The organism is Clostridium sp. UBA5712, from assembly GCF_002419845.1.
In the GTDB taxonomy this organism is placed as follows: domain Bacteria; phylum Bacillota; class Clostridia; order Clostridiales; family Clostridiaceae; genus Clostridium_J; species Clostridium_J sulfidigenes.
The window spans coordinates 230,685-288,355 of the sequence record NZ_DIGW01000014.1 but is presented as its reverse complement, the minus strand read 5'-3'; the positions used below and the strand labels follow the sequence as shown (position 1 = coordinate 288,355).

At 29.8% G+C, this 57,671-nt stretch carries 52 protein-coding genes, 1 riboswitch and 1 other annotated feature (1 of these 54 only partly in view); of the genes, 10 read left to right on the top strand and 42 right to left on the bottom strand.

Annotation, left to right across the window (positions count from 1 at the left end):
- Nucleotides 1–1,892, top strand: the 3' portion of a protein-coding gene (gene feoB / locus B3B03_RS12420; RefSeq protein WP_346877464.1) for a ferrous iron transport protein B. Its footprint begins 268 nt before the window's first position; 1,892 of the gene's 2,160 nt are visible here — the last part of the coding sequence; the start codon falls outside the window, past its left edge; its stop codon occupies nt 1,890–1,892.
- Between the two features lie 61 nt (nt 1,893–1,953).
- Here the strand turns inward: feoB and B3B03_RS12415 are convergent, their stop codons facing one another.
- From B3B03_RS12415 to B3B03_RS12320, 20 genes are all read right to left on the bottom strand, one after another.
- Entirely contained in the window at nt 1,954–2,580 is a 627-nt protein-coding gene (locus B3B03_RS12415) for a DUF3793 family protein (RefSeq protein ID WP_346848050.1), read from the bottom strand.
- Nucleotides 2,581–2,593: 13 nt separating this feature from the next.
- Entirely contained in the window at nt 2,594–3,007 is a 414-nt protein-coding gene (locus B3B03_RS12410; protein WP_346877463.1) for a flavodoxin, read from the bottom strand.
- Nucleotides 3,008–3,263: 256 nt separating this feature from the next.
- Nucleotides 3,264–4,874, bottom strand: a complete 1,611-nt coding sequence (locus B3B03_RS12405; RefSeq protein ID WP_346877462.1) for a CTP synthase — start codon at nt 4,872–4,874, stop codon at nt 3,264–3,266.
- A 393-nt stretch (nt 4,875–5,267) separates the two neighbouring features.
- The gene (gene asnA / locus B3B03_RS12400) at nt 5,268–6,275 is read right to left on the bottom strand and encodes an aspartate--ammonia ligase (RefSeq protein WP_346877477.1); all 1,008 of its coding nucleotides are present in this window, start codon (nt 6,273–6,275) and stop codon (nt 5,268–5,270) included.
- 124 nt (nt 6,276–6,399) lie between these two features.
- Nucleotides 6,400–6,665 (bottom strand) — a binding site (T-box leader).
- A 119-nt stretch (nt 6,666–6,784) separates the two neighbouring features.
- Nucleotides 6,785–8,476, bottom strand: coding sequence for a peptide ABC transporter substrate-binding protein (locus B3B03_RS12395; RefSeq protein WP_346877461.1), 1,692 nt, complete (start codon nt 8,474–8,476; stop codon nt 6,785–6,787).
- 34 nt (nt 8,477–8,510) lie between these two features.
- Entirely contained in the window at nt 8,511–9,488 is a 978-nt protein-coding gene (locus B3B03_RS12390; RefSeq protein WP_346848046.1) for a dipeptide ABC transporter ATP-binding protein, read from the bottom strand.
- Entirely contained in the window at nt 9,481–10,497 is a 1,017-nt protein-coding gene (locus B3B03_RS12385) for an ABC transporter ATP-binding protein (RefSeq protein ID WP_346877460.1), read from the bottom strand. The genes B3B03_RS12390 and B3B03_RS12385 overlap by 8 nt, the downstream gene beginning before the upstream one ends.
- A gap of 11 nt (nt 10,498–10,508) precedes the next feature.
- On the bottom strand, nt 10,509–11,447 hold the full coding sequence (locus B3B03_RS12380) for an ABC transporter permease (RefSeq protein WP_346848044.1): 939 nt from the start codon (nt 11,445–11,447) through the stop codon (nt 10,509–10,511).
- Nucleotides 11,448–11,458: 11 nt separating this feature from the next.
- Entirely contained in the window at nt 11,459–12,388 is a 930-nt protein-coding gene (locus tag B3B03_RS12375) for an ABC transporter permease (RefSeq protein WP_346848043.1), read from the bottom strand.
- A gap of 312 nt (nt 12,389–12,700) precedes the next feature.
- Nucleotides 12,701–13,945: a metal-dependent hydrolase family protein gene (locus tag B3B03_RS12370; protein WP_346877459.1), complete on the bottom strand. Its 1,245-nt coding sequence runs from the start codon at nt 13,943–13,945 to the stop codon at nt 12,701–12,703.
- Between the two features lie 214 nt (nt 13,946–14,159).
- Nucleotides 14,160–15,026: an SDR family oxidoreductase gene (locus tag B3B03_RS12365; RefSeq protein ID WP_346877458.1), complete on the bottom strand. Its 867-nt coding sequence runs from the start codon at nt 15,024–15,026 to the stop codon at nt 14,160–14,162.
- A 66-nt stretch (nt 15,027–15,092) separates the two neighbouring features.
- Nucleotides 15,093–15,296: a heavy metal-associated domain-containing protein gene (locus B3B03_RS12360; RefSeq protein ID WP_346877457.1), complete on the bottom strand. Its 204-nt coding sequence runs from the start codon at nt 15,294–15,296 to the stop codon at nt 15,093–15,095.
- 164 nt (nt 15,297–15,460) lie between these two features.
- A complete protein-coding gene (locus tag B3B03_RS12355; RefSeq protein ID WP_346848039.1) occupies nt 15,461–15,649 on the bottom strand; it encodes a DUF1858 domain-containing protein in 189 nt (62 codons plus the stop codon).
- A gap of 102 nt (nt 15,650–15,751) precedes the next feature.
- The gene (gene rocF / locus B3B03_RS12350) at nt 15,752–16,651 is read right to left on the bottom strand and encodes an arginase (RefSeq protein ID WP_346848038.1); all 900 of its coding nucleotides are present in this window, start codon (nt 16,649–16,651) and stop codon (nt 15,752–15,754) included.
- 449 nt (nt 16,652–17,100) lie between these two features.
- Nucleotides 17,101–17,385, bottom strand: coding sequence for a putative quinol monooxygenase (locus tag B3B03_RS12345; RefSeq protein ID WP_346848037.1), 285 nt, complete (start codon nt 17,383–17,385; stop codon nt 17,101–17,103).
- Nucleotides 17,386–17,623: 238 nt separating this feature from the next.
- The gene (gene arcC / locus B3B03_RS12340; RefSeq protein ID WP_346848036.1) at nt 17,624–18,559 is read right to left on the bottom strand and encodes a carbamate kinase; all 936 of its coding nucleotides are present in this window, start codon (nt 18,557–18,559) and stop codon (nt 17,624–17,626) included.
- A 148-nt stretch (nt 18,560–18,707) separates the two neighbouring features.
- Nucleotides 18,708–19,703: an ornithine carbamoyltransferase gene (gene argF, locus B3B03_RS12335; protein WP_346877456.1), complete on the bottom strand. Its 996-nt coding sequence runs from the start codon at nt 19,701–19,703 to the stop codon at nt 18,708–18,710.
- 159 nt (nt 19,704–19,862) lie between these two features.
- The gene (arcA, locus tag B3B03_RS12330; RefSeq protein WP_346848216.1) at nt 19,863–21,095 is read right to left on the bottom strand and encodes an arginine deiminase; all 1,233 of its coding nucleotides are present in this window, start codon (nt 21,093–21,095) and stop codon (nt 19,863–19,865) included.
- Between the two features lie 128 nt (nt 21,096–21,223).
- Nucleotides 21,224–22,414, bottom strand: coding sequence for a MerR family transcriptional regulator (locus B3B03_RS12325; RefSeq protein ID WP_346848034.1), 1,191 nt, complete (start codon nt 22,412–22,414; stop codon nt 21,224–21,226).
- 262 nt (nt 22,415–22,676) lie between these two features.
- Nucleotides 22,677–23,702 (bottom strand): low specificity L-threonine aldolase, encoded by a 1,026-nt coding sequence (locus tag B3B03_RS12320; protein ID WP_346877455.1) that lies wholly within the window; start codon nt 23,700–23,702, stop codon nt 22,677–22,679.
- 238 nt (nt 23,703–23,940) lie between these two features.
- On the opposite strand from B3B03_RS12320, the gene B3B03_RS12315 reads away from it, so the two are divergent.
- The 4 genes from B3B03_RS12315 (at nt 23,941) to B3B03_RS12300 (ending at nt 27,623) form a co-directional block, all read left to right on the top strand.
- The gene (locus B3B03_RS12315) at nt 23,941–24,801 is read left to right on the top strand and encodes a metallophosphoesterase (protein WP_346877454.1); all 861 of its coding nucleotides are present in this window, start codon (nt 23,941–23,943) and stop codon (nt 24,799–24,801) included.
- Nucleotides 24,802–24,930: 129 nt separating this feature from the next.
- Complete coding sequence (locus tag B3B03_RS12310) at nt 24,931–26,394, top strand: UDP-N-acetylmuramoyl-L-alanyl-D-glutamate--2,6-diaminopimelate ligase (protein WP_346877453.1); 1,464 nt, start codon at nt 24,931–24,933, stop codon at nt 26,392–26,394.
- Nucleotides 26,395–26,503: 109 nt separating this feature from the next.
- On the top strand, nt 26,504–27,295 hold the full coding sequence (locus B3B03_RS12305; protein ID WP_035132870.1) for an SDR family NAD(P)-dependent oxidoreductase: 792 nt from the start codon (nt 26,504–26,506) through the stop codon (nt 27,293–27,295).
- Between the two features lie 22 nt (nt 27,296–27,317).
- Complete coding sequence (locus B3B03_RS12300; protein WP_035132868.1) at nt 27,318–27,623, top strand: hypothetical protein; 306 nt, start codon at nt 27,318–27,320, stop codon at nt 27,621–27,623.
- 77 nt (nt 27,624–27,700) lie between these two features.
- On the opposite strand, the gene B3B03_RS12295 is transcribed toward B3B03_RS12300, so the two are convergent.
- Nucleotides 27,701–29,182 carry a nicotinate phosphoribosyltransferase gene (locus tag B3B03_RS12295; RefSeq protein ID WP_346877452.1) on the bottom strand — a complete coding sequence of 494 codons (1,482 nt, stop codon included), beginning with the start codon at nt 29,180–29,182 and terminating at the stop codon, nt 27,701–27,703.
- A gap of 159 nt (nt 29,183–29,341) precedes the next feature.
- On the bottom strand, nt 29,342–29,797 hold the full coding sequence (locus B3B03_RS12290; RefSeq protein ID WP_346877451.1) for a hypothetical protein: 456 nt from the start codon (nt 29,795–29,797) through the stop codon (nt 29,342–29,344).
- Nucleotides 29,798–30,151: 354 nt separating this feature from the next.
- Here B3B03_RS12290 and B3B03_RS12285 point away from each other — a divergent pair, with 354 nt between their 5' ends.
- Nucleotides 30,152–31,045: a D-alanine--D-alanine ligase gene (locus tag B3B03_RS12285; RefSeq protein ID WP_346877450.1), complete on the top strand. Its 894-nt coding sequence runs from the start codon at nt 30,152–30,154 to the stop codon at nt 31,043–31,045.
- A 66-nt stretch (nt 31,046–31,111) separates the two neighbouring features.
- On the opposite strand, the gene B3B03_RS12280 is transcribed toward B3B03_RS12285, so the two are convergent.
- The 4 genes from B3B03_RS12280 to B3B03_RS12265 form a co-directional block, all read right to left on the bottom strand.
- Nucleotides 31,112–31,801, bottom strand: a complete 690-nt coding sequence (locus tag B3B03_RS12280) for a radical SAM protein (RefSeq protein ID WP_346877449.1) — start codon at nt 31,799–31,801, stop codon at nt 31,112–31,114.
- A 1-nt stretch (nt 31,802) separates the two neighbouring features.
- On the bottom strand, nt 31,803–32,363 hold the full coding sequence (locus B3B03_RS12275; protein WP_346877448.1) for an ECF transporter S component: 561 nt from the start codon (nt 32,361–32,363) through the stop codon (nt 31,803–31,805).
- Between the two features lie 19 nt (nt 32,364–32,382).
- Nucleotides 32,383–33,363 (bottom strand): nucleoside hydrolase, encoded by a 981-nt coding sequence (locus tag B3B03_RS12270; protein ID WP_346877447.1) that lies wholly within the window; start codon nt 33,361–33,363, stop codon nt 32,383–32,385.
- 117 nt (nt 33,364–33,480) lie between these two features.
- Nucleotides 33,481–33,525: riboswitch (PreQ1 riboswitch) on the bottom strand.
- 90 nt (nt 33,526–33,615) lie between these two features.
- Nucleotides 33,616–34,221, bottom strand: a complete 606-nt coding sequence (locus B3B03_RS12265; RefSeq protein WP_346877446.1) for a DUF445 domain-containing protein — start codon at nt 34,219–34,221, stop codon at nt 33,616–33,618.
- Between the two features lie 218 nt (nt 34,222–34,439).
- Here B3B03_RS12265 and B3B03_RS12260 point away from each other — a divergent pair, with 218 nt between their 5' ends.
- Entirely contained in the window at nt 34,440–35,903 is a 1,464-nt protein-coding gene (locus tag B3B03_RS12260) for a PLP-dependent aminotransferase family protein (RefSeq protein ID WP_346877445.1), read from the top strand.
- Nucleotides 35,904–36,053: 150 nt separating this feature from the next.
- Nucleotides 36,054–37,214 (top strand): alanine racemase, encoded by a 1,161-nt coding sequence (alr, locus tag B3B03_RS12255; RefSeq protein ID WP_346877444.1) that lies wholly within the window; start codon nt 36,054–36,056, stop codon nt 37,212–37,214.
- Nucleotides 37,215–37,308: 94 nt separating this feature from the next.
- Here the strand turns inward: alr and B3B03_RS12250 are convergent, their stop codons facing one another.
- Nucleotides 37,309–37,902 carry a GNAT family N-acetyltransferase gene (locus B3B03_RS12250; RefSeq protein ID WP_346877443.1) on the bottom strand — a complete coding sequence of 198 codons (594 nt, stop codon included), beginning with the start codon at nt 37,900–37,902 and terminating at the stop codon, nt 37,309–37,311.
- A 685-nt stretch (nt 37,903–38,587) separates the two neighbouring features.
- Here B3B03_RS12250 and B3B03_RS12245 point away from each other — a divergent pair.
- Nucleotides 38,588–40,135 (top strand): ABC-F family ATP-binding cassette domain-containing protein, encoded by a 1,548-nt coding sequence (locus B3B03_RS12245; RefSeq protein WP_346877442.1) that lies wholly within the window; start codon nt 38,588–38,590, stop codon nt 40,133–40,135.
- Between the two features lie 49 nt (nt 40,136–40,184).
- Here B3B03_RS12245 and B3B03_RS12240 read toward each other — a convergent pair whose 3' ends face one another.
- Together B3B03_RS12240 and hcp are read right to left on the bottom strand one after the other, a co-directional pair.
- Nucleotides 40,185–41,078, bottom strand: a complete 894-nt coding sequence (locus B3B03_RS12240; RefSeq protein WP_346877441.1) for an AraC family transcriptional regulator — start codon at nt 41,076–41,078, stop codon at nt 40,185–40,187.
- 258 nt (nt 41,079–41,336) lie between these two features.
- Nucleotides 41,337–42,986, bottom strand: coding sequence for a hydroxylamine reductase (hcp, locus tag B3B03_RS12235; protein ID WP_346877440.1), 1,650 nt, complete (start codon nt 42,984–42,986; stop codon nt 41,337–41,339).
- A 485-nt stretch (nt 42,987–43,471) separates the two neighbouring features.
- Here hcp and B3B03_RS12230 point away from each other — a divergent pair, with 485 nt between their 5' ends.
- Nucleotides 43,472–45,292, top strand: a complete 1,821-nt coding sequence (locus B3B03_RS12230; protein WP_346877476.1) for a P-loop domain-containing protein — start codon at nt 43,472–43,474, stop codon at nt 45,290–45,292.
- A 72-nt stretch (nt 45,293–45,364) separates the two neighbouring features.
- Here the strand turns inward: B3B03_RS12230 and B3B03_RS12225 are convergent, their stop codons facing one another.
- The 13 genes from B3B03_RS12225 to B3B03_RS12165 form a co-directional block, all read right to left on the bottom strand.
- A complete protein-coding gene (locus B3B03_RS12225; RefSeq protein WP_346877439.1) occupies nt 45,365–46,054 on the bottom strand; it encodes a Crp/Fnr family transcriptional regulator in 690 nt (229 codons plus the stop codon).
- Nucleotides 46,055–46,200: 146 nt separating this feature from the next.
- On the bottom strand, nt 46,201–46,872 hold the full coding sequence (locus B3B03_RS12220; RefSeq protein WP_035129446.1) for an NUDIX domain-containing protein: 672 nt from the start codon (nt 46,870–46,872) through the stop codon (nt 46,201–46,203).
- A gap of 15 nt (nt 46,873–46,887) precedes the next feature.
- Complete coding sequence (locus B3B03_RS12215) at nt 46,888–47,421, bottom strand: GNAT family N-acetyltransferase (protein WP_035129444.1); 534 nt, start codon at nt 47,419–47,421, stop codon at nt 46,888–46,890.
- A gap of 183 nt (nt 47,422–47,604) precedes the next feature.
- On the bottom strand, nt 47,605–48,378 hold the full coding sequence (locus tag B3B03_RS12210) for a GNAT family N-acetyltransferase (protein WP_035129442.1): 774 nt from the start codon (nt 48,376–48,378) through the stop codon (nt 47,605–47,607).
- Between the two features lie 482 nt (nt 48,379–48,860).
- Complete coding sequence (locus B3B03_RS12205; protein WP_035129440.1) at nt 48,861–49,559, bottom strand: lipoprotein; 699 nt, start codon at nt 49,557–49,559, stop codon at nt 48,861–48,863.
- A gap of 418 nt (nt 49,560–49,977) precedes the next feature.
- Nucleotides 49,978–50,430 (bottom strand): peptide deformylase, encoded by a 453-nt coding sequence (gene def / locus B3B03_RS12200; RefSeq protein ID WP_346877438.1) that lies wholly within the window; start codon nt 50,428–50,430, stop codon nt 49,978–49,980.
- Nucleotides 50,431–50,435: 5 nt separating this feature from the next.
- The gene (locus tag B3B03_RS12195; protein ID WP_346877437.1) at nt 50,436–51,212 is read right to left on the bottom strand and encodes an N-acetyltransferase; all 777 of its coding nucleotides are present in this window, start codon (nt 51,210–51,212) and stop codon (nt 50,436–50,438) included.
- Nucleotides 51,213–51,253: 41 nt separating this feature from the next.
- Complete coding sequence (locus tag B3B03_RS12190; protein WP_346877436.1) at nt 51,254–52,174, bottom strand: alpha/beta hydrolase; 921 nt, start codon at nt 52,172–52,174, stop codon at nt 51,254–51,256.
- Between the two features lie 10 nt (nt 52,175–52,184).
- Nucleotides 52,185–52,856, bottom strand: coding sequence for a DUF6320 domain-containing protein (locus B3B03_RS12185; RefSeq protein WP_035129438.1), 672 nt, complete (start codon nt 52,854–52,856; stop codon nt 52,185–52,187).
- Nucleotides 52,843–54,129, bottom strand: a complete 1,287-nt coding sequence (locus B3B03_RS12180) for a hypothetical protein (protein ID WP_346877435.1) — start codon at nt 54,127–54,129, stop codon at nt 52,843–52,845. Before B3B03_RS12180 ends, B3B03_RS12185 begins: the two co-directional genes overlap by 14 nt.
- Nucleotides 54,130–54,367: 238 nt before the next feature.
- Nucleotides 54,368–54,850 (bottom strand): DUF6241 domain-containing protein, encoded by a 483-nt coding sequence (locus B3B03_RS12175; protein WP_346877434.1) that lies wholly within the window; start codon nt 54,848–54,850, stop codon nt 54,368–54,370.
- 122 nt (nt 54,851–54,972) lie between these two features.
- On the bottom strand, nt 54,973–55,629 hold the full coding sequence (locus tag B3B03_RS12170) for an SIMPL domain-containing protein (protein ID WP_346877433.1): 657 nt from the start codon (nt 55,627–55,629) through the stop codon (nt 54,973–54,975).
- A 139-nt stretch (nt 55,630–55,768) separates the two neighbouring features.
- Nucleotides 55,769–57,433 carry a ribonuclease J gene (locus tag B3B03_RS12165; protein ID WP_346877432.1) on the bottom strand — a complete coding sequence of 555 codons (1,665 nt, stop codon included), beginning with the start codon at nt 57,431–57,433 and terminating at the stop codon, nt 55,769–55,771.
- Nucleotides 57,434–57,671 lie beyond the last annotated feature (238 nt).

Here is a 57,671-nt window from a genome sequence, read left to right as displayed (position 1 = left end):
CTGTAGAAGAAGAGGTTGCTAGAGACTTTATCTGTTTCGGTAATCCTGATGCCACTATAGTTATCCTTGATGCTACTTGTCTAGAAAGAAACTTAAACTTAGCACTTCAAACTATAGAAATAACTAACAATGTAGTAATATGTGTAAACCTACTAGATGAAGCTAAAAGAAAAGGAATTAATGTAGACTTAACAAAACTTTCCTTACTTCTCGGTGTTCCTACTGTAGGTACTAGCGCTACCACAGGATATGGTCTTAAAGAATTAATGGATATAGTATATAATCTCACAAATAATGAAGTGCCTATAAATCCTATTAAAATTAAGTATGATAAAGTTTTAGAAGATTCTATCTCACTAATAGAACCAGAAGTAAAAATAGCTCTAAAAAATATAGCTTCTAAAATTAACCCTAGATGGATTTCTTTAAAATTATTAGAAAATGACCCTAGTCTAATTCAATCCTTGAATAAATATTTAAATATTAACATGCTAAATAATGAAATAATTAAAATAAAGATAATAGAAGCAACTAATCTTTTAACTACTTATAACATAACGGGAGAACATTTTAGGGATATATTAGTAACTACTTTAGTAAGTAAAGCCGAAAAAATCAGCATGAAAGTAGTTACAAAAGAGAATTATAAATATAATATTACTGATAGAAAAATTGATAGAATTCTTACATCTAAAATATATGGAATACCTATAATGATTTTACTTTTATGTGTTGTTTTTTGGATAACAATTACAGGTGCTAATTACCCTTCATCCCTTTTATCTACTTCACTCTTCTGGATTGAAGATAGACTTAGTGTATTTTTACTAGGTTTAGGTGCACCCTGGTGGCTAGAAGGTGTTCTAATAAAAGGAATTTACAGAACCTTAGCCTGGGTTATTGCTGTAATGCTTCCTCCAATGGCTATTTTTTTCCCATTATTCACACTTCTTGAAGATTTAGGATATTTACCTAGAATAGCGTTTAATTTAGATAACTTCTTTAAAAAAAGCTGTGCATGCGGAAAACAAGCTCTTACTATGTGCATGGGATTTGGCTGTAATGCAGCAGGAATAATTGGATGCAGAATTATAGACTCCCCTCGAGAAAGGCTAATTGCAATTATTACAAATAATTTTGTACCTTGTAATGGACGTTTTCCAACTTTAATTGCTATAATCACCATGTTCTTTGCTGGCACTTTTGTTGGACCATCACAATCTATTATATCTTCATTAATTCTAACATGTGTAATCCTATTAGGAGTATTTATGACCCTAATGATATCCAAAATTCTATCTAAAACTATACTTAAAGGAGTACCATCATCCTTTACTCTAGAACTTCCCCCTTATAGAAAACCACAAGTGGGGAAAATAATAATCCGCTCTATATTGGATAGAACTCTATTCGTTTTAGGTAGAGCAGTTGTTGTAGCAGCACCTGCTGGATTAGTTATTTGGATAATGGCTAATATTACAATTGGAAACTTTAGTCTACTAGCTCATTGTGCTAATTTTTTAAATCCCTTCGCCAATTTAATAGGCTTAGATGGTTATATATTAATGGCATTTATACTTGGTTTTCCTGCTAATGAAATTGTAATTCCTATTATTATTATGAGTTATACAGCCACTGGAAGTTTATTGGAATTTGATAGTTTAATTCAACTAAGACAACTTCTAACTTCAAATGGTTGGACATGGCTCACAGCATTAAATGTAATGTTATTTTCTTTAATGCACTGGCCATGTAGTACAACTTGTTTAACTATAAAAAAGGAAACTCAAAGCTTTAAATGGACCGCCATTTCCTTTGCAATTCCTACCATAACAGGTATTGTAATTTGTTTTACGATAACAACTCTAGTTCGAATTCTAGGCCTTGCTTAAACATTTAAATAAAAAAACAGAGTTTACACACTCTGTTTTTTTATTCATCGCTACTTTTGCCTTACCCATAAAAACTAAAATTATTTTCTATACTTTGCACTAAAGTACTTCCTTCAATTCCTTTAAATATAGAATTTACTGTATATTCCTTAACCTGATCATAAGATTGAAAAATTCTTTGAGCTGAAATACAGTCATTATACACTTTCCAATATCCACACAATAAACACTTCTTATCATTACAGTTAATAAAATCTTTCACGTCATTAATTGGTATTCCTAAAAAAATACCTAATTCATGTGGACAGTTAAATTCTTTATATCTATTTTTTAACACATTTAAATATTCTATAATAGTTCCATTTTCTGAATAGCCTAGACCTATTAAAAACTCTTTATTTTCTTCTTTCCCTATATATTTTTCAAGTAAACGCTGATTATAAATTAATACTACAATTGAATCATCAGATTCTCTTAGTTCTATAAAGTCAAGACCTATACTTTGAATAAACGCTTTTCCCATTGAACCCCAGTTGCTATATAAATTTCTATTATATTTTTTAAAAGTAATAGTAGCAGCTGGTTTAACCTTTGCAATCACCAATGAAGTATTATAAATTAAAAAGTTTTTAATATATTCTTCACCATTCATAGATTCTAACTTATTATAAAATTCTAAACATGTCATTTTCATTACCTACCTATAAAAGTGTTATTTTTTTACCAAAATTTATACATTCATCTTCATCTTCTGGTTCGCCACAAATTATTAAACAGTCCTCTTTTATTTCACATCCATAAGAAAGCATTCTATCTTCCCAATCTCTCATCCACTTTCCATCTCCCCAACCATAGGATCCAAATAAAACAACTTTCTTTTTAGATATTTTTGAAGATATCTCTTCAATAAAAGGTTCAAACTCAGATTCTTCTAATACTTCATCTCCCATAGATGGGCATCCTAATACTATTATATTTTCATCATCAAAGATGCTACTGTTAGCATTAGCAACATTGATTACTTCTGCATTTTTTCCTTCTTCTCTGATTCCTTTAGCAATTAATTCTGCCATTTTCTCTGTATTACCTGTACCTGACCAATAAACTATTTTCATAACACATCCTCCTTAATTGAAAATTATTCTCAATTAAATAATATCGGATCTTCGCGGTATTGTCAATAGTTTTTGATAATTATTCTCAATTGAATAGTAACAAATAAATCATAATCCTATTATGCTTGTATATGTATGGTTTTATACTTATTAAAGCTCTTTAAATAAATAATAAAAGGCATCTTTCTATTGAACTGCTATCAAATTTATAGATATCAGTTAATATTCTAGAAAAATGCTTCTTTTATTATTTATATTATTTACTTTCCTTATCTCTAATTGCAGCTCTTATAAATCCTTTGAATAAAGGATGAGGATTATTAGGTCTTGATTTCAATTCTGGATGAAATTGCACTGATACATACCACGGATGATCTTTTATTTCAACAATTTCTACCAATCTATCATCGGGGCTTGTCCCAGTAATATTCATACCTTTCTCTACTAATTCTTCTCTAAACTTATTATTAAATTCATACCTATGTCTATGTCTTTCATTTACCAATATTTCATCATATTCACTAGCCACTATTGAATTTTTGTCTAGTTTACATGGATATAAACCAAGTCTCATAGTACCACCTAAGTTTTCAATTTCTTGTTGATCTGCCATTAAATCTATTACTGGATATTTTGTATTTGGGTCAATCTCAGAGCTATTAGCTCCTTCATATCCAAGTACATTTCTAGCAAATTCTATAACTGAACATTGCATACCTAAACATATCCCAAATAAAGGTTTTTTATTCTCCCTTGCCCACCTTATAGCTTCAATCTTGCCTTCTATTCCTCTATCTCCAAATCCCCCTGGTACTAATATCCCATTCACATCAGAAAAAATTTCATCCGAATTATATCTTGCTACCTCTTCTGCATTTATCCATTTCATTTCTATTATGCAATCATTAGCATATCCACCATGACTTAAAGCCTCAACTACAGAGATATACGCATCATGTAGTTCTACATATTTACCAACTAAAGCAATCTTAATTTTCTCATTTAAATTTTTAATTTTATTAACCATATTAATCCATTGTGAATTATCAATATCCGTACATTCTAAATTTAATCTTTCACATACTAACCTATCTAGACCTTCCTTATGTAACATTAAAGGTACTTCATATAAGTGCTCTGCATCTAGATTTTGTATTACATTTTTACCTTCTAAATTACAAAACAAACCTATTTTTGCCTTCAATTCATCTGATATTTCCTTTTCAGCTCTACAAACTATTAGGTCTGGTTGAATTCCTATACTTCTTAATTCTTTAACCGAATGTTGAGTTGGCTTTGTTTTTAATTCACCAGCTTTTCCTAGATAAGGTACTAAAGTCACATGTATAAAACACACATTTTCCTTACCTACTTCATACTGAATTTGTCTTATAGCTTCCAAAAATGGTAAGGATTCAATATCTCCTACAGTACCACCAATTTCAGTTATTACCACATCTACTGCCTTTTCCTTTGTTACCCTACATATTCTTTCTTTTATCTCATTAGTTATATGAGGTATTACTTGAACAGTTCCACCTAAATACTCTCCTCTTCTTTCTTTAGATATGACTGACCAATAAATTTTACCAGTAGTAACATTGCTACTTTTGCTCAAATTTTCGTCAATAAATCTTTCGTAATGTCCTAAATCTAAATCAGTTTCAGCACCATCATCAGTAACAAATACTTCTCCATGTTGATATGGACTCATTGTTCCTGGATCTACATTTAGGTATGGATCAAACTTCTGTATTGTAACATTTAATCCCCTATTTTTTAAAAGTCTACCTAAAGATGCTGCTGTAATACCCTTTCCTAAGGATGAAACTACTCCACCTGTTACAAAAATATACTTACTATTCATGTTATCTTCTCCCATACAATTTATTTTTATATTTTATTAATTTACTATTGACTTTTAATCTCTACATTTGTATAATAAGAACTACCCCATAAATAATATGGGGTAGTCTGTACTTTTAACATAGAATTTATATTACCACACTTCCATATATATGGCTAGTGTTTTTTGTCATTTTATATATTTAATTTAATAATTAAATATATAAAATTATTGTTAGTATAAATCTAACTAATTTACATATTAATATGTGAGGCTATCTTAGAATAATAAAAAACATTCTAAGATAGCCTCACTTTTAACTATTTTTTAAATTAAAACACACTTTAATAATTAAATTTATTATGATTCATTTCTTCATCATATAAAAATTAAATATACAAATCCACTTATGAATTAAAGTAAATTTATATTATTTTCCTTACAAATTTTTATATTTTTTTCATCCCATGTAGTAGCTTGAACTTCACCAATATGAGCTTTGTTTAAAAAAAACATGCATATTCTTGATTGACCTATTCCTCCTCCAATTGTATATGGAAGTTCTCCTGCTAATAATCTCTTATGAAAATCTAGACGTCTTCTGTTATCATTACCTGATACTGTTAATTGATAATCAAGGGCTTTTTCATCTACTCTTATTCCCATTGATGAAAGTTCTACAGCCCTATCTAATAAAGGATACCAAAATAATATATCTCCATTTAAATTCCAATCATCATAATCCGGACTCCTACCATCATGCTTTTCTCCCGATTTTAACGCTCCACCTATTTTCATTATAAATACAGCGCCAAACTCCCTACAAATTTCATCTTCTCTTTCCTTAGAAGTAAAGTTTGGATAAATGTCTTCTAGCTCCTGAGTAGTTATAAAATGTATTTCATTTGGTAAAGGATTTTCTACCTTCATTAAATTTTTATCAACAAATTCTTGAGTTTTCTTAAATACCTTATAGATTTTTCTTACAATATCTTTTAAATATTCTTCATTTCTATCTTCTTTTTTTATTACCTTTTCCCAATCCCATTGGTCTACATAAACTGAATGTAAATTGTCTAGTTCTTCATCTCTTCTTATAGCATTCATATCTGTATATAATCCATCTCCAACTTGGAAGTTGTATCTATGAAGACTCATTCTTTTCCATTTTGCTAAGGAGTGTACTATTTCAACATTTTCTCCTGTAGCCAGCAAGTCAAATACTACCGGTCTCTCAACTCCGTTTAAATTATCATTTAATCCACTTTGAGAGTCCACAAACAGTGGAGCTGAAACTCTAGTCAAGCTAAGACTTTCTGATAAAGTCCTTTCAAAAAAATCTTTTATCTTCTTTATGTGTACTTCTGTTTCTATTAATGTGGCATTGGATTTATATCCTTTCGGAATAACAATCCCTTCTATCTTCATAATAATTCCTCCTTAGATTTCAAGTTTAAAGTTAAAGAGTTGATAAAGTTTTATGGGCCCATACTTTATCTTTTTTATTTATATATAATAAAAAAACTCTCATCCCTATATAAAAATATAAAAGGACGAGAGTACTACTCACGCGTTACCACCTTAATTCATTGCTACTTTACAATAACAATCTCTTCAAGTACGTCAATTAATGCAAATTGATTATACTCTAGCACTATATCGGGTGCAGATCCGGTACTGCCTACTGGTTGTTATCTTTCGGAGCACTGCTCAGAGATGTTATTCAAATCAACTTACTCTTCCACCTCTCAGCTTATGGGGAATTCTCTGTAAAGATACATTAATTTTACTTCTTCTCTTCAACGCTTTCTACATTTCATTTTTTTAAATAATATCACAATTAATTTATTTTGTAAAGCACTTTTAAAATGCTATCTCAAAATTTCTTTTGAGATAGCATTTTGATTTTAAAGTTCTTTTTATTTATTTAATTACTCTACATAAGCATCTCTAAATTCCATTTGTCCTAATGGTGATTTATAAGTTCCTTTAACATTTTTGTCTATACATAATACATTGGTATAATAGTATAGTGGTATAATTGGTGATTCATCCATTAAAATATCTTCTGCTTTGTGTAATAATTCTGTTCTCTTAGCGTCATCTAACTCTACTTTAGCTTGAGCTATTAACTTATCATATTCTTTATTTGAATATCCTGCATTATTTTGTCCATTACCAGTTGTCCACATATCTAAGAATGTCATCGGATCATTATAATCTGCTATCCATCCATGTCTAGCCATAGAATATTGGAAATTATTCCTTGTATCTTGGAATACTGCCCACTCTTCATTTTTCAACTCTACATTAATTCCTAGATTTGTTTTCCACATATCTTGTACTGCTTGAGCTATATTTTGATGACCTTGATCTGTATTAAAAGTAAATGTTATTGTTGGTGCTCCTTCTCCATTTGGATATCCAGCTTCTTCTAGCAATTTCTTAGCTTCTTCAATATTTGCACCCTTTGATGAATAATCCTTTTGAAACTCTTTTCCTATTGAATCAAGAATACCTGCTGGAACATAGCTAGTTGCTGGTGCTTGACCACCTTGAGCTACCTTATCAACTATTAGTTGCCTATCTATAGCTAGTGATAAAGCTTTTCTGAACTTAGGATTGCTTAATGCTTCAGCTGCTTTAGGATCTACATCCTTAGCTTTGTCTGATACATTTATTACATAGAAGTACGTTCCTAAATAAGGATATATTTTTGCTGTTCCTTCATCTAGTAATGTAGGAATTTCAGCCTGAGGTGGTGATTCTATTACATCTATTTCTCCACTCTTAAAGGCATTTAAATAAGTTATTTGATCATCTATTAATCTTACTTCTAATGTTTCAAGTTTTACATTTTTAGCATCCCAATAATTTTCATTTTTTACAAATGTAATACTTTCTTTTTCTTTCCATTCAGACATCTTAAATGGTCCATTAGATATATATGTGTCTGGTTTTAATGTCCATTTTTCTTCATTTCCTTCTATAATGTCTTTTCTAACTGGGAAATAAGTTGGAAAAGCTGCCAATGATAAGAAATATGGAACTGGAGATTCAAGAGTTACTTCTAAAGTGTTATCATCTATAACCTTTACACCTACATCCTCTGCTGTAGCAACCTTATCTCCTACTTTTTCCTGATTATAGTATGCAGCTCCATTTTTTATATAGAAAAGTTGATATGCATATTCTGCTGCCACTTTAGGATTTAATGCTCTCTTCCATGCATATTCAAAATCCCCAGCTACTACCGGTTTTCCATCTGACCATTTAGCATCCTTCCTTATATGGAAAGTATATACAGTTCCATCGTCAGATACTTCATACTTTTCAGCAGTACCTGGTACTATTTTAGAATTTTCATCCTCTCTCATTAACCCTTCAAAGGCATTGTGAATTATTGTTGAACCATCTACTGCTGAATTTAGCTGTGGATCAATAGTTTTAGGATCTGCACCTAAATTATATACTATTTTTTGTTCTACTGTTTCTTCTACCACAGGCGTATTGCTATCACCAGGTTTTTCTCCTTCATTTCCTTTAGTCTTAGTACATCCTAAAAGTAATGTACCTGTCATTATTGCAGTCATTATCAGTGCCATTATTCTAGTTTTCTTCATTCATTGACCTCCTTATTAAATTAATTAATTTATTTTAAAATAAATGACAAGCTACGCAATGACCAGGAGATACTTCCTTTAAAATTGGCTCCTCTTCACCACAGATTTGTTTTGCATATTTACATCTAGATTTAAATCTACATCCTGGTGGGGGATCAATTGGAGATGGAATATCTCCCTCTAAAATTATTCTTTGTCTTCTTTTAGCTTCATCCGGATCAGGAATTGGAATTGCAGATAGTAATGCATTAGTATAGGGATGTATTGGTTTACTATATACCTCATTACTCTCTGCTATTTCAACTAGTTTTCCTAAGTACATTATTCCAACTCTATTGGATATATGCTTAACCATGGATAAATCATGAGCTATAAACAAGTAAGTTAGGCCAAAGTCATTTTGCAAATCCTCAATCATATTAATTATCTGAGCTTGTATGGATACATCTAGAGCAGAAATAGGTTCATCACAAACAATAAACTCTGGATTAACTGCAAGAGCTCTTGCTATTCCGATTCTTTGTCTTTGACCTCCTGAAAACTCATGTGGATAACGATTTAAATGATTTTGATCAAGACCTACCTTATCTAAAAAATACTTTACTTTTTCTTCTCTTTCTTTGCCTTTACATATTTTATAAATATCTAATGGTTCACCGATAATATCTCCAACGGTTAGCCGTGGATTAAGTGATGCATAAGGGTCTTGAAATATCATCTGCATCTTTTTTCTATAAGATAGCATCTGCTTATTAGTTAGCTTACCAATCTCTTCATTATCATAAAATATCTCTCCAGCAGTAGGATTATATAATTTTAATAGAGTCCTACCTAAAGTTGTTTTACCACATCCTGATTCTCCTACTAGGCCTAAAGTCTCTCCTTTTTTTATTTGAAGAGATACCCCATCAACAGCCTTTAATATTCCTTTATTCTTACTAAAAATTGATTTCTTAGTATTGAAATATTTACATAGATTTTTTATTTCTATTAGTTTCTCCATGCTACTCATCTTCCTTCCTCCTCTTCAATGGAGTTTCAACCTTTGGTGCCCTATTATCATTTAACCAACAAGCAGATTTATGTCCTGGAGTTATTTCATAATATTTAGGTCTATGCTCTTTACATACTTCCATAGAATATTTACATCTAACATAAAATGGACATCCCTTTGGAGGTTTAAATAAATCTGGTGGTTGACCATCTATAGGTCTTAGTCTTTCTCTTACCAAGGTATTAGGATTAGGAACACTTTCCATAAGACCCCAAGTATATGGATGTTTAGAATTATAGAATATATCCTTTACAGTTCCTTGCTCTATAATAAGACCTCCATACATTACATTCACATTATCACAAATATCTGCAACAACTCCCAAATCATGTGTAATAAGAATTATAGATGTATTTAGTTTTTCCTTTATATCCTTCATTATCTCTAAAATTTGTGCTTGTATCGTAACATCTAGTGCAGTAGTTGGTTCATCCGCTATCAATAGCTTTGGATTACAAGTTAATGCCATAGCTATCATAACCCTTTGTCTCATACCCCCAGAAAACTCATGTGGATATTGCTTCATTCTGCTTTCAGGACTAGGTATACCAACTAAGTGTAATAATTCTACAGCTTTTTTATGTGCTTCTTCTTTAGTCATCTTCTTATGGATTCTAAGCGGCTCCATAATTTGATTTCCTATAGTCATAAGCGGATTCAAAGAAGTCATAGGATCTTGGAAAATCATGGATATATCATTCCCTCTTATGGTAGACATATCTTCCTCACTGATAGATACTATATCCTTATCTTCAAATCTTACTTTCCCCTCTTTTACTTTACCATTATCATCTAAAAGCCTCATAATAGACATCATTGTAACACTTTTTCCACTACCAGATTCTCCAACTATACCCATAACCTCACCATGTTCTAGATTAAATGAAACTCCCCCTACAGCTTGCACTTCTCCAAATTGAGTATAGAAAGATGTTTTTAAATTATTTACTTCTAACAAATTACTCATCCTTCCACCACCTACTTTTTAATCTTTGGATCTAGAGCATCTCTAAGCCCATCACCAAGCATATTAAATGAAAAAATTGTTATACATATAGCCAACGTCGGAAATAAAAGCTGATACGGATATAATCTTAAAGTAGATAAAGCATCACTAGCTAAAGTTCCCCATGATGCAAGTGGTGGTACTAATCCTAATCCAATAAAACTTAAAAAAGCTTCTGAAAATATTGCAGTTGGTATTTGCAGTGTAAGAGTTACTATAATTGGACCTAAACAATTTGGAATTAGATGTTTAAATAGTATTCTCTTACCTTGAGCTCCTAAAGTTTTAGCAGCTAAAATAAATTCTTGTTGTTTAAGCTGAAGTATTTCTGCCCTAACAATTCTAGCCATACCTATCCAATAAGAAATAGCCAATGCTACAATAATATTGAATAAACCACCTTTTTCAAGAATGACCATTAATAGTATTACATATATTGTCATAGGTATAGAAGATATTATATCTACAATTCTCATCATAATATTATCTACCCATCCACCTATAAGTCCAGCAATTCCACCATATACTATACCTATAACCAAATTAAGTATAGATGCCACAAAACCAATTATTAAAGAATATCTAGCACCATACATAACCCTTACAAACAAATCTCTTCCTAGTGAATCTGTTCCAAACCAATGCTCTGCAGACGGTCCTTGGTTAGTAAGCATTAAGTTATTTGTCGTATAATCATGTTTAGAAAACCAAGGAATAAATATAGCTCCTAGAGTTATAAGAATAACAAAGATAAGCCCTACTATTGCTAACTTATTTTTTTTAAGTTTTCTCCACGAATCTTTCCAATAAGATACACTTGGCCTATTTATTGTATCCTTTTGTTTACTACCTTCATCTACAAAGACAAAATCCTTTTCTAAAATTTCATTAATTTCTTCATTAAATTCCATAACATCACCTCCTACGCTTCAACATTTTCTAATTTAATTCTTGGATCTATAATTACATACATAATATCCACAATTAAATTACATAGTATAAGAAGTGTACTATAGAATATAGTTACTCCAAGTATAGTTGTATAATCTCTATTTGTTATTGTAGTTACAAACTCTCTTCCAAGTCCAGGTATAGCAAATATCTTTTCTACTACAAAGCTACCAGTTAATATTCCTGCAATCAATGGACCTACGTAGGTTACTATAGGGATTAATGTATTTCTAAGAGCATGTTTAAACATGATTCTTCTACCATTAACTCCTTTTGCCTTTGCAGTTCTAATATAATCTGATTTCAAAACTTCTAAAAGTTTAGATCTTGTAAGTCTAGATATAAATGCTATGGAATATCCAGCTAGAGCTACTGATGGTAAAATATAACTCTTTAAGTTATCTAACCCTGTTATTGGAACTAAGCTTAGTTTAACTCCAAATACATACATCAATAATGTAGCTATAACAAAGCTTGGCAATGTAACTCCCAGTGTAGCAAGTACCATACATATTGAATCTGGCCACTTATTATATTTAAGAGCAGCAATTATCCCTAAAAGTATTCCAAAAATTAAGGAAATTGCCACAGCTACTCCACCAAGTTTAGCAGATGCCGGGAAAGAATAACCTATTATTTCTTGTACTTCTCTTCCTTTGTATCTCATACTTGGACCTAGATCCCCCTTAAGCAAGTCCTTTAAATACATAGAATATTGCTCACCTAAAGATTTATCTAATCCATATTTTGCTTCTAAACTAGCCTTTATTTCTGGTGGTAGTGGCTTTTCACCATCAAAAGGTCCACCAGGCATTAATCTCATTAAAAAAAATGTCGCAGTGATAACTATAAATATAGTTACTACACTTATACCTAGTCTTTTTAGAATGTATTTAATCAAATTCTCACCCCCCATTTTTTATATGATATATATATATTGATTTATTCTCTCAATATTCCATTAATTTTTGTTTAATCCATTACTTTTTAATGATAAATTAATAACAATCTTCATATATATCTATATTTCACTATTTCTTAATGGGTTAATGTGCTTTGTTGCTCAATAAAGCTAAGTAATTATATTTTTCAAAAAAAGAAAAGCGCCTTAAAATTTTGCACTCTTTAAGATATTTATTCACATTTCATTAAGGAAATGATGCTTAAACATCAATTTAAGATCTAGTGTATTTTAAGACAACTCTTTAAACTATTAATTTATATTTTTCTTTACAAAGGTACCTTCCTTCATAATTATCTGCATGTTACCACTTCTTATATCATGAATATCCTTTAATGGATTTCCATTCAATACAATAATATCAGCAAACTTACCTGACTCCAAAGTGCCTGTTATATCATCAATTTTTAGCATTTCTGCTCCATTTTTTGTAGCTGCTAAAATTACCTCCATATTGGTAAGTCCAGCTTTACAAAGAGTATACATTTCAGTTATTGCATATTCTCCATAGGGAGTTAAGCTACTACAGAAGGAATCTGAACCTACTGTTATTCTTATTCCCTTTTTATTTGCATTTCTTAGATTACTTATTATACGATTTAGCTCCTTTTCAGCTACTGTCTCTCCCTCATAATCATCTAAAATTTTTCTATAGGGAGGCTCGTACACTGTAAACCATTGATAGAAGAATTGAAGGGTTGGACAAAAGCTTATATTCTTTTCCTTCATTATTTCTAAACATTCTTCATTTAATTCCTGACCATGGATTATAGCAGAAACTCCTGCCTTACATGAATTTAAAGCTCCTTCATAACCTTCAGCATGAGACCAAACCGGTAATCCAACCATATTGCATTCATCTACCACAGCTTGTATTTCCTCCATACAATAGTGAGATGCTGCTTTGGCATCATGTCTCCATATACCTCCTCCAGTAGACCATATTTTTATAGCATCAGGATTTTCACGTATTCGTTTTCTGATAGACTTACGCAATTCCCAAGGTCCATCAACTCTTTCTGCCCATGGATGTGAATCTTCATTATAGTTCAATGGTAAATTATGTGAATCTCCATGTCCTGAAGTTCTACAAAATCCTAAACCTGTTGCAACTATACGTGGTCCTGGTATTATTCCTTCTTCAATCATATTTCTAAGATGAATTCCAGAACGAGAAATTTCACCTACGGATGTTAGTCCATTCTCCAAAGCTTCTCTAGCTTGAGCAACAGCTACTATTGTCTTTTGTATCACAGGCTCTAATACCCACTCTGTATCACTATCTGTTCTATTTCCGCTAAAATGTAGATGAGAATCTATAAGCCCTGGCATAATAGTTTTTCCTGATATATCTATTATTTCATAATTCTCTTCTATTTCTTTCATCACTCCAGCATAAGTAATTTTCTTATTTTCAACAAGAACTAAGGAATTTTCTACAGGTTCAGTTCCTGATCCATCTATCAATAGTCCTCCTATAAATGCTATACTTCTCATATTTTACCCCCCAAAAATTATTCACATTATTATGGCTTCACTTTGATATACTCTAATAGTTTGCCTCAACTCATTATTATACCATATATGTAAAATTAAACAGGGTTAATTTTATGTTTTTTATAATTTATTTCATGAAAATAAAATGAGTAGACAATAATTACATTATCTACTCATGGTCTAACTAAGTAACTTAATTTAATTATATAAATTATTAACTAGTTATAAATTGACCACCATTTATATGAATAGTTTCTCCAGTTATAAATGAAGCCCCCTCTCCAGCTAAGAATACATAGCTCTCTGCAATTTCAACAGGCTGACCTGCTCTTTTAAACAAGGTATTACTGCCGAAAGTAGATACCTTATCACTATGAAAGGATGATGGTATAAGTGGTGTCCATACTGGACCTGGTGCCACTGCATTTACCCTTATTCCTCTTGTAGCCAATGACTTTGATAAACTTCTAGTTAGGGCTGTTAAAGCTCCTTTAGTACAAGAATAATCTATTAAAGTTTCATTTCCTTCATATGCTGTTACAGAAGTTGTATATATTATTGAATCCCCCTTCTTCATATGAAAGAGTACTTCTTTTGTTAAATAGAAAGCTCCAAAGAAGTTTGTATCAAAGGTTTTATGTAATTGCTTACTAGTTATCTCATTAATTTGTTGACACTCATGTTGTTCTGCAGAATTTGATACAAAAATATTTATAACTCCATACTTTTGTACTACTTTTTTTATAGCTTCCTTGCAGAAGTCTTCATTACCAATATCTCCAGAGATGAGCAAACACTCTCCTCCTCTTTCTTCAATAAGACTTTTTGTTTCCTTAGCATCTTCATGTTCATTTAAATAAATTATACATACCTTTGCTCCTTCTTTTGCATATAGTATAGAAATAGCCCTTCCTATACCACTATCTCCCCCTGTAATTAAAGCTACTTTGCCCTTTAATCTGTCTGAAGTTTTATGATAATCATTTATTTCATAGATAGGTTTTGGTTCCATTTCACTTTCAATGCCTGGCTGTATACTTTGATGTTGAGGCTTAAACCCAATTGGAAAATTGTAGTCCATTTTAATACTCCTTATCTATATATAGAAATTAATATTTTAACTCCATTACTCTTGCTCTATCTTTTTTTACTTTACTATATACCCTGTATGAGAAATACAGTCCTTAATTTCTTCTGGAGTTGCTGGACTGTTATAATTTACTTCCACTGTACCTCTTGCTATATCAACACAGACCTGTTGTACACCATTAATTTTATCTAAAGAATTATTTAACTTAGTTCTACTTTCTGAATTTACTAATCCTGAAACATTATAATGTACTGATTTCATTTTAATTTACCTCCAATTATTAGTTTTCTAATATATTATCTTTTAAAAGAGCAATTTTTATGCATAGAAATACTAATTCTAAACTATACACCTTTCATTTTTGTAAATTAATCTATAAAAAAAGACACTACCTATGTAGCGTCTTTAAATCTTATATTTTATTCCTAAATAGCTTGGAGTTTACTTAATAAGTCATCTATTTCTAATCCGTGAACCATACATGCTTCTTCAAGAGTTTCCGCTTGTGCTGAAGGACATCCAACACAACCCATACCAAAACTCATTAAAACTTCTGCTGCTTTCTCATTTTGTCTTATTACTTCCCCAATAGTCATTTCCTTTGTTACTTGCATAACTATTACCTCCATTTTTATTTTGATTAACTTAGATATAAATATATATCATTAAACATAGTATACTACATTTCTACAGATTTAATTATTTAATTTTTATATCTATATTAATTCACCTATTTTTTTTATTAATGCCATACAACTTTTTAACGTAGTATCAGTATCATCTAAACATGGATTAAATTCTACAAAATCCATAGATTTAACTAATCTAGTATTAAATATACTAGTTAATAACTTCTCTGCATCATTTATATTAAATCCATTTGGAACTGGAGTTCCCGTTCCTTTTATTAATTTTGGATCTACAGAATCTATATCAAAGCTAATATGAATATTATTTATTCCTCGTGCTTTTAAACCTTCCAAAAGCTCCTTACACACTTTATCTACACCTATTTCTATTACTTTATCCATAGTCCAAACAGTTAAATTTTTATCTTTAATTAATTGAAGTTCACCTTCATCTAAATCTCTTGCTCCAATTATAAATACATTTTCCTTTTTAACTTTTATACCATTAAAATATAAAGTTGTTAAAGATTCATCTCCAAAACCCATTGATGCAGCTAATGGCATACCATGAACATTTCCTGTAGGACTTGTCTCAAAGGTATTTATATCTCCATGAGCATCAATCCATATTACAGCTAAATCTCCCTGGAAATATCTACTTGAACCAGCAACACTTCCCATAGCTAAAGCATGATCTCCACCTAAAGTTATAGGAAAACCTCCACCGCATAGGGAACTATAAACTGAATTAGCTAAATTCTCAGTTACTTCTATAATTTCATTAATGTATTTTGCATTTACTCCGGCCGCAAAAGGTTGCTTATCCTTTGTATTATTAACATAAATATTACCTAAATCATATACCTTATTTTTATGATTTTCTAATAATTTTTTAATTCCATTTTCTCTTAATTCATCTGGTCCATTTTCTACCCCTGCTCTATCACATCCATAATAAAGAGGTACTCCAATTAAGTTAATATCCATATAAATCCCCTCCGTTAAAATGCCACTTATGTTATATTAGCATTCAGTCAAATTTTACTTTCAAATCCCTATTTCTATTATGTATCTATCTAATATAACGTAGAAATTTATCAGCAATTATTACTTTATTCCAAAACTAATAAAATTACAATAGAAAACTAATATTTATTTTATCGAATATATATATTTTTATATAATAACTGTTATAATATTCACTGTTCTAATGGATAATTATGTGGTTAACTTAAAGGTTTTATAATATATGTAATAAACTTCATTTCATTTTAAAGAATATTTTATAAAAATTTCAATATATTAAACTTTTCATATATTCCATTGCCTGTTATTAAAATATGTATTTTTATACATACATCAAGTTATAATTTAGGAATACTTTCTCAAATATAATAAAGCCTATTTCAATATTATCTTTGAAATAGGCTTTCTATCTATATTTTTTTATAAAGAGTTATTTCTGTTTCTCCCTCTTGAAGTTTAGCGAGTTCTGGTACAAGATTAGTAAAATGTATTGTATTGTTATGTAACTTTATTGCTTCTTCACTCTCCCAAACCTCAATGAATGCAACTACATCACTATTTCTTAAATCTTCGTAAAGATCATACTCTATACATCCAGTTTCTTTCCTACTTTCTTCTATAAGTTTATTGGCTAAATTTTTAAATTCTTCTTTTTTATCTTTTTTTATAGTCTTTTTTGCTACAATAGTAATCATATTCATATACCTCCAATATAAATTATTTTAGTTAATGTTCACCATAATATTTTCCCTACATGCTTTAAGCTTCATAGATTTTAACCTTCACTGAATATAAAAATATAAAAATAGTTAAACACCCTATAAAAGAATTATATCACCTTTACTAAAATTTACATATAAAAATGAGGACTTAAAACAGCTTTCACAGATGCTTTAAATCCTCATACTCTAGTTTTACCCAGATAAAATTCGATTATTTTTCTATTATAGTTCCTGTTATACCATGTAAAGCTTCTTTAGCTTTTTCTAGTGAAGTTATTAAAGCTTTACCATTATTACTAAATTTAACATAGTCCATACATGCTTCTACCTTAGGTAGCATTGAACCTTTAGCAAAATGGCCTTCTTGTATATATTTACCAGCCTCCTCTAGATTAACTTCTGATAGTTCTTCTTGATTTGGTTTATTAAAGTTTATACAAACTCTATCAACAGCTGTTAAAATAACTAGCATTTCTGCATCTAAATCTTTTGCAAGTTTTGCGCTTGATTTATCTTTATCTATAACTGCTGCAACACCTCTAAGAGATCCATCAGATTCCTCTACTACAGGAATACCACCACCACCAACAGTAATAACTATAGTTCCTTGTTCAACTAATTGTTTAACTGTTTCAAGCTCTACAATTTTTTGCGGCTGTGGAGATGCAACTACTCTTCTATATCCTCTACCTGCATCTTCTACAAATGTAAATCCTTTTTCTGCAGCTATCTTTTCTGCTTCTTCCTTACTATAGAACATTCCTACTGGTTTACTTAAGTTTTTAAAAGCTTCATCATTTTCATCAACTACAACTTGAGTAACTACAGTTGCAACATTTTTTCTAATTCCTCTAGATATAAGCTCTGTTCTAATAGATTGTTGTAAGTGATATCCAATATATCCTTGACTCATGGCACCACATTCTGCAAAAGGCATTAATGGAGTATTTGCTCCATTATTTGCTGCAAATTCCATAGCTAAGTTTATCATTCCAACCTGTGGACCATTACCATGGCCAACAATTACATTATAGCCTTCTTCTACTAAATCAACGATGGTTTTTGCTGTATGCTTAACTAAATCTAATTGTTCTTCAGCTGTTTTTCCTAAGGCGTTTCCCCCTAAAGCTATTACTAGTTCCTTCATTTAATTCACCCCATATATAATTTAAATATAAAATATGTTGAGACTACTATATTTTTATCTATGCCTTAAATATAATATTTTATTGTTTAGCTAATTAAATAATAGGTTAAACCCCTTCCTTTCTTAATTTTAAGAAGGGGTTTAATTATTATAGCCCTATAGTTGCAGCCATAACTGCTTTAATTGTATGCATTCTATTTTCAGCTTCATCAAATACTACAGATTGTTTTGACTCAAATACCTCATCAGTAACTTCCATTTCTGTCATTCCAAATTTTTCTCCCATTTCTTTTCCTACTACAGTTTTTAAATCGTGGAATGCTGGTAGACAGTGCATGAATATAGCTTCTGGTTTAGCATTTTCCATTGCAGTTCTATTCACTTGATATGGTCTTAGCTCTTTTATTCTTGCTTCCCAAACTTCATCTGGTTCTCCCATAGATACCCAAACATCTGTATATATAACATCTGCATTTTTTGTTCCAACCATAACATCTTCAGTTAATGTTACAGTACATCCATTTTCCTTTGCAATTTCCTTGCAAGTTTCAACTAGCTCCTCAGCTGGGAATAATTCTTTAGGTGCACAAGCTGTAAAATTTAAACCCATTTTTGCACAAGCAACCATTAAAGAGTTACCCATATTATTTCTGGCATCACCCATATATACAAAGTTAATTCCTTTTAATCTTCCAAACTTCTCTTCTATAGTCAATAAGTCTGCAAGCATTTGAGTTGGATGGAATTCAGTTGTTAATCCATTCCAAACTGGAACTCCTGCATAAGCTGCTAATTCTTCAACTATTTCTTGATCAAAACCTCTATATTCTATACCATCATACATTCTACCTAATACTCTAGCTGTATCTGCAATAGATTCCTTTTTACCCATTTGAGAACCTGTAGGTCCTAAATAAGTAACACCCATACCTAAATCCATAGCTCCTACCTCAAAGGAACATCTTGTTCTAGTAGAATCCTTAGCAAATAATATTGCAACATTCTTTCCCTCTAAATTTTTATGAGGTACTCCAGCTCTCTTTAAATTTTTGAAGTCCTTAGATAAGTCTAATAAATATCTAATTTCCTCTGGTGTAAAATCTAATAATTTTAAAAATGAACGTCCTCTTAAATTAATTGCCATTGTTATACTCCCCCTAATATGTTGTTTTTTATATAATTTTATTTTATTCTTCTTCAGTATTTAATTATTGGATACTTAAAGAAGATTTTTTATTTTACAAATATATTATATTTTTATTTAATTTAAAATACACAATAAATGTTGGTTATATTTGTATTATTAAACCTCACGAATCAAAGGCATAGACATACACCTAGGGCCTCCACGTCCCCTTGATAATTCAGATGATGGTATAACATGAGTTTTTATCCCATACTCTTCCAATATCTTGTTAGTTACATAATTCCTTGAATATACAATAACTTCACCTGGTCTTATACATAAAGTATTAGAGCCATCATTCCATTGCTCTCTTTGTGAAATTACATAATCTCCTCCACCACATCGAATTAACTTTACATCACATTCTAAATATTTCGACAATACCTCTTGTAATGTCATACTTTCCTTAGTAATTTTCACTTTTCCATTTTCCCCTTTAGTTAATTCAAATATTTCAAGAGGTCCTTCTATTTGTGGGTGAATAGTGAATTTATCATAATCAACTTGAGTAAATACTGTATCTAGGTGCATATATGCTCTAGTCTTTGGTATTTTAAATGCTAATACAGTTTCAATTTTGCTATCTGGTGTTTCAAAAAATATTCTCTCTGATATTTTTTCAATTGCCTGTGGAGCTGTCCTTTGAGATATTCCAATTGCAAGAACCTTTTCAGATATATTAAGAATATCTCCCCCCTCTATATTATAATCAAAATCTCTGTCATAAAGCCTATTAGTTCCCTTAAAATCAGGATGATATTTAAATATAAAGTGTGCATATATAGTTTCCCTATTTCTTGTTTCAGAATACATCCTATTTAAGCTTATTGAATTTCCAATGGATGCAAAGGGATCTCTCGTAAAATAAAGATTTGGCATTGGATCTGTAATAAATGGATATGCCTCATTTAAAAAATCCTCTAAATGCCTTGCTTTTGCTTTCTTCAATTCTGACTTACTAATTCCAGCCATAGTCTTTCTAATTAACTCTTCATTGCAATTAAAACTAATTAAATAGTTATATAATTCTTCTTTAACTTGTTCACTCTCTACTTTAGCTTCTTTTATAAACATTTTAATAAATTCATCTTTAACATCTGGGTCTTCCATTACTTTTGCTGCCAATTCATGTAAATATACAACTTCTACTCCATTGTCTCTTAAAACCTGTGCAAAGGCATCATGTTCTTCCTGTGCTACTTTTAAATAAGGAATATCATCAAATAATAATCTCTCCAGATATTCCGGTGTTAAATTCTCAATTTCTGCACCAGGCCTATGCAACAAGACTTTTTTTAATGGTTTAATTTCGCTTGTAACATTTATTCCCATAATTCTTTCCTTTCTTATACAACATTTTGTTAATTAAAAATACTTTATTTAAATTAACAATTTTTTATTTATAATATCAATATCCCATAACCTAAGTAATAAATTAAATTATGTAATATTGTTTTACACAAGTAAAAGTTTACACTCTATTTATTTTTAGCCTTGAACAAACCTAAACTATTGGTTATAAAAATTTCTCCATTTTTATCAATTATTTTTTTTATATAACCTTCAAATTCTTTTTTCTTAGAATCAATAATGTCTAATATATTTCCAGGTATAGAATAGATATATTCTAATATATTATTGGTGTCATTAACTATAAGCTTATCATCATACAAAACTTTCTCTACTGTATTAAAATATTTACTAAGTATTTTTTCCCCATTCTCTAATCCAAATTTACAAGATAACTTATCTTCATATATGCGTATATTACTACTAAAGCTTAACATTAATTCTTGTAACTCCCTTAAATGATTACTTCCAATAGTAGAACAGTATACTACTCCATTAGGTTTAATAACTCTTTTTATCTCAGCCAGAGCTAAATCTATATCTTTCATAAAAAATAATATATGATTAGCAATTACTACATCAAAACTATTATCATCAAAGGGTAATGATGTTAAATCAGTTATTATAAAATTAAACCTTTTAGAATTATCTCGTAAATTTAACTTTGCTTCATTTATCATATCTTCACATATCTCTGTTAGCGTAACCTCTATACTCTCATGTAGATTGTCCATATTTTTAGCCCATAGAACTCCATTACCACAACCTATTTCTAAAACCTTATCCTTCTTTTTGATTTTCATATTATCAAATACCCATGGATACCAACCATACCTATTTGTTGAGAATCTATCCATTAACTTCACACCTTCATTTAAATTAGATGCATCTCTACTACGTTGCAGTAATTCCTTCTCACTCTCTAAAGATTTTATTACATCAATAGCCTCTTCCCATTTCATATTAGAGTTCTCATTCATACTAAATTCAGCTGTTTCTATAGCATTTAATACTACCTTCATATTATTCATCTTATTTTTAATAATACTTTTCTGAAGTTTCAGAGAATTCATCATATCTTCTTTCTTATAATCACAATTTTCTGTGCTTATAATTTCATCTAAGGATAATCCCAGGTACTTTAAAGCTAAGATTTTTTTTAATTTTATAAAATCTTCATCAGAGTAATATCTATATCCTAGGTTATTAGTATATGATGGCTTAAGAATTCCTTTGCTATCATAATATCTAATAGTTCTAATGGTAACTCCTGCTTTCTTTGCAAATTCCCCAGTGGTATAAAATTCATCACTATTCATATTTATCCCTCCAAAGCAATCGTATACCTTACCCTATATTAATATAATAGAAGGTTACGTAAGGTAACTGTCAATACCTTTTTATGAATTTTATTACATTTATACAACATACTTAGTGCTGTATGTAATAATTGTATCATAATTTTGCATAATATTCTTACTTTTTTACTCAACTTCAAACTATCTATCTAATACTTATATTGTTATAAAAGTAAAAAGACAGAATTGACTAGTTAAATCTAGTTTTCTATCTTTTTATATATTAATTATATAATTTCACATCAGCTATAAACTCCAATACTTTTTCCTCATTTGTTGCCCAAGATGTGACAAGACGAATTGCTGAATTCTCTTTATCGATTTTTTCCCAAATCAAAAATAAGTATTTTTTTTTAAGACTATTAATTAATTTATTAGGGAGTATAGGAAAGACTTGATTACTAGATGAATTTATCATAAAACTGTGACCAGCATCTTTAATACCCTTTTTAAGGATTTGTGCCATATTATTAGCGTGAGTTGCTAAATCAAAATATAGATTATCCTTAAATAATTCTTCAAATTGAATTCCTAGTATTCTTCCCTTCGCAAGTAGAGCACCCTTTTGTTTAATATGGTATCTGAAATCCTTTTTTAAAGCATCTCTACATATTATAAGAGCCTCTCCCATTAAAGCTCCCCCCTTGGTTCCACCTATATAAAAGGCATCTACTAATTGAGATAATTCATAGATTTTCATATTATTTTCTTTAGAACATAGCGCAGACCCTAATCGTGCACCATCAAGATATAGATATAAATCATGTTTTTTACATACCTGACTTAACTCTTCTACCTCTTCTCTTTTATATATCGTTCCTATTTCTGTAGAGTTTGAAATATATACAAGTTTTGGCTTTACCATATGTTCATCAGTGTGCTCTTCTATTACAGCTTCTATATTTTTTCTGGTTAATTTTCCATTTTCCACGTCTACAGAAATAACCTTATGCCCTGTAGCCTCAATGGCTCCAGTTTCATGAACTAGCACGTGACCAGTATCTGCTGCAATTACCGCTTCATGAGGTCTTAAGAAGGCTGATAAAGCAGTAAGATTAGTTTGTGTTCCTCCAACTAAAAGATGAACATCTACATCTTCTCTTCTTATTTTTTCCTTAATTAACTTAATAGCTCTTGCTGTAAATATATCTTCTCCATAACCTTCACTCTGCTCCATATTACACTTGATTAATGCCTCTAATATTCTTGGATGCGCTCCTTCACTATAGTCATTTTTAAAGCTATACATAATAATATTACCTCCATTTTTTCATATTCTATCACTTTGCCATAGAAATATCAATAAAGGCTAAATAGACTTATGAAAGGAGTTCTTATTATGATTTTGCACTTATTACATATATGTTAAATATTATACATTTCTCTTTAGTAAAGAAATTTATTTGTGTATACTATAAATAAATTAGTTTTAAAATTGCTATTTAATATAATAGAACATGCTAATAATTAATATAAGGATGTGTAATATGAATATAAAAAAATTAATAATTGTAATGATTTTACTAATATTTATTATAACTTTCTGTTATTGGCAAAATAATAATATAGTTGTAACTAATATAGATTACGTAAACTCAAAAATTCCTAGTGGTTTTAATGGATATAAAATTCTTCAAATTTCTGATTTACATAATAAAGAATTTGGAGCTAATCAAAAAAATCTTATATCCTTAACTAAAGAAATTAACCCGGATATAATTGTAATTACTGGTGATTTAATTGATAGCCGAAGAACAAATAAAGATAATATGAATATAGCTACTTCCTACATTAAATCAGCTGTAGATATAGCTCCCGTATACTATGTATCTGGAAATCATGAATCAAGATCAGATTTATATGATGAATTAAAAATCATCTTTGAAGAATATGGTGTCATAAATATGGACAACATTCATAAAAACATAAAGTTAAACGGTGATACTATTTCTATTCTCGGACTAGCAGACATATGCTTTAATCCCATAGATAGTTCCAAATACCCTAACTCTCCTTTAGGCTTTGATGAAATTTTAGGTAACCTGAAAGCTGAAAGTAAAAACAATTTTACTATCCTACTTTCTCATAGACCTGAACTAATTACCTTTTATGCTAAAGAAAATATAGATTTAGTATTTTCCGGACATGCCCATGGTGGACAAATTCGCCTTCCTTTTTTAGGTGGAATTATAGCTCCAGATCAAGGCTTTTTCCCCAAATATACTAATGGAATTCATAAATTAACCTCTACATCCTTAGTAGTTAGTAGAGGTCTTGGTAATAGTCTCGCTCCTCAAAGAATATTTAATCGTCCTGAATTAGTAGTTGTAACTTTATCAAATGAATAATTATTTAACACTAAATCATTTTTTAATAAGCACTTTTTGCATTATTTTAAGCAATATAAACACTATTTATAGGAAATCTACTCCGTATAATAAGAATATACGAGTTTATTTAATTGCGGAGGAATAATTATGAAGTTATATAAATTGCTTAATCAAATTAGTTACATTTTAATAAATGGATATGTGGATATAAACATCGAAAACGTGAGTTATGATTCTAGAGAGATAAAGCCAAACTCCTTATTTATATGTATAAATGGTAATAATATTGATAGTCATAATCTTATCGATGAAGCAGTTGAAAATGGTGCTATTGCCATATTAGTAGAGAAAGATATTATTTATTCAAATAATGATATAGTTATGATAAAAGTGAAAGATACTAGAATTTCTTTGGCTAATATATGTAATATATTTTATAAGGAGCCCTCAAAAGGAATAGAACTTGTAGGAGTAACAGGAACAAATGGGAAAACTACAATTACACATTATATTAAAGATGTATTAGAATCCACTGGAAAAACTGTAGGTGTCATCGGCACCTTAGGATTCAAACTTACCAATCAAAAAGTAAATATTAGCAAAACTACTCCAACTACTCCTGAAGCTTTGGAACTTCAAAAAGCCTTTAGAGAATTTAAAGATAATAATGCCAACAGTGTCATTATGGAAGTTACTTCTTCTGCTCTAGCAAAACACAGAGTAGATTTTTGTGATTTTGATATAGGAATATTTACCAACTTATCTCAAGATCATTTAGATGAACATGGTACCATGGAAGCATATAAAAGAGAAAAAATGAAGTTATTTTATAAATGCAAATTAGGAATTATTAATATTGATGACAATGTTTCAAAAGAAATAATAAAAGAAGTGCCATGTAAAATACTAACTTATGGAATAGAAAATTCAGCTGATATTCAAGCTACTGATGTAATGTATAGAAGGAATTCTGTTAGTTTTAAAGTGAATTTTAAAAAAACTTGTAATGAAGTTAATGTAAAAATTCCCGGTAAATTTACCGTATACAATATATTAGCTACAGTAGCTGCATGCTATTCCTTAGGAATGAGCATTGAGAACATTATAACACTACTCCCCAATATTAACCCTGTTCCTGGTAGAATTGAATTGATAAAAAACAACTTAAATAAAAATATAATAGTAGATTATGCTCATACTCCAGATGCTTTGGAGAAACTCCTCATTATGGCAAGAGAAATAACCTGTGGACGAATTATTACCGTCTTTGGTTGTGGCGGAGATAGAGATACAACCAAGCGTGGAATTATGGGTAAAATAGCTGGCTCTTTATCAGATTATTGTATAATTACTTCTGATAATCCTAGAACTGAAAATCCAAGATTAATCATCGATGATATAGAATTAGGAATGTTATCTACAATGACTCCTTATGAAAAAATTATTAATAGAAAAAATGCTATAGAAAAAGGATTAAAAATACTAAAAGATGATGATTTGCTTATAATTGCTGGAAAAGGTCATGAAGACTATCAAATTATAGGTAAAAGAAAATTTCATTTTGATGATAGAGAAGTTGCTATAAATGCCATTAAAAACTTTTTAAAATAAGACAATCTATTATTGATTAATGGCTTATGGATAATTTTCCATAAGTCATTATTTGTATAAGAAGAATTATAAGTGAAATAAAACACATACTAACCTAGAGGTGATAATATTGAAACACATATTAATAACTGGTTGTGGTTCTGGTCTTGGACGTAAAGCAGCTATAACCTTGGCCAGTAGAGGTCACTATGTTTATGCAACCACTCATACCGATGAACAGGCATACAAATTAAATATGTTAAATAGAAAATGGAAACTTCCCATTGAAAGCTTTAAGTTAGATGTATTGTGTAAAGAGGATAGAGAAAAAGTAAGAGACTTACCTATAGACGTACTAATAAATAATGCTGCCATAGGAGATTCTGGCTCCGTAGCTGAGATAGATGTAAACAGATTTAGAGCTACTTTTGAAACCAATGTGTTTTGTCCTATAGAATTGACTCAGATTGTTTTAAAAGGAATGATAAAAAGAAGAAAAGGAAGAATTATATTTCTATCTTCCTTAACTGGTCGCATGGCTATACCATTTTTATCGCCCTACTGTTCTACTAAATTTGCCCTTGAATCCATTGGGTATTGTTTAAATAAAGAACTTAAGCAACTTCCAAGAGTGAATATTCCTGTAATCTTAATTGAACCTGGTTCCTATGCTACAGGTTTCAATCAATTAAATATAAGTAAACAGTTTAATTGGATGAAGGTAAACTCATACTTTAAAAATAAAATAAATAAATTACAGAGGAAACAATATCTATACTTTAAACTAACTGAATCATCTAATTTGGATAGCATAGTTATGAAATATGTAGCTGCTACAGAAGAACCTCACCCTAAATTTAGATACATAGCTCCTTGTGTTCAGGGATGTGCTGTAAAAGCTAAAAACATATTAAAAAACTAATTATATTATAAGGAGGCTCATAATGAATAGCAAATATAACAATAACTTTGAAGAAATTCTATTTAAGCCAAAAGATATTATTTCTTCTATGGATGATGATTTAGACTATGTAACTACTTTAAATAAAGATCTAGATCATATAAAAATTAATGATGATTTCTCCAACGAAGAACAGGTTAAGGATCAACATACAATTCAAACCCAAAACTCTAAAAATATACTAATAGATTCATTAGGTAAAACTGAGAAAGGTCATGAAACCCTAAGTAATCTTAGTGATAGAAAAGACTCTGTAAATCTAAATAGCTTACCTTTAATGAATAAATAAATGAAGCCATAAAATGACTATGTGACATTCATATCATATAGTCATTTTTATATTTATATATTAATAATTAACGCTTTCTAAGGATTACTTTCTTCATTGGAATATTTATTAATTAAATCATATTTTAGTGTCCATAGTTCTTCAGATAAATCTACATAGTACTTGTGAGGATTTTTAAGCCTCAAAGACTCCTCCCAGAGGGTTTCAACCTGTCCTTTGCAATACTCTCTAATTTCTTGAATACTAGGACATGAATATACACATTGTCCTTTATCAAAGATTTTCACTTGTAATTCTTTTACATAATAGTCTGTTAAAACAGTTTTCTTCCATGTATGAACAGGGTGAAAAAGAATATATGGCTTACTTTCATCTACAACTTCATCCCTTAAGGTAAGTAAGTCACCTATTGCTTTATTAGTTTTCTTATGATAAAACCTATACAATTTTTTAAAACCAGGATTAGTTACCTTTTCCGGATTTTCACTTAATTTTATTTTAGACTCTAATTTGTTTTCATTTTCTATAGCTACTAACTTATATACTCCTCCAAATACAGGATTAGATTTAGAAGTTATTAGATTTTCTCCCACTCCAAAGATATCTATCTCAGCACCCTGTAGTAACAAGTCACTAATAAGGTATTCATCTAAGGAATTAGATGCAGTTATTTTACAATCTTCCATGCCAGCTTCATCTAACATTTTCCTAGCAGCCTTTGAAAGATAAGCAATATCACCACTATCTAACCTAATTCCCTTTAATCTATTTCCTTTAGGCTCTAATATTTCCTTAGCAACTCTTATTGCATTAGGTATACCACTTTTAAGAGTATTGTAGGTATCCACAAGAAGTACACTGGAAGTTGGATAAACTTCTGCATAAGCTTTAAAAGCTTGGTACTCACTTTGAAAGCTTTGAATCCAACTATGAGCCATGGTTCCTAGAGATGGAATTCCATATAATTCTTCTACCATTGTACATGCAGTTCCAAAACAACCTCCAATATAAGCAGCTCTTGCTCCTAATAATGCTCCATCATAACCTTGAGCTCTTCTAGAACCAAATTCTAAAACATTTCGCCCCTTAGATGCTCTAACAACTCTGCTTGCTTTAGTAGCAATTAAACTTTGATGATTTATAGTTAAAAGTAGCATAGTTTCTATTAATTGACCTTGAGGAATTGGCCCTCTAACAGTTATTATAGGCTCATTTGGAAATACCACCGTGCCCTCTGGAATGGCCCATATATCACATTGAAATTTAAACTCTCCTAAATACGCCAAAAAATCTTCAGAAAATATTCCTCTTTCCCTTAAAAAGCTTATGTCTTCTTCAGTAAAACTTAAAGTATTTATATACTCTATAAATTGTTCTAATCCAGCAATTATTACATATCCCCCATCATCAGGGATCTTTCTAAAAAACATATCAAAATATGCTATTCTATCCTTCATCCCCTTCTTTAGATATCCATTACCCATAGTCAATTGGTAAAAATCCGTTAACATGCTTAAATTTCTCTTTATATTTACGCAATCACATACTATAGTACTCATATGTTAACAAGCTTCCTTTCCTTAGTTTTCCTCTTAACCCTTATTAAATCAAAGACTTATAACTAAAAATAAATATATTATTCTTAGTTATTTCTTAATTCTTGGATTATTATACTAAGGACTATTCTAACAAATTCTTATTTATATTGCCCTAAAGCATTACCCATCTTTTAGTAATACTTTAATCTTGTCCATACTAAAGTCTTCATCTACTATTTTATAATACCTTCTTTTTTGTCCTTTATAACTTATCATAATCTCTTTTTCATTAATCCAAGCTATATCAATTCTTATTGGACCTGTTGAACCCTCTTCCTTATATGAGCCTATAATTGTCATTAAATATTCCCATCCATGATCACTACTTCTATTTTCCTTCATTTTCACATTCTTCATATAATCTATAAATTTCATTGTCTTTTCTTCTTTATATATATTCCATGATTCAGATGAATCAATTCCTCCTTTTAAAGAAAAAAAGGTGACACTAGTACAATTATCCATGTTATACCTATTTATAATAAACTCTTCAAAAGTTCCCTGTTTAGGATAAATGACACATATTATCCCTATTGCTACTATGACTAATATTCCTATAAATATCTTTCTTTTCATTTTTCCTCCTATATAAAATATCGATATATTTTAAACACTTATTTTACCTATCCATAGATAGATTTAGATGTAATTCATGTTTGCTATATAAATTGTTCATACATACACCAACGTCATCCATTATATTCCTATATTGAGAATAATTATACACCATGCGGTACTTATATTCCATATAATTTATAATATAATGTAAACTCATTTATGTACTAGCAATACAAATAAAATGACAATTTTAAAATTTAGCTACCTTCTTAAACCACCCTTATCTAAAATCCATTACTTAATGGTACTTTCTATTTTTTTTCATTGAAATATTATTATAGTATAAGAATATAAATTTGAGGAGATGTATATATGAGAGTAGGCGTATTAATGGGTGGAATTTCCTTTGAGCGAGAAATATCCCTTTTATCTGGAAAAGAAATAATTAAAAACCTAAATAATGATAAATATGAAGTAATTCCTTTGATTATAAACTCTAAAAAAGAAGTAATAGATAAAGTTCGTGATTTAGATTTTGCTTTTTTAGCCTTTCATGGTGAATTTGGAGAAGATGGTACTATTCAAAGTATTTTAGAAAGTTTAGGAATTCCATACTCCGGAAGTAATCCTTTGACTAGTGCCCTTTGCATGAATAAAAAACAATGTAAGCGAATTCTTAAAGCTGAGGGTATCCCTATAGCAAAGGGAATTAATCTATACAAACACGAAGGTGTAAATTTAAAAAAGATAGAAGAATTAAAATACCCTATGATAGTTAAACCTAACAGTGGTGGTTCAAGTATTGGAATTTCTTTAGTTTATAGCCGTGAAGAACTTAGGAATGCTATTTTAGAAGGATTTAAGTATGGTGATGAAATAATTATAGAAGAATATATAAATGGTAGCGAGTACACCGTTCCCCTATTGAATGGTGACACATTACCTATTCTATCTATAATCCATAGAGGAACTTTCTTTGATTATGAATCTAAGTACAATGATACAGATACCTTAGAGGAAGTAGCTATTCTTTCAGAATCCCTTGAAAATGAAATCAATGAAATATCTAAAAAATGTTATAGGCTCTTTGATTGTAAAGCTTACGCAAGAGTAGATATAATGGTAAGTAATGATAAACCCTATGTAATAGAACTAAACACTTTACCTGGTATGACCAAAAATTCTCTATTCCCCAAAAGTGCAAAAGCTGCTAACATGGAATATTCAACTTTACTAGATAAGATTATTGAATTTTCGTTAATATAATAATATACGAGGTGAGTAATTAGCTCACCTCGTATATTCTATCTTTTAATAAGGCAATTCTTAAAATTAATCCCCTACTCCAAAATCTGTATTTTCAAATAACACTTCAATTTTACTAACATCCTTAAGGAAATTATATTCCTTTTCAAACCAACTTATTAATTCTTCATCCCTCTTAATATCCGTAGTATTTTCTGTAAATATATTTATTGTTCCATAATCAAAATGACTTAATACTATATCAATATCTCTTTTAATCATTTCTTTACTTTGTCCTTTTATACCTACCATTAAGCATACTGAGCTAAAATACTTTCTAACTTCCTTATAATCTTTAAATCTAGCATTTTTATTTAACACTAAATTTCTAAAATTATTATCAAAACTTTCAACTCCAATTTTAAAAATAACTTCAATTCCAAAGAAATCTCTCATTTCTTGTAATCTACTTCTATAGCACCAATGGCTTTCTAAGAACATCTTTTTTATATTCTTTTCTATTACTATTTTTCTAATGCTTTCCAAGGTTTCAATAGGTAATTCAAAGCAACTTCCTGAATTAATCACTTCTAAGGTACCATATGTTCCTTTTACTTCCTTTAACACCTTTTTATTTATATCATTGATTTCTGAAGATTTTGTTGAATTATCCTCTATATAATCACAAAATGTGCACTTCCCCCAAACACATGGAAAAGCCTTTAGTAATACTATTTCTCTTTTATTCTTCCCTTTTATTATATTATATCTATCCATACTATTCATACCCAACAATATTACTTTTAATATCTAATGGTAACATTTTAATAATTGTAAAAACTAATCCAAAGCTCACAGCTTTATCTAATAAATCTGTAAAAATCTGAGTAGAAAAAACTGCTGTAATAATACTAATTCCAGAGTTTTTAAGTATTGCAACTAAAATACTTGAACCTGAGGAAGTTATCCCTTGAAAAACAAAGGAAGCAATAACTGCTGCTGTTGCTGAACCTAAAACTGTAACTAATAATATTCTTAAAATCGACTTTAAAACTCCAACCTTCTCACCTTTAAATAACATTCCTGTACCTATCCCCACTACTAATTGTACTGGTAAAAAATAAAATGAAATAGGATCAAAGGTTATACCATTAATAATTGATGATAATCCTCCAACCACAGCTCCACTTACTGGTCCAAACAATATTGAAACTAAAATAGTTCCTATAGTATCAATGTAAATTGGAAGTTTTAATGATAATGCTATAAATCCTCCTACTAAGTTTATAGCTACTGCTAAACCCATAAAAATAATTCCCTTATTCTTTTTACTATTCATATTTCTAACCTTCCTCCTCTTAATTTAGTCCATATTTAGAATTATTTAAAATTGATATTATATCTTCTTTATGTTTTGGAAAAATTCTTGTTAGAAACATTTCCATAAAACCTTTTGAATTTACCTCTGTTAACACTAGACAATTTGGTTTTTCTCTATAAAAATCCCCTTCATCCACCAGTGTCATTCCTATAGCTTTTCCCTCTGTAACTATATCTACAAAATATTCCTTTCCAGAACATAATTCAGGATTAATAAAATATGCTATTGCTAGTGGATCATTAATTACACATCCTAAGGTTCTTTCTTGGTTCCAATGAAAGTCCACATAAAATTTAGTTATCCTTACAATTAGCTCTCCAAGAGGTTCATTAAACTGCCTTATCATCTCAATATAATTGGGAGTTAAAACACATTGTCTAGTAACATCTAATCCCACCATGGTAATATTCCTTTTTAATTCCTTAAAGACTTTTTCTACACCATGAGGGTCAACCCAAAAATTAAACTCTGCTACTTGAGAGCAATTACCAAAGCTCTTAAAAGCTCCTCCCATAATAACTAACTCCTTCATCTTTCTTGTAACTTCACAATCTTTTTCTAAAGCTTTTGCTATATTAGTTAAAGGACCCAATGCGATAATTGTTATATCCTCTGATTTTAACTCATCTAGAATAAAATTTACTGCACCTTCTTTATAGGTTACCTCCTCTACCCTTGGTAAGAAACTTTCTCCAAGTCCATCACTTCCATGGGTATCCTCTGCAGTAATTAATTTTCTTTCCATAGGTTCGCATTCCCCAAGATACACTGGTATATCTAACCTATTTAGTTCTTTAAGTATCTTTAATGCATTTTCTGCCCCTTTTTTTCCATGGACATTCCCCGATACTATAGTTATCCCTTTAACATCTATCTCCTCTGATTTTAGTGCAAGAATTATAGCCAATGAATCATCAATTCCTGGATCACAATCTATTATTACTTTTCTCTTGTCCATCTTTTCTCTTCCTTTCTTAATGAAACCATAAAAAAATGCCTTGAGCTCCATCCCAAGGCATAAAAAATACAACCTAAAAAAGGTCGCACTAAGGGTATAGCACGACCATATAAGTCTTATTCCCTAGTTTTTTATAGAGGGATGGTTACGAACCTCTCCCACAGAATTCTGTGGATTTTTTATTAAATTCTTAATTTAACATATCATATTTTATACCTTATATCAACTGCTTATCTATAATTATGTATATTCTTATTTAAAGAGCATAACCACTAATCCTTGAACTATACCTATTGCAGCTCCTAAGATAAAGCCCAAAACTTCAATATGTTTTAATTCCTTTTTAGCTACATTTATAATAATTCTTTCAAGTTCTTGTAAATCCAACTCATTTATTTTTTCTTCAACCATTTCTTTAATATCTACTTTATCTTTGATATGACTAACAGCTTCACTTTCCATTTCCTTTAAAGCCCCATCAACTTCTTCCTCTATAATGTTATCTATAGGTCCTTGAACCATGATCCTAAAGGGTGCTGGCACAAAATCCATCTTTCCTGCCACTAAATTTCTTATTTTATTTTTGACTAACTGACTAAATATAACCTTATCTTCTTCTGTGATTGCATTTTTTATTATATCATCAATTGACAATAATTCCTTTGCCACCACTTCCCCAATATTTTGTGCTATTTCATTTTTTCTCTTTGGAATTAATCCTATTATCTCTAAATTTATTAATGGAATTTTAATTGGATTAATTGGTCTAAACATAAGCTTTATGGCTAATATGTTTGTTACCCATCCAATAACCCCTCCTACTACTGCTAATAAAAATACAATAACTAAACTATTCATGATGTCCTCCTAAGTATTTCAAAATTTCTATTAATATTCTACAACAATTATTCTTGTTTTTCTATTGAAACTAACTTATTTTTCTAATAAACTATTTTTAAGTGATTCTTTTGTTTGGTTTTGTAAAGATAACCAGTGCAAACTTGAATCTTTTTTACTTTGTATTATTATGATAACTTTTATAGGAATACAATTAATAAAAATAGGTGGTGTTAAATATGATATTTTCTACTCTAATTATTAATAGGGATGAACCTATTTATATGCAACTAGAAACACATATCATTAATGGAATAAAAAAGGGTGAATTAAAAAAAGATAGTAAACTACCTTCCACAAGAGAAGCAAGTAAGCTTTTAAACATAAGTAGAAATTCTGTCATTGCTGCCTATGAAGAACTAGAAAGCAAAGGAATAATAACTACTAAGAGGGGTGTTGGTACCTTTATTTTAATGGAGACTGAAAATACCTGTGAAGAATATAATATTAATTTTATGAATATGATTAGCAATTATGCTGATACCCTTAGAGATCTTGATATTATTAAAAGTGAACTTCCCTATAAAAACAATATGATTTCTTTTAAATCTATTGCCCCTGAACCTAGTCTTTTTAATATGGATGACTTTAAAAGAGCTCTCTTAGATGCTTGGACTTATGAGGAAGAAAACCTATTAAACTATGGATATGCTAAGGGATATGCCCCTTTAATCCAATATTTTCTTCAGTATATGGAGGAAAAAAGAGTTAATACTGAAGGTAGAGATATATTAATCACTAACGGTTTTACTGAAGCCTTTGATATTATTATAGGTTCTTTAACTAAAAAAGGAGATATAATACTTTGTGAAGAACCTACCCATAATACAGCATTAAAAATTATGAAAGCCCATGAAATTGAAGTTATCCAGGTAAAAATGAATGAAGAAGGTATGGATTTAGAAGATTTACAAATGAAGCTTGAAAAGTATAATCCTAAATTTGGATATATAATCCCTTCTTATAATAATCCTACAGGTATTGTAACCAAAACCAAACGAAGAAAAGAAATTTATAATCTTTTTAGACAGTACTCTGTACCTATAATTGAAGATGGATTTAATGAAGAGCTTCTATACTCTAGCTCTCCCATCGATCCCATAGCATCATTAAGTGGCATGGGCAATAGTATAATCTATATTGGCAGTCTTTCTAAAATACTCTTTCCAGGCCTTAGAATTGGATGGATTTTAGCTAGTAAAGATTTAATTGATGTTTTAGAAAGTGTAAAAAGAGGTAGAACCATTCACTGTTCTTTCCTTGATCAAGCTTCCTTTTACTATTACTTAAAAAGTGGAGCCTTTAGTAGGTATGTAAAAAATGTAAGAAAATATTATAGAGATAAGTATAATCTGGTTATGGAAATGATAAATGAATACATCCCTTATGAATATGTTACTGGAGAAGGTGGCCTTCATATATTTATTAAGCTTAAAAATAATATAGATGCAAGACAACTTCTAGATATATGTTATAAGGATAATGTACTATTTATGCCTGGTGATATCTTTTATATAAATAGTGGCAAAGGCAAAGACTGCTTTAGAATCGGCTTTGGTAGAGTAAGTGATGAAGATATCAAAGTAGGAATAAAAATAATTGGTGATAATATAAAAAAACTAAGTAAACCACCTTATCAATAAATCCTGTACTAACTGGTTCTTGTGATTTAATGTAATTATACTAAAATAATAGTATAAGGTAAGTTTCACTTGATATAACGAAGTAAATTCTTAATGAATATAACTAAAATAGCTTACTAGAAATAATGAAAGAAATTACGAGGTGTAACAATGGAAAAAATAATGAGACCTGTATGGGCAGAGATAAATTTAGATACAATAGCCACTAACACAAAAAATATAAAAAAATTAGTCGGAGATAAAGAGCTCATTGCTATCGTAAAAGCAGATTGCTATGGACATGGAGCTGTAGATGTTGTTCCTACCCTTTTAGAAAATGGAGCCTCTAGACTCGCTGTAGCAATGCTGACAGAAGCCATAGAGCTTAGAGAAAATAATATTAATGCTCCTATAGTAATTTTAGGATATACTCCTTTATACTTAGGCGAAGATCTAATAAATTATGATATTGAGCAAACAGTATATGATTTAGATTATGCAAAGGAACTATCAAAAATAGCCTTAAACTTTAATAAAAAAGTTAAAATCCATATTGCCATAGATACTGGTATGGGTAGAATAGGATTTCTCCCTGGTGATGATACCGTTAAAACTATAAATGAAGTTTATAACTTAGAAGGTTTAGAAGTGATTGGAATATATTCCCACTTCTCCACCTCTGATGAAAAAGACAAATCCTATGCCAATGAACAACTTTTTAAATTTAAAAAGGTTATGGCGGATTTAAAAGCTCTTGGAATTGAAATTCCGTTAAAACATATTTCTAATAGTGGAGCAATTATAGATATGCCTGAAACTTATTTAAATGGCGTGAGACCAGGCATTATACTTTATGGTTATTACCCTTCTAAAGAAGTTTCTAAGGATAACCTTTCAGTAAAACCAGCTCTAACTTTGAAAGCAAAGGTAGCCCATGTAAAAGAATTGCATAAGGATATGTATATAAGTTATGGTAAAACCTTTAAAACCAATAAAAAAACTATTGTAGCTACACTACCAATAGGCTATGGAGATGGTTATCCTAGAGCATTAAGTGAAAATGCTAAGGTAATTGTAAATGGTAAATTTGCTAGTATTCTAGGTAGAATTTGTATGGATCAGTGTATGATTGATGTAACAGACATAGAAAATATAAAGACTGGTGATGAAGTTATTATTTTAGGTGGAGAAGGAGACTTAAAATTTAATGCTGATGATATGGCAGAAGCCTTAGGCACAATAAACTACGAAATTCTTTGCAGAATTAAATCCAGAATTCCTAGAGTATATATTAAGAATAAAGAAGTATTTAAAGTTAGAAACAATATATAATGAAAAAAGTCTTGTCATTTCTAAATGACAAGACTTTTTTTCATAGGTAATATATATCATGGACATTTAGTCCTTGTAATTTACATATATAACATTAAACCATTTTTACCATTCTATATAAATATTGAGAAAAATACTTTTCTTCTTTTTCAAATTTATAATCTAAGTTTTCATAGAACTTTCTTACTTTCTCATCCTTAGCTAGCAGTGAACAACCTTTATATCCTTTTTCTTTAGCTACCTTTTCTGCTAACTTCATTAGTTCTTTTCCTATTCCAAGACCTCTAACTTTTTTAGTAGTTGCTAAGTTTGCTATATAAAGCTCTTTATCTCCACCCTCTTTTAAGTACATTCCTAAAATAAGGTCCTTTATAAATTTTATTTTTCCTTTAATTCCTTTTATCATATGAAGTAATTCAAAACTAGTTTTTGTATCTAAATGAGATATTTCTTCACTGTTTAAAAGAATTATAGCTCCACAGGTCTTTCCATTTAGTTCTGCTACCTTTATATTTAAATATGAATATCTAGATTCCTGACTTAATACTAGCCATTGAATCCTATTTAAAATCTCCTCTTTAGTGCCCTGGCCCCAAATATGATCTGGTGTTTCCTCAGTATCATATATAAGACCAGCGATAATGGGGGCATCCACCTCCGTTGCATCTCTTAATGCTAAGTTTTTCATAATTATCCCTCTTTCATGAAATTTTTATTTAAATTTCTTAATTCTATTATATTATTATTAGAAACATTAATTAAGGCTTTAGATCCGCAGTATTTAGTACTTTTATGCTATTATTGAATTCTTACTAATTTATACAATTGTCCTATTAGTACTTATTAATGCCTACAATAAGTATTTTCTATAATATCTACTTCTCACTTCATTCTCTTAATTACAAACTCTTTACTAGGATTAGTATGAAGGCATGTTTAAAAGTAAAAGTTATTTTATTACTGTATTTACTTTTTCAACTACTATGGTATAATATTTATGTATATATGTAATAATAAATATATTGAATATTATTATATTTAAAATAAATTAATGCAAAGAAAGAGGTTGAGTCGAATTGTGTAAAATGGTAGTTCTTGTAAGTGTTTTAGGTTAATAACGGGATAACTGCGCCCTTTTTTACCTAAGCATTTGAATAGAATTATCTTTTACAGGATAAGACTCTTTTTTCATACTCTAAATCATATAAAATTTAAATTAGTATCACTACACTATTATTTTGTTATAGCTAATATGAGAACTAATTTTTTACTCTACTATGATTTAGAATATAATTTTCATTGCATTAATTTACATGAATTTTAAGGAAAGAGCAAAGCCTCTTTCCTTTTTTATTTTACGGAGGTATAAAGACATGAGTATATTAAATATTGAAAATATAAGCTTTAGTTTTGGAGATAAAACTATTTTTAAAAATATGTCCCTTAGACTACTAAAGGGCGAACACGCTGGTCTTGTTGGAGTTAATGGTGCTGGTAAGACTACCCTGTTTAACATCTTAACTGAAAAATTAATCTGCGATGAAGGTACTTTTACTAAAGCTTCTTCCTGTAAGATTGGATATCTTAAACAAAATTCTGATATAAATGAAAACTTAACCATAAAAGAAGTTTTAAGGGAAGCCTATAGAAATCTTTATGAATTAGAAGAAAAGATCTTACTCATAAGTAATAAGTTAGCTACCGGAGATGTAGATGACTATGATAAATTAATCAATAAATTAGGTCATCTTCAAGATAGGCTGGATTCTAGTGAGTTTTATAATATTGAAAAGCATATTGAAACTATGTGTAAAGGGCTTGGTATAACTGCCCTTGGTATGAATACTCCCTTTAAAAATTTAAGTGGAGGTCAAAAAACTAAGGTTATGCTAGCAAAACTACTTCTTGAAGCTCCTGATATATTACTTTTAGATGAGCCTACTAATTATCTAGATAAAGAGCATATAGAGTGGTTATCTAAATATCTACATGACTATGAAAATGCTTTTGTGGTCATATCCCACGACACTAGCTTTTTAAACAATATTACAAATGTAATTTTTAATCTAGAGTTTTCCTCTATAAAAAGGTATATGGGAAATTATGATAACTTCTTAAAACTACAAGATGAGGAAAGAAAAAGATATATAGCTGAATATACTGCTCAACAAAAGGAAATTCAAAAGCTTCAGAACTTTATTGATAAAAATAAAGTTCGTGCTTCTACTGCAAAAATGGCTAAGGGTAGACAAAAGGCTCTTGATAAAATTGAAAAACTAGAAAAACCAAAAATAATTTCACCTAAACCTCGTTTTTCCTTTAATTTTAAAAGAACCTCTGCTTCCCTTGTGATGAAAAGCTCTAGTCTAGCCATTGGCTACAGCTACCCACTTATAAAAAATCTTGATCTTACTTTAAAAAGAGGTGAAAAAATTGCCATTACAGGTTGCAATGGCATAGGTAAATCCACATTTTTAAAGACCATAATGGGAGTAATACCTCCAATAGATGGTGATATAAAACTTGGAGATTATCTGTACCCAGCTTACTTTGAGCAACAGGTTCATGGTTCAGACCATACTCCTCTTGAGGAAGTTTGGGATTGTTTTCCAAAAAAATCTCAGAGCGAAATAAGAGCAGCCCTTGGTCGTTGTGGTATTAAAAATGAGCATATGAACCAAAAACTAAAAACTTTAAGTGGCGGAGAACAATCAAAGGTTAGACTTTGTAAACTTACCTTAACTCCAACAAATTGGCTTTTACTTGATGAGCCAACTAACCATTTAGATGCTATCTCTAAGGCTGAACTAAAAAAAGCTCTTATTGATTTTAAGGGTACTCTCCTTTTAGTTTGCCATGAAGTTGATTTCTATAAAGATTTAGCAACTCAGGTTTGGAATATGGAAGAGCTTTTAGTATAATTAGTAAGGATCAGCTATAAATTTATAGCTGATCCTTATTTATATATCCTTATTCAGTTTTAGACTCCACTCTAATCCAAGATTCACAATACCCTTTGCCACTCTCTTTTTCATAATACATTTCTAAATCATAACCTTCTAATTTATTATAAGTTGATGTAGGTAACCATTCAGTATGTGCCCTCTTATTTAAATCTTGAAAAGCAGTACTAACATCATCAATATCATATTCCTCCGAAGTAAAAATCGCCCAAGTAGCTGATGGAATCTCTACTATTTTATAACCTGTGGTATCACTTTTATCACTCTTTAAAGCACATATCATATATGGAAAAGTAGTACCACCAGTTTGTCTATATTCGCATATTGCATTTACTGGACATAATTCCCCTTGATTATTTAAATTACCTGTAGATTCAGCTAATTTGTCACATTCTCCATTACTTAATACTTCATCCCAAAAATTGGGTATCTCTCTTAAATTCTCATCATAATTCGTGTCAAATATTTTTTCAATGCCATAAACTTGAAAAGCTTCTCTTGTTTCAATTCTATACTTCATTTCACTTACTCCTTTAATAGAAATTTGAAAGGATATACGTGGATATGCTTTTAGACTTATTCCCTTATTTCTTGCTGTTGTAGGAGTTATGCCATGCAGATTCTGAAATGCGCGGGTAAAAGCCTCTGGTGATTCATACCCATACTTTAGTGCAATATCGATAACCTTCATAGAGCTGTTTTGCAGTTCAAAAGCTGCCATAGTCATCCTTCTACGTCTAACATACTCTACCATTGAAATGTCAGTAATAAAAGAAAACATTCTTTGAAAGTGATGCACTGAATACCCAATTTCATTAGCTACTTTCTCATAATCAATTCTATTAGTTATATTACTTTCCATATACTCAATGGCTCTATTCATTTTATCTAAAAGTTCCATATTTATCCCTCCTTTAATAAAAGTATATCAAGTTATAAAGCATTAAACCTTGCAGTTCTTGTCCTCTTCTGCAAGATTATTTAACTTAAATTATATATTACACTAGAATATATTTCTATATTATTATTTCACTTATATAGATTAATTTATATACAAAAATAAAGGTATTAACTTAATATATAAAGTCAATACCCTTATTTTCACTGAAATATTTATATGTTAAGGATAAATATATTAGGGGTAAATTAGGGGCATATATTATCCTAAAAACATTTCTAAATCTTCATCCACAGTTCCTATGCCTGCAATCCCAAAAGTTTCTACTAATACTTTTGCTACATTTGGTGATAAGAATCCTGGAAGTGTTGGTCCTAGATGAATATTTTTTACTCCTAAATAAAGTAATGCTAGAAGTACTATTACAGCTTTTTGCTCATACCACGCTATGTTATAAGCTATAGGAAGTTCATTTACATCATTTAGTTCAAATATTTCTTTTAATTTTAAAGCTATTACAGCTAATGAATAAGAATCATTACACTGTCCTGCATCTAAAACCCTTGGAATTCCACCTATATCGCCAAGATTTAATTTATTATAACGATATTTAGCACATCCTGCAGTTAATATTACTGTATCTTTTGGTAATTTTTCTGCAAACTCTGTATAATAATTTCTTGATTTCATTCTTCCATCACAACCAGCCATAACAAAGAACTTCTTAATGGCACCAGATTTAACAGCTTCTACTACCTTATCTGCTAAAGCAAATACTTGTGCATGAGCAAAACCGCCTACAATTTTACCCTTTTCAATTTCTTTAGGTGATGGTAATTTTTTAGCATGTTCTATAATTTCACTAAAGTCTTTAGCTTTTCCATCTTCTCTATCTTTAATATATTTAAATCCTGGATATCCAGTAGCACCTGTAGTATAAACTCTATCTGCATAACTTTCCTTTGGTGGTACTATACAATTTGTTGTAAACAGTATTGGCCCATTAAAAGGTTCAAATTCTTCATTTTGTTTCCACCAAGCATTACCATAGTTACCTACAAAATTAGAATATTTCTTAAAGAATGGATAATAGTGAGCTGGTAACATTTCACCATGAGTATAAACATCTACACCTGTATCTTTTGTTTGTTCTAAAAGCTCTTCTAAATCCTTTAAATCATGTCCTGATATCAATATAGCAGGATTATTTCTAACTCCTATATTTACTTCAGTAATTTCCGGATTTCCATAAGTACCTGTATTGGCAGCATCTAGCATTGCCATAGTATCCACACCAAATTTACCTGTTTCTAAAGTAAGGGCAACTAGTTCATCTGCACTTAATGTATTATCTAATGTAGCTACTAATGCCTTTACCATAAAATCATAAACTTCTTCATTTTCTTTTCCTAAATTTAATGCATGTTCAGCATATGCTGCCATACCTTTTACACCATAAATAATTAATTCTCTAAGAGAACGTACATCTTCATTTTCAGTAGCTAATATTCCAACTTCAATAGCCTTTGATTTTTCTAAAAGTTCTAAATCACCTTCTACTACAAAAGTAGCAGCATCATGTAATTCTCCTAAATTTATTCCTTTATCCAGTAATTCTTTCTTAACTTCTTCTCTAAGTTCTATAGCTTCCTTTATTTTTTCAACAAATGCAGAATCATCAAAATTAGCATTTGTAATAGTCATAAATAGTCCACTTACTATAAAATGATTAGCCTTAGGAAATCTTATACCTTTCTCTAATCCTTTTTGTTGAAAAATAGCAATTCCCTTTAGTGAATAAATCATTAGATCTTGTAAGTTAGCAACCTTATCTGTCTTTCCACATACACCTCTTATTTTACACCCTGTCCCTTTAGCAGTTTCTTGACATTGATAACAAAACATACCCATCTAAAAACCTCCTTTAAAATTTTGTTTTAATTGGTTTTTTAAATCTATATTAATATAATATGTAATTTAACACTTAATTTCGGTATCTCCGGATACCACTATTAGAAATTTACAAAATTTAGTGATTATTTATAACATTGTAAATTTAAGTTCTGTTAAAGAATGATATTGAAAGGATTATTGACATTTTCTTAATTAACTGTTAATATATACTTATTAATTAAGAAAGTGAGGTTGACAATATGACAATTAATATTAAATTAAAAATGATAATTTCAGATCATGTTTTGTCTACCTATATAAGAACTTTCTAACATAAACGTAGACTATTGTTTGAGGTAATTTCTCATTGATTAAAACACTTCTGATTTTATCAGAGGTGTTTTATTTTTTCTTAATATGATTGTCATTTATTTTTACAATTAAAGTGGATGGCTTACCTTCCGAATTGTCGTTGAATAAAATAATTTATATTATTGAAAGAGGTGTTACCTATAGATCGTTTAAAGAAAATATTATTAGAAATTGATGATTGCAATGTATCCTATTACCGTAAAATTTACGAGGATAACGCTCATATTATGTCTCGTAAATTAGGCTGTACTCCACAGGCAAGCAGCTTTAAAAGAAAAGAAGCTTTGCAGTCACTTGTTAAAGGACCTTATTATTACCATAAGGATATAGAATTTAAATTTGATGTTACTCATAAACTTTTACTTGAAAAGCCGACTATAACAATTAAAATTCCATTGTCCCATTTAAATCTTAAAAATGCAAATTCCTATTCAGCATTTGAAAAATTAGCTATTGAAGACTATTGCCTTAGAAAACTTAGTTATTATATAAACTTGAAAAATGAAGAATATTATAGTCGTACCAAGGAAGCAAAAATTACAGGAATGCTATATATTTATAATCCAGGTCAAGAAGTACTAACCCGTAATTGCTCCTTTTTTAAAGATTATGATTATTTATGTATAATGATTCAGGCCCTACTGCCTGTATATAAAGATAAAGAAAAGAAGTTAACCATCAATGGAAAGAAATCCATTAAAATGATGACCAAGGATTTGCCACAAATACTTGATGACTTTATAGATAATTTTGATAATGAAACCTTAGATAACTGGCTTGAAACAGCTTCAATTCAAGAGCAAATTCGTAAGTTCTTGAGTGAAAACTCTTACTGCTCCTTTGTAGCTAATGGAAGTATTTTACCGCGATTAAAAGGAACAGAACTTCCACAAGAAAACTCCTTACCATTTATAAGTCCTATAGAGGATGAAGTAAAAATTAACCTTAATGATGGTAGCTCAATTATAGGTATGGGAGTTAAAAAGGGAGTAACTATTATCACTGGCGGAGGATATTCTGGAAAAAGCACATTGCTGGATGCTATATCTGTAGGAGTCTATAATCATGTTCCTGGAGATGGACGTGAATTTGTAATAACAGACGAAACTGCTATAAATATATCAGCAGAAGATGGTAGGTCAATCCAAAATCTAGACTTATCACCTTTCATAAAATCTCTATCTATGGTGGATGTAAAATCATTCTCAACTGATCGTGCAAGTGGAAGCACATCACAAGCTGCTAACATTATAGAAGCTATTAATTATGGGTCAAAGTTATTTTTAATTGATGAAGATAGAAGTGCTACAAACTTTATGATAAAGGATTCTAGAATGAAGCAACTTATAAAAAAAGAACCTATAACTCCATTTACTGATAGGATATGTCAAATGTACCAAGAAACTGGAGCTTCAACCATACTAGTTATTGGTGGTAGCAGTGAATATCTTGAAATTGCTGATAATGTAATCCTTATGGAAGACTTTGTTGCATATAACGTAGCAGAAGAAGCAAAACTAATGTGCTTTAATTCTAAAGAGCTTGCTGTTGATGAAACCTTAGAACCTGTGAATTGGTATCATAATCGTAAATTAAGTAGTAATAGCTTTACTCCTTATCCTAATGAACAAAGCTCTGAAAAATTTGATGTCATAGAAAAAGAATATATTCTTATAGGTGATGAGAAAATTGATTTACGTATGCTACCTGGAATAACATCACATGCTCAACTAAATGCATTAGCATATATATTGAGATTTATAGAAATTAGATCAACCTCAGAAACCACTCATATTGAGAAGGCTATTTCTGAAGCATATAACCAAATTGAATCTAAGGGCTTAGACTCAATTTTCCCAAATATTTTCTTAACTGAACGTTGGCTTGAATTACCTAGGAAAATAGAATTAGCTGCAGCAATAAATCGTATGAGAACTGTTGAATTTTTATAATTTCAGAATACACAAAGGGGCTTTCTCAAAATAGATAAATCTATTTTGATAAAGCCCCTCTTAAATAACTCTTTATCCTAGGCATTCCTTTAAACTTTTCAGATCAATTATTCGAAAGGAGCTTCTGTGAAAATCTATAATTCCTTCTTCCTTCATATTTATTAATTCTCTTGAAAGAGAAGGTCTAGATACTAGTATATATTCAGCTAATTCATTTCTCTTTAAAGGTATATCAAAGGTAAGACTATTATTAATATTATATTGCTGAATCAAATATGTGCTAATTTTTTTTCTTATACTTTTTAATGAAAGAATTTCTACCTTTTCATTTAAACTAAGAGCTTTTTTAGCTACTATTTGTAACATATTCTGTATTAAATTTTTATGTCCCTCACAGGCTTTATTGCACACTCCTACAATCTTATCTGGATGTAAAAATAGGATAGTGCAATCAGTATACGCCTCTACAGTTGAAAGCCATCCATCCTTAGAAAAAGCATCTATTTCTCCAAATAAATCTCCTCTTTTTACTCTTGACATCATAACTCTATCACCATCTAAAGTTTCCTTACTAACACTTACTTCACCCTCTAAAACTACTCCTATCCCAGTTAATTTATCTTTTTCAATAGTTATTATATCTCTTTTTTTATAGTTTTTTATGCTAGACTTTAAACAACTTAATACACTTTTAAGTTCTTCTTTTTCAATATCTTTAAATAACTCAATGCTCAATAACTGATTAATCCATTTTTCATCCATAAGACTTCACCATTCCTTACTAATCCTTTATTTCTTCATTTTGTAATATAATATCACATAGCACTATAAATTGCTGTAATAAGTGTTACAAGACAAAGATTTTTTTCCTCATTTGCTTAACAATTTTAAAATATAAGTTTATTAGTTTACCTAAGATTATTTAGCTTGTTAATAGCTAAATTAATCATCTTTTCATGGTCAAAAGCTAATAAGTCTGTATTTTCCATTGAAGGTTTTATATATACTTCTCTGCTTCTACTACTTCCTTTTTTAACACCCTTTTCTAATACTAAATATTCTATTTTTATTTTTCTTTCATCATTATAAAAAATTAGTCTATAGGTACCTTCTTCCTGACTAGAATATAAAAAATTTTTTTCAACTCTAAACCAAGCCACCTCTGCTGCATCATCTCCAGCCTTAGGTTTTAATTTATCATAATCTACTAATGCAACATATGAAACACTTATAATCCTATCCCGTGGATCTCTTTCTACGTTTCCAAAGGTATATAGTTGCTCTAGAAAAACATCATCCACATTGGTTTCTTCTTTCAATTCCCTAAGAGCTGCCGCCTCTATGTCTTCATCCATATTCACAAACCCTCCAGGAATTGCCCAATTACCTATACAAGGATGATCTTTTCTCTTCACTAATAATATTTGTAGTTGATTTTTTTCTTCATGCACCTTTTTCTCAGTAAATATTAAAGTATCCACTGTCACTGCAGGCTTCTTATATTTCTCCGGATTATATCTTTCCAAAAATTTTTCCAAGGTCTCACCTCTAGAATTTACTTTTTCTCTTTGAGTTGTCATAATTTATTTTTAGGCTCATTGCCTAAAAGTCACCTCCTTTAATTGTTCAATTTCTTTTACATAACGATACTCTTTTAGCTCCTTACCAATATTAATTTCCTTTACTGTTCCATCATGATAAAAACCAATTTTCTCATAAAATCTCCTAGCTCTAATATTTTCTTCAAGAACCCATAAAGTTATCTCCTTATAGCTTCTTTTTCTTAATTCATTCATTCCCCACCGAATTAATTCTGAGCCTACTCCCATGCTCCAATACTGAGGCAATAAATATATACCCCATATTTCTCCACTTAATTCCTTCTTATCATCATCTCTACATTTACCTATACATATTAATCCAATAGGTACATCTTCTTTAAATATAATGGCATCCTCTTCCCATTTTTCTGATAGAGCCTTCTTAAAATATATTTCTCTTTTACTAGAAGTTATATTATCTAAAATTTCATTTGGAACAATACCTCTATAGGCACTTTTCCATGACTTAGAATGAATTTCTCCTAGTATCTTTGCATCATCAATAGTAGCATAGCGGATATTATACATAAATATTCTCCTAACTATTTAAAATTTTTCATAGATAACTATTTAAAATTTCTCCTATTTAACTATTTACCTATGAAACTAGTTAAATAGTTAAATAGTTGTTCTATTCATGCGGGTTTCAAGAATTTTGCTATTTAAAAGTACATGTGCTAAAGGTTCATTAATTTTTAAAATAAGCCTTATCTATAATTTTCTTCTTAAAATATGCCAAATATCATTTCCTTGAAATCCACATTTACGATACATCCTTTGCGGGTTTGTCTTATTATCAATTTTTCCTGATACAGTAACAAATTTAGATTTTTCTTTAAGTATCAATAATAAAAAATTTACAAGAGCAACCCCTATTCCATACCCCCTATATTGAGGCAGTACTTGTATCCATTCCAAGGAACCTTCCATAATATCTTCATCACATTCAGCTATACCTAAAGCAATAGGTATTTCTTTTATATTATCCACCACCAAAACCCATAGACTATTATCAAAGACTTTTTCTTTAGTCCACTCTAAAACTTCCTCAGGAGTTACTCTAATATCTGTATAACATTTGCAAATTATATCTGATACTATATCCACTTCTCTTGGTATATTCACAGTCTGAAATGAGAATCTTCTATCTAATTCTTCCTTATGAACATTTTTGAGATTATGAATAAGTTTAAAATACTTTTCGTCTATAAAATCTAATGTATTAAATTTATCAATAAAGTTATCATGCAAAATCATCATTTCATAGTTGTCTTTAATTTTAGGATATATACTATATTCACTACTAGACCAATAGGTATGAAGCATAGATTCATTTTCTATAATAAGATATACAACTTCATTATTATTAACTTTAATTTCCTTTTTAAAATAAGAAGTCATCTTTACAGTTTTCCATAACGCCGTTGGCTGAAATAAGCAGGGATTTTCTAAGTACTTTTCTCTTAAAACAACTTCAAAATTCAAATTACCCCCCCCCAATGTAATTATCACTTTAAACCGACCTTTAAATCATAAATAAAAGCCTTATCAAACTCAATCGACTTTTCTATACTTATTATTTTATTCTGTATATTTTGATCATCCACCCTTAAGTACCTCTCTTTACCATAAAACATCTATTTAAATTATATATCATAATAAAATATGTTGTTATAATATTCTTTATTTTACATAAATATTTTTTGTGTATAAAGATACTTTATACAATTTTATTTTAAGTTTTTTAAAACCTATATAATTCCTTAATTTTATATTTTTCTTATTAAAATACTTCATTAAAATTACAATATTTTAATGAAGCTATAAAATTTATTTATTATTTATTTATACCAATAACTCAAAATAATTATAAAATAAGACAATCTCCTATATACAGAAGATTGTCTCTTAAATTTACAGTGATAAGTATAGCTAACTAACAGCTACTACCTTAGCCGTAATTTAACCTAATTATAAATTTGATATGAAAAGTTTACAAGCCCCCTGTCATCATAAATGGTTAGTTCTAACTTATGAGTGTAGTCCTGATAGTAGGTATATGCCCAATATCCTAAATCTTCAGCACGATAAGGTTCTTCATCTGGCTCACCATATGCAGCTACAATATCATCTTTCGTACTTCCCCATGTTATTCCAGCTGGCAATTCAATTTCAGGATAGCTATCTGCATATGTAATATCCATACCCATTGACCATATCTGACATTCTTTAATATCTTTTGCTCCATCTGTAGTATTTTCAAAACCCGCGTCTATCTTCGCATCATACTTAGTACTTTTTAAATCAATAGTACTAGAAACTTTATCCCCTTTGTTCATAACATAACCATCATCATGACCATAGTCTGCTAAGTTAAAAGTCCACTCTTTTTCAATCTTACTGTAATCAAACGGAATTGTATAAAGAGCACCATCAAATGCCAAAGTCATTTTTTTCCAATCAGTAGCAGAATTCATACCAACTGAAGCTTTTTTGTTAGTGTCCGTTTCTTTAGCTTCTTCACTTACATCTTTTGCTTTTCCCTCAGCCTTAGCTTCAGTAGTATTAGTATTATTCTTGGTATTAGTATCAGGTGATTCTTTTCCACAACCAACAAGAGATATTAAAAGTGTTGCGCTTAGTAAAAGAGATATAATTTTTTTCATAATGTTCCTCCTCGTAGATTCTCTTTTTCAAGAATATTATTCTTTAGACTATGTACCTCACTATACAACATTCATTTCAGCGAAAATAATTTCAACTCTAATATAATTAGTAATTTTAATATCCTTCACTTGAATAATTTTTTTATCTTGTAATATAGGTAGTCCACAGAAAATATTATACTACAATTATTTGTTAAATAACATATTAATCTTGTTTTTTTGTAAAAATTTATATAAATTAGGCAAATAATTAAATATACTCTAATATATCAATGTTAAATATTTTAAATATAATTAAAAAATAAAGCTACCTTGTTGTTTAGGTTATAACAAGGTAACTTTATTTAATATTATCTATAAATAGGAAGTAAATAATTTGTCTAAATTAAAAATATTCTATTGATACTAATACACTATATTATTTTACATATTCTGTTACAAGATCCGTAAAGAGTATTCCATCTAAGTGATCAATCTCATGACAGAAACATTTTGCTAAGTCACCTGTACCGGTAAATGTCACTTCTTCACCTTTTTCATCTAAGGCTTGCACTATAACCTTCGCTGGTCTTTTTAGTTTTCCCCAAGTATCTGGTATACTTAAGCAACCTTCTACCACCTTTTGTTCTCCTTCTTTGTATATTATCTTTGGATTTACTAGTTTTATTAATCCTTGTCCCATATCTAACACTACTAATCTTTTTAATATTCCTATTTGTGGAGCAGCTAAGCCACCACCATTTTCTGTATTGTACATAGTATCTGCCATATCATTTAAGATTAATCTAATTCTATCATCTACCTTTTCAACCACTTTGCTTTTTTTTCTTAATATCTCATCATTTGAAAGTCTAATTTTTCTTAATGCCATTTATTCTATACCTCTACTTTACTGTAATCTTGATTTTCTTCTAATATTTTAATAAATTTTTTCTCATTTAAGATATCATTTGTTATAAATTCTCCATTATAAAATAAACTATATGTAGTAAATGGTGTTGGTGAATTTTGAGCTTCTTCTATAGTTTCATATTTCTTAACCTGCATATTAATATTCATACTTTTAGCAATTTCCTCAACAAGAGGCACATACTTAGCTGTAAAAGGACATTGATTACTATAATAAAGTACAAATCCCATTTCATCTATTTTACCTTCCTTTGCACATAACTTAAATGAAGGGTTACTTTCTCCATCTTTAAAAGGTAAATATAACAGTTCATAATAAGGCTCTGCTCTATCTGCAATTAAGAACCCCTTATGAATCAGATATTTTTTATCTGCTAAATAAGGTCTTTTTTTATCTGAAGATAGGATTACTAATCCCTTTTTTCCTTTGTTTTTACTATCTATAATACATTCATTTAATAATTTATTCGAAATCCCTTGACCCTTATATTGACCAGATACCCAAAGACAATTAATGAACATGTACTCTTCTGCAATAATAGGACACCAAGCTTTCTCTGCAGGTATATACTCAATAAAAACTTTACCTCTTACATCACCTTTTTTGAATACCAATCCATCAGCGAACCTAGCCTTCATCCATGCTTTCTTCGATGACACTTGGCATTCACCTTTCTTATCAGCAATAGCACAGCAAATATGTTCCTTTTCAATATTTTCATTGTTTACAGTAATAATATTCAATGATTTATTCCCCTTCCCCAAAATAGTTAAATCTATTATCACTATTTAGTTTTCCAAATTTTATTTATAAAAGTTCCAACTTCCTTCCATGCCGCTTTACTTTCCGGAATTAAATCTCCTGCCATTTGAAACACATGAAACATACCTTCATAAACAGACAATTTAACTTTAACCTTTTGATTTCTTGCTCTTTCTGCCACAGTGAGGGTATCACTTAAAAGAACTTCATGGGTTCCCACTTGCATAAGCATTGGTGGAAATCCTGTAAAATCTCCATATACCGGTGATATATATGGGTTATGAGGATTATTATCTCCTACATATGCTGAATCATATAGCATATTGTTTGTAGTCTTACCAAAAAGAGGATCAAGCTCATAATTTTCTATATAACTTGTACCACTATGAGTCAAATCATTCCAAGGTGACATAACTACAATTCCTGCCGGAAGAGAAATTTCATTATCCCTTAGGTAAAGACACAGTGCTAATGCTAATCCTCCTCCAGCAGAATCTCCTACTACCATGATTTTCTTTGATTCATAATTTTTTTCTTCTATAAGCCACTGATAAGCAGCTATTGCATCTTCTAATGCTGCCGGAAATGGATTCTCTGGAGCTACTCTATAATCAATAGTTAAAACTTCTGTACTTTTACCTAGTTCTGAATAATTTACTGCAAATCTTCTATACACATTTTTCATGGGACCAATGTAGCCTCCACCATGAAGTTGCAGAATTACTTTTCCGTTAGATTTTTCTTCTGGCTTTAAGTATTCCATAATAAAATTATCTAACTCTATTTTTTCATATAAATATCCATTAGGACACTTCCAAGGTGGTTCTACAGGATGTTTTCTAAATTTTCCTGTTTGAATTGGTTCCCCCAAGGAAGTATCTGTAATATTATTAATTAATTCTCTAACTAAATTTCCACGAATACTAATCTTTTTCTCTTTCATCTTCTCTCTCCTAGGTATTAAATCTGCGAATTAATTCATTTTTTACGCTTCTATCCCCAAAAACTATGGTACCAATTAAAATAAGAATTGAAATTCCACTAGTTAAAATAGCTAAAAACGGTCTATCTATTAATTTCACCCAAAATAGTATCAAAGGAATAAAGCTAAAAATAGTAATAGCAATTTGATACATAAAATAACTTTGCCAATTCATTGGATTGACTATCATAAGAAGCACAATTGCTAAGTTAGCAAATAGTATCATTGCAGGGACTGCATAGTTCACAGACCATCCAATGTATCCTGTAACATTATCAATGACTACAACTAGTATTCCAGCTCCTATGGTTTGAACTAATATTTTAGAAGCCAAATTAGCATTATTCATAATGGAATAGGTAACTGTAACTCCAAAATATATAATTCCAACCACTGCAATTAAAGACCATATAACTCCTGAGTAGGTAATATAATTAATAAAACCTAAAACTACAGAAACTACAGTTAATATAAACAAAAAAATTCTTTTTATTTTATTATATTTACCTATATCAAACTCAACATTAGGATACATTCTTGTGGATTCTTCATTCATTTCATCATACTCTAGTACTCTCCTGCATAGAGGGCAAGTATGTGTTTCATCCAATATGTTTACTTGACATCTTCTACACCTTTTCATTTAATACACCATTACTTTCTATTGTTGCACCAATTCCTTCTTTAGTTAAAGCTCTAAAGAAAGCTCTTTGCAAATATGTATCTCCTAACACTGAGGAAAAAGTCACTACCACTTTATCTTTATAAGAGCATACTCCACACTTCATTTTTTGTTTTTTAGATACACCTATAATAAAATGAAAGTTCTCTATGTACTCCTCAAATTCTGGGAGAACCTTTATATATCCTAAGTTAGATAGAGTCATAGTATTTCCCCTACTTATTCTTCCGTAAACTAACTGTAATGCAATATACTTAAGGACTAGTGGAGCAAATCTAACTAAAGGTTTTTTCTCGTTAGATACATTATAAGAAATAGTTTCTTCCAGCTTCTCTTTAGTTATATTTTCATCCATCTGCTTATTTACCATAAAAAGAATATCCTCAAAACTATACTCTTTTCCATCAGATAAAAATTCTATGGCTGTTACAGCAAAGAAGTTCATAGTAGTTGTAGAATCAAAGAAAGATCTAAGATTAATAGGTAAATTAATTGATATAGGGTCTTCATGTTTTTGCTTATTTAAGTATTCCTCATAAATACACCATATCAATAACGCCAATAAGTATCTAGTTATACTTACTCCTTTTTCTTTACATTTTGATTTAAGTCCTGCTAGGTCAACATAACCATGAATAACACTTACTGTATCTAGATATAGTACTTCTCCCTTTAACTGATAAGCCTTTTTAGTACTATAGGGTTTCTTAGCTAACCTCTTATAATTTTTTAAATAACTATCCTCAGTATCAAGTATACATTCACTACTGGGTCTCCTTGTAACTTTTTTAGAGGAATCCTTGATTTTAAGTAGTTCTACATAGTGATAAGTAAGTTCCTTTAAAAAGTTAATAGCACCCATTCCATCTGTAATGGCATGAAAAACCTCTAAGTTAATTCTTTTTTCATAGTAAGATACACGAAATAAAAATTGCTGATTACTACGTGGGTCTATATACTTACATGGGTAAGTAGCTTCTTTTTCCACTATGGGCATTTTTTTATTAGTTTCAAAGTAATACCAAAAAAAACCTCTTCTAAGCCTTACGTTAAATCCATCAAACCATGGAAGTACCTCTTCTAATGCTTGCTGTAAAATTTCTGGTACTACATCTCCCTTCAAAGTGACAGACACTCTAAATACATTACTTAAGTTTTCATTAGCAATGACAGGAAATATTTTTGCTGTATTATCTAATCGTCTCCACTTTGTTTGATGACTTTTTTTATTCATTTATCTTCACTCTTTCTTAACTATTGTTAATATAATAATTCCTAATTACTAATTATTATACCAAATTTAATCTATACTTTCATTAGCTTGCATCTAGCTAGTAACTTTTATAAACATTTTATATGAAATTAACATAAAATTTAATCTAAATATATAATTAAAATTCTAATCTGCCTTTGTATTCTAGCCATATTAGTGAAAAAATATTAAAAGGTATAGAATAAAAATTCTATACCTTTTAATCAGCTTTTATACCTACAGCTCGTCCTATAGTTCCACCTAACTTTTCCCATACATAATTATGATCCTTATCTGCCTGAGAGAAATCTCCTTTTTCCCATCTATTTAAAATATCTAACAGTTTTTCTCTATCCTCATAATCTATCTTTTCTACAATACTTTTTAAATTTTGAATTTCTTCTTTTTCCATGGATAATTCTCCCCAAATTTTATTATTCTCTGCAATTATCTTAGTATTAGCCATTCTATGCATTATATCATAAACATCTGCTTCTGGATAATAATCTGCTGGCTTCAATTCCTTAGAATCTTCTTTTGATATCTCTTCATTAATTGATTTTATTTCCTGTTGATTTTCTTTAGCTGTTAACTTTCCTGACTTTCTATCCATTAGATAATTTACCCCAAATATAGCAGCTATTATTACAAGAATTACTATAATAAAAATGATAACTGACTTTTTTCTAAAAAAACCCTTCATACACTTACCCCCTTTTATCTTATATGTAAATAATTGTATCAATAACTCCATATGCTTTTCAATGATTTTATAAAAAAAGCCTTATTTCTAAGGCTTAACTACTCTTATAATACCATAATAAATTAACTTTCCATCCTCCAAACTACAGTCACTGTATCTTCTACATCTATATCATCAGGCTGCAAATCAATGTTTGGAGCTCCTCCTGTAGAAATTAGGTTCTTATTTATGCTATAAATATCCCTGTATAATTGAATATCACTCCCACTATAATCTATACTTAGTACCTTTCCTAATCTTACCCCTGCAGCCTCTGCCATTACTTTAGCCTTTGATCTTGCATCTTCTACAGCTCTTTCCAAAAGTAAATCCTTAACTTCTGTATCATCTTTAACCTTATACCTTATAGAAAACTCAGGTGTTGATTTGCAACCTGCAAGAGCATTAAGGACTCTAGTTAACATCATGGCATTTTGCTCAAATTCAATTCTTAAGTTATTGGTAACTTCATATCCTACAAAAACTCTCCTATAATTTCCATTTGCATCAGAAATATTTTCATACTTAGTGTCAACTCTAAAATTTGTAGTCTTTATCTCTTTTTTATCAAAACCTGCACTCCTTAAGCATAACCTCAATTCATCCAAGTCTCTACTAGCAGCATTCATAGCTTCTTCATAGGTAGGTTTTAACGTAGTTAATATCATATTAATTTCTATTGTATCTGGTGGTATTGATGCTTTACCCTTTCCTTTCACACTTATAACTCTTTCTTCCATAATACCCCTCCTAATTTAATAAATTTGTATAGTATAAATTTATTAAATTAGGATTTAAATATTACTAATAGCTATTATAAAATAAATAACATGCCACAGAGAACTATTATCTGTAGCATGTTATTTAAACATTAGTATATTATACTTCCATAATTATTGGGAATATAGTTGGTCGTCTTTTAGTTTCATCATATAAGAATCTCTCTATGGATCTTTTTACATTAGTCTTTAATACATACCATTCTATCTGATTATTTGATAAAGAATTTTCAATTTCTTCTCTTGCTATATCTCTAATTTTATTGATCATATCTTCTGCTTCCTTGGCATAAACAAAACCTCTAGTTATAATATCTGGTCCTGCTAATATACTATAACTTTCCTTCTCTATAGTTACAACTACAACAACCATACCATCTTGACCTAAATACCTTCTGTCTCTTAGTACTATGTTGCCTACATCACCTACTCCTATACCATCTACAAGTACCCTTCCAGTATGAACCCTACCAGATATTCTTGCTTCATCCTCAGAAAGCTGAAGTATATCTCCAGTATTCATTATAAATATATTCTTATCTTCCATACCTAAACTTTTAGCCAGATCTTTGTGATGTTTTAAATGCCTATATTCTCCATGAACAGGCATAAAATACTTTGGATGAACTAATGAATGTATTAATTTTAACTCTTCTTGACAAGCATGCCCAGATACATGGATATCTTCTAAAGCTTCATAGATAACATCTGCGCCTTTTTTATAAAGTTCATTGATAACTTTAGATATAAGCTTATCATTCCCAGGTATAGGAGATGCTGAGATAATAAATAGATCATCAGGCTCTAATTGAATTTTTCTATGATTTGAAAAAGCTATTCTCGCTAGACCTGCCATAGGCTCTCCTTGGCTACCTGTAGTTATTATAGTTATTTCTTCATTTCTGTAATTTCTTATGTCATCTACATTTATCATAGTTCCTTCTGGAATATGTAAATAACCTAACTCCATAGCTACAGTAGATATATTTTCCATACTTCTACCGCTAAAGGCAATTTTTCTTTTGTACTTAACTGAAGCATCAGCTATTTGTTGCATTCTATGTATATTGGAGGCAAAGGTTGCAACTATCACTCTTCCAGTAGCTGTAGAAAAAATTCTATTTAAGGTCTGTCCTATAGACTTTTCTGATAAACTATGACCTTGTCTTTCTACATTAGTACTATCTGCCATTAAAAGCAATACCCCTTCTTTTCCCAATTCAGATATTCTTTCTAAATCCATAACTAAACCATCTATAGGTGTATAATCAATTTTAAAATCTCCAGTATGGACTATGTTCCCAATAGGAGTGTGTATAGCTAAGGAACAAGAATCAGCTATGCTATGGGTATTTCTTATGAATTCAACTTTAATATCTTCAAATTCTATAGTTTCTCCAGCTTCCACAGTTTTAAGGGTATATTCATTTTCTAAAAAATGTTCCTTTAGTTTATTACCTAATATACCTAATGTTAATCTAGTTCCGTACACCGGAATATTTAGTTGTTTTAAAATATAAGGTAATGAACCAATGTGATCTTCATGTCCATGAGTAAGAACAAAAGCTTTTACTCTTTCTTTATTATCCATTAAATAAGTTATATCAGGTATGATTAAGTCAACCCCATACATTTCTTCATCTGGAAATGCTATTCCACAATCTATAACTACAATGTCTTTATCATATTCAATAGCAGTAATATTTTTACCTATTTCACCTAATCCCCCCAGAGGTATTACTTTAACACATTTTTTCTCTTCCATAAAATCCCTTCCTTTAACATTAATTAATATATATTTATTATGTGTTATAGTATGAATTTAAATACTTTTATTAATTTAATTATTTTTTATAGTAAATAAAGAGACTATCTCAACTTTGAGATAGCCCTTATACTTTTTATAGATTTAAAATACTATGTTTATTTTTTCTTCTTTAACTCATTCTTATTCTTAACTTTCTTGTCACCCTTCTTATCCTTGCCAGCATTCTTAGCTGTCT

Bases quoted from the DNA above. Each gene is read 5' to 3' on its own strand.
- B3B03_RS12415 (WP_346848050.1), bottom strand. From the start codon at position 2,580: ATGACATGTTTAGAATTTTATAATAAGTTAGAATCTATGAATGGTGAA.
- B3B03_RS12410 (WP_346877463.1), bottom strand. From the start codon at position 3,007: ATGAAAATAGTTTATTGGTCAGGTACAGGTAATACAGAGAAAATGGCA.
- B3B03_RS12405 (WP_346877462.1), bottom strand. From the start codon at position 4,874: ATGAATAGTAAGTATATTTTTGTAACAGGTGGAGTAGTTTCATCCTTA.
- B3B03_RS12395 (WP_346877461.1), bottom strand. From the start codon at position 8,476: ATGAAGAAAACTAGAATAATGGCACTGATAATGACTGCAATAATGACA.
- B3B03_RS12390 (WP_346848046.1), bottom strand. From the start codon at position 9,488: ATGAGTAGCATGGAGAAACTAATAGAAATAAAAAATCTATGTAAATAT.
- B3B03_RS12385 (WP_346877460.1), bottom strand. From the start codon at position 10,497: ATGAGTAATTTGTTAGAAGTAAATAATTTAAAAACATCTTTCTATACT.
- B3B03_RS12380 (WP_346848044.1), bottom strand. From the start codon at position 11,447: ATGGAATTTAATGAAGAAATTAATGAAATTTTAGAAAAGGATTTTGTC.
- B3B03_RS12370 (WP_346877459.1), bottom strand. From the start codon at position 13,945: ATGAGAAGTATAGCATTTATAGGAGGACTATTGATAGATGGATCAGGA.
- B3B03_RS12365 (WP_346877458.1), bottom strand. From the start codon at position 15,026: ATGGACTACAATTTTCCAATTGGGTTTAAGCCTCAACATCAAAGTATA.
- B3B03_RS12360 (WP_346877457.1), bottom strand. From the start codon at position 15,296: ATGAAATCAGTACATTATAATGTTTCAGGATTAGTAAATTCAGAAAGT.
- B3B03_RS12355 (WP_346848039.1), bottom strand. From the start codon at position 15,649: ATGCAAGTAACAAAGGAAATGACTATTGGGGAAGTAATAAGACAAAAT.
- rocF (WP_346848038.1), bottom strand. From the start codon at position 16,651: ATGGATATTAACTTAATTGGAGTACCTCTTTATTATGGATGTGATAGA.
- B3B03_RS12345 (WP_346848037.1), bottom strand. From the start codon at position 17,385: ATGATTACTATTGTAGCAAAAAAGACTATAAAAAAAGATAAAAAAGAA.
- arcC (WP_346848036.1), bottom strand. From the start codon at position 18,559: ATGAAGGAACTAGTAATAGCTTTAGGGGGAAACGCCTTAGGAAAAACA.
- argF (WP_346877456.1), bottom strand. From the start codon at position 19,703: ATGGCAATTAATTTAAGAGGACGTTCATTTTTAAAATTATTAGATTTT.
- B3B03_RS12325 (WP_346848034.1), bottom strand. From the start codon at position 22,414: ATGAATAGTGATGAATTTTATACCACTGGGGAATTTGCAAAGAAAGCA.
- B3B03_RS12320 (WP_346877455.1), bottom strand. From the start codon at position 23,702: ATGTATAGCTTTAAAAATGACTATAGTGAAGGAGCGCATCCAAGAATA.
- B3B03_RS12315 (WP_346877454.1), top strand. From the start codon at position 23,941: ATGAATATAAAAAAATTAATAATTGTAATGATTTTACTAATATTTATT.
- B3B03_RS12310 (WP_346877453.1), top strand. From the start codon at position 24,931: ATGAAGTTATATAAATTGCTTAATCAAATTAGTTACATTTTAATAAAT.
- B3B03_RS12300 (WP_035132868.1), top strand. From the start codon at position 27,318: ATGAATAGCAAATATAACAATAACTTTGAAGAAATTCTATTTAAGCCA.
- B3B03_RS12295 (WP_346877452.1), bottom strand. From the start codon at position 29,182: ATGAGTACTATAGTATGTGATTGCGTAAATATAAAGAGAAATTTAAGC.
- B3B03_RS12290 (WP_346877451.1), bottom strand. From the start codon at position 29,797: ATGAAAAGAAAGATATTTATAGGAATATTAGTCATAGTAGCAATAGGG.
- B3B03_RS12285 (WP_346877450.1), top strand. From the start codon at position 30,152: ATGAGAGTAGGCGTATTAATGGGTGGAATTTCCTTTGAGCGAGAAATA.
- B3B03_RS12280 (WP_346877449.1), bottom strand. From the start codon at position 31,801: ATGGATAGATATAATATAATAAAAGGGAAGAATAAAAGAGAAATAGTA.
- B3B03_RS12275 (WP_346877448.1), bottom strand. From the start codon at position 32,363: ATGAATAGTAAAAAGAATAAGGGAATTATTTTTATGGGTTTAGCAGTA.
- B3B03_RS12270 (WP_346877447.1), bottom strand. From the start codon at position 33,363: ATGGACAAGAGAAAAGTAATAATAGATTGTGATCCAGGAATTGATGAT.
- B3B03_RS12265 (WP_346877446.1), bottom strand. From the start codon at position 34,221: ATGAATAGTTTAGTTATTGTATTTTTATTAGCAGTAGTAGGAGGGGTT.
- B3B03_RS12260 (WP_346877445.1), top strand. From the start codon at position 34,440: ATGATATTTTCTACTCTAATTATTAATAGGGATGAACCTATTTATATG.
- alr (WP_346877444.1), top strand. From the start codon at position 36,054: ATGGAAAAAATAATGAGACCTGTATGGGCAGAGATAAATTTAGATACA.
- B3B03_RS12250 (WP_346877443.1), bottom strand. From the start codon at position 37,902: ATGAAAAACTTAGCATTAAGAGATGCAACGGAGGTGGATGCCCCCATT.
- B3B03_RS12245 (WP_346877442.1), top strand. From the start codon at position 38,588: ATGAGTATATTAAATATTGAAAATATAAGCTTTAGTTTTGGAGATAAA.
- B3B03_RS12240 (WP_346877441.1), bottom strand. From the start codon at position 41,078: ATGGAACTTTTAGATAAAATGAATAGAGCCATTGAGTATATGGAAAGT.
- hcp (WP_346877440.1), bottom strand. From the start codon at position 42,986: ATGGGTATGTTTTGTTATCAATGTCAAGAAACTGCTAAAGGGACAGGG.
- B3B03_RS12225 (WP_346877439.1), bottom strand. From the start codon at position 46,054: ATGGATGAAAAATGGATTAATCAGTTATTGAGCATTGAGTTATTTAAA.
- B3B03_RS12220 (WP_035129446.1), bottom strand. From the start codon at position 46,872: ATGACAACTCAAAGAGAAAAAGTAAATTCTAGAGGTGAGACCTTGGAA.
- B3B03_RS12215 (WP_035129444.1), bottom strand. From the start codon at position 47,421: ATGTATAATATCCGCTATGCTACTATTGATGATGCAAAGATACTAGGA.
- B3B03_RS12205 (WP_035129440.1), bottom strand. From the start codon at position 49,559: ATGAAAAAAATTATATCTCTTTTACTAAGCGCAACACTTTTAATATCT.
- def (WP_346877438.1), bottom strand. From the start codon at position 50,430: ATGGCATTAAGAAAAATTAGACTTTCAAATGATGAGATATTAAGAAAA.
- B3B03_RS12190 (WP_346877436.1), bottom strand. From the start codon at position 52,174: ATGAAAGAGAAAAAGATTAGTATTCGTGGAAATTTAGTTAGAGAATTA.
- B3B03_RS12185 (WP_035129438.1), bottom strand. From the start codon at position 52,856: ATGAAAAGGTGTAGAAGATGTCAAGTAAACATATTGGATGAAACACAT.
- B3B03_RS12180 (WP_346877435.1), bottom strand. From the start codon at position 54,129: ATGAATAAAAAAAGTCATCAAACAAAGTGGAGACGATTAGATAATACA.
- B3B03_RS12175 (WP_346877434.1), bottom strand. From the start codon at position 54,850: ATGAAGGGTTTTTTTAGAAAAAAGTCAGTTATCATTTTTATTATAGTA.
- B3B03_RS12170 (WP_346877433.1), bottom strand. From the start codon at position 55,629: ATGGAAGAAAGAGTTATAAGTGTGAAAGGAAAGGGTAAAGCATCAATA.
- B3B03_RS12165 (WP_346877432.1), bottom strand. From the start codon at position 57,433: ATGGAAGAGAAAAAATGTGTTAAAGTAATACCTCTGGGGGGATTAGGT.